The 57,671-nt window shown below is 60.0% G+C and carries 45 protein-coding genes (1 of these 45 running past the window's edge); 24 read left to right on the top strand and 21 right to left on the bottom strand.

What is annotated here, in order from left to right; genetic code table 11:
• From ACQZ5N_RS02975 to parE, 10 genes are all read right to left on the bottom strand, one after another.
• Window positions 1-7,602: the 5' portion of a two-partner secretion domain-containing protein gene (locus tag ACQZ5N_RS02975; RefSeq protein ID WP_448732011.1), read on the bottom strand. Its footprint begins 1,008 nt before the window's first position; only the first 7,602 of its 8,610 coding nucleotides appear in the window; it begins with the start codon at window positions 7,600-7,602; its stop codon lies off the left edge, out of view.
• Window positions 7,603-7,663: 61 nt separating this feature from the next.
• On the bottom strand, window positions 7,664-7,960 hold the full coding sequence (locus ACQZ5N_RS02970) for a hypothetical protein (protein WP_244635018.1): 297 nt from the start codon (window positions 7,958-7,960) through the stop codon (window positions 7,664-7,666).
• Window positions 7,960-8,460, bottom strand: coding sequence for a hypothetical protein (locus ACQZ5N_RS02965; protein WP_448732010.1), 501 nt, complete (start codon window positions 8,458-8,460; stop codon window positions 7,960-7,962). The genes ACQZ5N_RS02970 and ACQZ5N_RS02965 overlap by 1 nt, the downstream gene beginning before the upstream one ends.
• A 3-nt stretch (window positions 8,461-8,463) precedes the next feature.
• Window positions 8,464-9,006 (bottom strand): hypothetical protein, encoded by a 543-nt coding sequence (locus tag ACQZ5N_RS02960; RefSeq protein WP_448732009.1) that lies wholly within the window; start codon window positions 9,004-9,006, stop codon window positions 8,464-8,466.
• A 28-nt stretch (window positions 9,007-9,034) separates the two neighbouring features.
• Window positions 9,035-9,874, bottom strand: coding sequence for a tetratricopeptide repeat protein (locus ACQZ5N_RS02955; RefSeq protein WP_448732008.1), 840 nt, complete (start codon window positions 9,872-9,874; stop codon window positions 9,035-9,037).
• Between the two features lie 125 nt (window positions 9,875-9,999).
• Entirely contained in the window at window positions 10,000-12,027 is a 2,028-nt protein-coding gene (locus ACQZ5N_RS02950; RefSeq protein WP_448732007.1) for a filamentous hemagglutinin N-terminal domain-containing protein, read from the bottom strand.
• Complete coding sequence (locus ACQZ5N_RS02945) at window positions 12,024-12,938, bottom strand: ChaN family lipoprotein (protein WP_448732006.1); 915 nt, start codon at window positions 12,936-12,938, stop codon at window positions 12,024-12,026. The genes ACQZ5N_RS02950 and ACQZ5N_RS02945 overlap by 4 nt, the downstream gene beginning before the upstream one ends.
• A 38-nt stretch (window positions 12,939-12,976) precedes the next feature.
• On the bottom strand, window positions 12,977-13,540 hold the full coding sequence (locus ACQZ5N_RS02940; protein ID WP_448732005.1) for an invasion associated locus B family protein: 564 nt from the start codon (window positions 13,538-13,540) through the stop codon (window positions 12,977-12,979).
• 102 nt (window positions 13,541-13,642) lie between these two features.
• Window positions 13,643-15,463 carry a ShlB/FhaC/HecB family hemolysin secretion/activation protein gene (locus tag ACQZ5N_RS02935; RefSeq protein WP_448732103.1) on the bottom strand — a complete coding sequence of 607 codons (1,821 nt, stop codon included), beginning with the start codon at window positions 15,461-15,463 and terminating at the stop codon, window positions 13,643-13,645.
• Window positions 15,464-16,692: 1,229 nt separating this feature from the next.
• The gene (parE, locus tag ACQZ5N_RS02930; RefSeq protein ID WP_448732004.1) at window positions 16,693-18,807 is read right to left on the bottom strand and encodes a DNA topoisomerase IV subunit B; all 2,115 of its coding nucleotides are present in this window, start codon (window positions 18,805-18,807) and stop codon (window positions 16,693-16,695) included.
• 225 nt (window positions 18,808-19,032) lie between these two features.
• Here parE and ACQZ5N_RS02925 point away from each other — a divergent pair, with 225 nt between their 5' ends.
• The 4 genes from ACQZ5N_RS02925 (at window position 19,033) to ACQZ5N_RS02910 (ending at window position 23,257) form a co-directional block, all read left to right on the top strand.
• The gene (locus ACQZ5N_RS02925) at window positions 19,033-19,914 is read left to right on the top strand and encodes an alpha/beta fold hydrolase (protein WP_448732003.1); all 882 of its coding nucleotides are present in this window, start codon (window positions 19,033-19,035) and stop codon (window positions 19,912-19,914) included.
• A gap of 212 nt (window positions 19,915-20,126) precedes the next feature.
• Window positions 20,127-20,897, top strand: coding sequence for a triose-phosphate isomerase (tpiA, locus tag ACQZ5N_RS02920; protein ID WP_149742631.1), 771 nt, complete (start codon window positions 20,127-20,129; stop codon window positions 20,895-20,897).
• 116 nt (window positions 20,898-21,013) lie between these two features.
• Window positions 21,014-21,469 carry a preprotein translocase subunit SecG gene (gene secG, locus ACQZ5N_RS02915; protein WP_003524802.1) on the top strand — a complete coding sequence of 152 codons (456 nt, stop codon included), beginning with the start codon at window positions 21,014-21,016 and terminating at the stop codon, window positions 21,467-21,469.
• Window positions 21,470-21,628: 159 nt separating this feature from the next.
• Window positions 21,629-23,257, top strand: coding sequence for a CTP synthase (locus ACQZ5N_RS02910; protein WP_003524803.1), 1,629 nt, complete (start codon window positions 21,629-21,631; stop codon window positions 23,255-23,257).
• Window positions 23,258-23,456: 199 nt separating this feature from the next.
• Here ACQZ5N_RS02910 and ACQZ5N_RS02905 read toward each other — a convergent pair whose 3' ends face one another.
• On the bottom strand, window positions 23,457-23,666 hold the full coding sequence (locus ACQZ5N_RS02905; protein WP_448732002.1) for a hypothetical protein: 210 nt from the start codon (window positions 23,664-23,666) through the stop codon (window positions 23,457-23,459).
• A gap of 342 nt (window positions 23,667-24,008) precedes the next feature.
• Window positions 24,009-25,400, bottom strand: coding sequence for a class II fumarate hydratase (gene fumC, locus ACQZ5N_RS02900; protein WP_035223240.1), 1,392 nt, complete (start codon window positions 25,398-25,400; stop codon window positions 24,009-24,011).
• A 412-nt stretch (window positions 25,401-25,812) separates the two neighbouring features.
• Here fumC and ACQZ5N_RS02895 point away from each other — a divergent pair, with 412 nt between their 5' ends.
• Window positions 25,813-27,762 carry a L,D-transpeptidase family protein gene (locus ACQZ5N_RS02895; protein WP_458575401.1) on the top strand — a complete coding sequence of 650 codons (1,950 nt, stop codon included), beginning with the start codon at window positions 25,813-25,815 and terminating at the stop codon, window positions 27,760-27,762.
• A 228-nt stretch (window positions 27,763-27,990) separates the two neighbouring features.
• Here the strand turns inward: ACQZ5N_RS02895 and ACQZ5N_RS02890 are convergent, their stop codons facing one another.
• Complete coding sequence (locus ACQZ5N_RS02890; protein WP_448732001.1) at window positions 27,991-28,692, bottom strand: phosphoglycolate phosphatase; 702 nt, start codon at window positions 28,690-28,692, stop codon at window positions 27,991-27,993.
• A gap of 190 nt (window positions 28,693-28,882) precedes the next feature.
• Here ACQZ5N_RS02890 and rpiA point away from each other — a divergent pair, with 190 nt between their 5' ends.
• The 4 genes from rpiA to ACQZ5N_RS02870 all read left to right on the top strand — a co-directional run bounded on the left by rpiA (window position 28,883) and on the right by ACQZ5N_RS02870 (window position 33,384).
• Window positions 28,883-29,578, top strand: coding sequence for a ribose-5-phosphate isomerase RpiA (rpiA, locus tag ACQZ5N_RS02885; protein WP_035262017.1), 696 nt, complete (start codon window positions 28,883-28,885; stop codon window positions 29,576-29,578).
• A gap of 16 nt (window positions 29,579-29,594) precedes the next feature.
• Window positions 29,595-30,164, top strand: coding sequence for a DUF2059 domain-containing protein (locus ACQZ5N_RS02880; protein WP_137003579.1), 570 nt, complete (start codon window positions 29,595-29,597; stop codon window positions 30,162-30,164).
• 209 nt (window positions 30,165-30,373) lie between these two features.
• Window positions 30,374-31,759 carry a glutathione-disulfide reductase gene (gene gor / locus ACQZ5N_RS02875; RefSeq protein ID WP_269827644.1) on the top strand — a complete coding sequence of 462 codons (1,386 nt, stop codon included), beginning with the start codon at window positions 30,374-30,376 and terminating at the stop codon, window positions 31,757-31,759.
• Window positions 31,760-32,007: 248 nt separating this feature from the next.
• The gene (locus ACQZ5N_RS02870; protein WP_035262011.1) at window positions 32,008-33,384 is read left to right on the top strand and encodes a class II 3-deoxy-7-phosphoheptulonate synthase; all 1,377 of its coding nucleotides are present in this window, start codon (window positions 32,008-32,010) and stop codon (window positions 33,382-33,384) included.
• 66 nt (window positions 33,385-33,450) lie between these two features.
• On the opposite strand, the gene ACQZ5N_RS02865 is transcribed toward ACQZ5N_RS02870, so the two are convergent.
• The 6 genes from ACQZ5N_RS02865 to ACQZ5N_RS02840 form a co-directional block, all read right to left on the bottom strand.
• Window positions 33,451-35,190 (bottom strand): TadG family pilus assembly protein, encoded by a 1,740-nt coding sequence (locus ACQZ5N_RS02865; RefSeq protein ID WP_448732000.1) that lies wholly within the window; start codon window positions 35,188-35,190, stop codon window positions 33,451-33,453.
• Between the two features lies 1 nt (window position 35,191).
• Window positions 35,192-35,614, bottom strand: a complete 423-nt coding sequence (locus ACQZ5N_RS02860; RefSeq protein ID WP_003524819.1) for a TadE/TadG family type IV pilus assembly protein — start codon at window positions 35,612-35,614, stop codon at window positions 35,192-35,194.
• Between the two features lie 137 nt (window positions 35,615-35,751).
• Window positions 35,752-36,585 (bottom strand): RadC family protein, encoded by an 834-nt coding sequence (gene radC, locus ACQZ5N_RS02855; RefSeq protein ID WP_448731999.1) that lies wholly within the window; start codon window positions 36,583-36,585, stop codon window positions 35,752-35,754.
• A 14-nt stretch (window positions 36,586-36,599) separates the two neighbouring features.
• On the bottom strand, window positions 36,600-37,439 hold the full coding sequence (gene map / locus ACQZ5N_RS02850) for a type I methionyl aminopeptidase (RefSeq protein WP_142779246.1): 840 nt from the start codon (window positions 37,437-37,439) through the stop codon (window positions 36,600-36,602).
• A 31-nt stretch (window positions 37,440-37,470) separates the two neighbouring features.
• Window positions 37,471-38,190: a DNA/RNA nuclease SfsA gene (gene sfsA, locus ACQZ5N_RS02845; RefSeq protein ID WP_448731998.1), complete on the bottom strand. Its 720-nt coding sequence runs from the start codon at window positions 38,188-38,190 to the stop codon at window positions 37,471-37,473.
• 32 nt (window positions 38,191-38,222) lie between these two features.
• Window positions 38,223-40,082 carry a PHA/PHB synthase family protein gene (locus ACQZ5N_RS02840; protein ID WP_448731997.1) on the bottom strand — a complete coding sequence of 620 codons (1,860 nt, stop codon included), beginning with the start codon at window positions 40,080-40,082 and terminating at the stop codon, window positions 38,223-38,225.
• A gap of 25 nt (window positions 40,083-40,107) precedes the next feature.
• Here ACQZ5N_RS02840 and ACQZ5N_RS02835 point away from each other — a divergent pair, with 25 nt between their 5' ends.
• Window positions 40,108-40,647, top strand: coding sequence for a hypothetical protein (locus ACQZ5N_RS02835; protein ID WP_003524833.1), 540 nt, complete (start codon window positions 40,108-40,110; stop codon window positions 40,645-40,647).
• A gap of 33 nt (window positions 40,648-40,680) precedes the next feature.
• Window positions 40,681-40,989: a hypothetical protein gene (locus tag ACQZ5N_RS02830; RefSeq protein WP_196377888.1), complete on the top strand. Its 309-nt coding sequence runs from the start codon at window positions 40,681-40,683 to the stop codon at window positions 40,987-40,989.
• A gap of 293 nt (window positions 40,990-41,282) precedes the next feature.
• Here ACQZ5N_RS02830 and fnrN read toward each other — a convergent pair whose 3' ends face one another.
• Window positions 41,283-42,008 (bottom strand): transcriptional regulator FnrN, encoded by a 726-nt coding sequence (gene fnrN, locus ACQZ5N_RS02825; RefSeq protein WP_003524835.1) that lies wholly within the window; start codon window positions 42,006-42,008, stop codon window positions 41,283-41,285.
• A gap of 213 nt (window positions 42,009-42,221) precedes the next feature.
• On the opposite strand from fnrN, the gene hemN reads away from it, so the two are divergent.
• From hemN to ACQZ5N_RS02785, 8 genes are all read left to right on the top strand, one after another.
• Window positions 42,222-43,571 carry an oxygen-independent coproporphyrinogen III oxidase gene (gene hemN, locus ACQZ5N_RS02820; protein WP_448731996.1) on the top strand — a complete coding sequence of 450 codons (1,350 nt, stop codon included), beginning with the start codon at window positions 42,222-42,224 and terminating at the stop codon, window positions 43,569-43,571.
• Window positions 43,572-43,685: 114 nt separating this feature from the next.
• Window positions 43,686-43,970, top strand: a complete 285-nt coding sequence (locus tag ACQZ5N_RS02815; protein ID WP_003495848.1) for an acyl carrier protein — start codon at window positions 43,686-43,688, stop codon at window positions 43,968-43,970.
• Between the two features lie 88 nt (window positions 43,971-44,058).
• Window positions 44,059-44,538, top strand: coding sequence for a 3-hydroxyacyl-ACP dehydratase FabZ family protein (locus ACQZ5N_RS02810; protein WP_020810293.1), 480 nt, complete (start codon window positions 44,059-44,061; stop codon window positions 44,536-44,538).
• A 209-nt stretch (window positions 44,539-44,747) separates the two neighbouring features.
• Window positions 44,748-45,944 carry a beta-ketoacyl-ACP synthase gene (locus ACQZ5N_RS02805; protein WP_448731995.1) on the top strand — a complete coding sequence of 399 codons (1,197 nt, stop codon included), beginning with the start codon at window positions 44,748-44,750 and terminating at the stop codon, window positions 45,942-45,944.
• Window positions 45,945-45,955: 11 nt separating this feature from the next.
• The gene (locus ACQZ5N_RS02800) at window positions 45,956-47,239 is read left to right on the top strand and encodes a beta-ketoacyl-ACP synthase (RefSeq protein WP_003524844.1); all 1,284 of its coding nucleotides are present in this window, start codon (window positions 45,956-45,958) and stop codon (window positions 47,237-47,239) included.
• A gap of 143 nt (window positions 47,240-47,382) precedes the next feature.
• Window positions 47,383-48,411 (top strand): zinc-binding dehydrogenase, encoded by a 1,029-nt coding sequence (locus tag ACQZ5N_RS02795; RefSeq protein WP_448731994.1) that lies wholly within the window; start codon window positions 47,383-47,385, stop codon window positions 48,409-48,411.
• 5 nt (window positions 48,412-48,416) lie between these two features.
• Complete coding sequence (locus ACQZ5N_RS02790) at window positions 48,417-49,346, top strand: lipid A biosynthesis lauroyl acyltransferase (protein WP_003524846.1); 930 nt, start codon at window positions 48,417-48,419, stop codon at window positions 49,344-49,346.
• Window positions 49,347-49,625: 279 nt separating this feature from the next.
• Complete coding sequence (locus ACQZ5N_RS02785; RefSeq protein WP_020810296.1) at window positions 49,626-50,321, top strand: nitrogen regulation protein NR(II); 696 nt, start codon at window positions 49,626-49,628, stop codon at window positions 50,319-50,321.
• A gap of 49 nt (window positions 50,322-50,370) precedes the next feature.
• Here the strand turns inward: ACQZ5N_RS02785 and ACQZ5N_RS02780 are convergent, their stop codons facing one another.
• A complete protein-coding gene (locus tag ACQZ5N_RS02780; protein ID WP_080816955.1) occupies window positions 50,371-51,174 on the bottom strand; it encodes a TSUP family transporter in 804 nt (267 codons plus the stop codon).
• A gap of 184 nt (window positions 51,175-51,358) precedes the next feature.
• Here ACQZ5N_RS02780 and ACQZ5N_RS02775 point away from each other — a divergent pair, with 184 nt between their 5' ends.
• The 5 genes from ACQZ5N_RS02775 (at window position 51,359) to recJ (ending at window position 57,527) form a co-directional block, all read left to right on the top strand.
• Complete coding sequence (locus ACQZ5N_RS02775) at window positions 51,359-52,318, top strand: nucleoside hydrolase (RefSeq protein WP_448731993.1); 960 nt, start codon at window positions 51,359-51,361, stop codon at window positions 52,316-52,318.
• 302 nt (window positions 52,319-52,620) lie between these two features.
• On the top strand, window positions 52,621-53,841 hold the full coding sequence (locus tag ACQZ5N_RS02770) for an LL-diaminopimelate aminotransferase (protein ID WP_448731992.1): 1,221 nt from the start codon (window positions 52,621-52,623) through the stop codon (window positions 53,839-53,841).
• Window positions 53,842-53,901: 60 nt separating this feature from the next.
• Window positions 53,902-55,212 carry a homoserine dehydrogenase gene (locus ACQZ5N_RS02765; protein ID WP_035260791.1) on the top strand — a complete coding sequence of 437 codons (1,311 nt, stop codon included), beginning with the start codon at window positions 53,902-53,904 and terminating at the stop codon, window positions 55,210-55,212.
• Between the two features lie 187 nt (window positions 55,213-55,399).
• Window positions 55,400-55,624 carry a hypothetical protein gene (locus tag ACQZ5N_RS02760; RefSeq protein WP_162936643.1) on the top strand — a complete coding sequence of 75 codons (225 nt, stop codon included), beginning with the start codon at window positions 55,400-55,402 and terminating at the stop codon, window positions 55,622-55,624.
• 94 nt (window positions 55,625-55,718) lie between these two features.
• Window positions 55,719-57,527, top strand: a complete 1,809-nt coding sequence (gene recJ / locus ACQZ5N_RS02755; RefSeq protein ID WP_127756171.1) for a single-stranded-DNA-specific exonuclease RecJ — start codon at window positions 55,719-55,721, stop codon at window positions 57,525-57,527.
• Window positions 57,528-57,671 lie beyond the last annotated feature (144 nt).

The following is a 57,671-nucleotide window of genomic DNA, read 5'->3' as shown; positions in this document are numbered from 1 at the left end:
GGCCTTGATTTCAGCCGGGACCTTGCTCGCCGAACCATAGAAACCAACCGCGTCGTTCCAGACACGCTGGCTTGAGACGAATTGCTGGATCTCTGGTGCCTCCATCGCCCGTGATGCTTCAGCCGGCGTCAGACCATTAGCCAACAGACGCCGATAATAATCGACATTCTCTGGGCCTTCCGCAGCGATGGCTTCCGGAATGGTGGCATTCATCGCCCTGTTGTAGTTCTGAATCGCCTTGATGTTTTCGCCGAACTCGATCAGGTTCTGCACATCGAGCTCACCCGACAGCTTGGTGTAGCTGTCCTCGGTGATTTCCTGATACTTCGAGGCATCCTTGTTGATAGAGGCAAGTAGCTGCTGGGCTGCCGCCTTGTCCGCCTCCGTCCCGGCAACGCCATCCTTATCCGCATCGCGAATGGTGACGTTCAGATCACCGGAGGCATCAAGCGTCGTGCGGGTCTCACCCTGTTTGTCCTTTTTCTCATACGAGAAACCGACAGAGTTCAGCCCACCGCCGCTCATGCCGATCGAACCGCCAACATTCTTGTACTGGTCGGTGTCCTTCAGGTCGGCCACCGTAAGCGTGCCGGTATCGAGGTTGATATCGCCATCGGTGGCTTGAAGCAGCGCACCGACCAGCGTGGCGTCTTCGGCAACCTTAATGTCGATACCCTGAGCCGCGACAATCCCCGAGCCGGAAGACCATGCCTTGAAGCCGTCCTCCTTCGAGCCGCGAACACTCCAGTCGGCCGGGTTCACGCCAACCGTCAGGCCGAAGGAGAAGCCGTCCCGCCAGCCCTGAGCCTGTGGCGAGAGGATGGTGAGATCGCGCCCGACATCGAGATCGACCGTCCTGCCGATGATGTTGCCGCCGAGAAGCGACGTATCGCGGCCCGATGTCAGCGAGACGTTTCCGGCGGCGGTGATGGAGGCATTCGTCAGCGTCTCGTCATAGCCCTTCGACTTGCCGATATCGAAGCCGATCGAGGACAGGGAGAGTTGCAGACCGAAGGAGGATGACTTGTCTTTGGCATAATCGACAAGCGCCGCCATGAGGATATCGCGGCCGGCATCGATGGTGACATCGCCGCCGGAGACCATCTTCGTGCCCTGATCCAGAATGACGTCCAGCCCGGCTTTCATGACGATATCGCCGCCAGCCGTCAGTTCGGAAATCTGGCTCTCACTCCAGCGCTGCTCGCTCTTCCAGACCGACAGGTTGATGCCAAAATTCTTGGCCGAGAAATTGCCGTTTTCGTCCGTGAACTGCGATAGTGGATTGAGGCGGTCGTTTAGTCCTTTGCCAACCGCCGCCCCACCGCCATCGATACCCAATTTGCCGAGTTCGGACGCTGGTTTTCCGAAGACGGAAGCACCGGTGGTCGCCAGATTGACAACAGCCAGCCCAGCCGCAAGTCCATTGTCGGCATTGGCAAGCGTTGCGAGTTTCGCCGTGATCGGATTGATGCCGGCAAGGCCAGACAGGATCTGGCCGCCGGAGCCGCCCTTCAGCGCAGCATCTATGCCGGCCGATCCGGGGAAGCTGAGGCCGACGTAAAAACCCTTCTCCGTGAAATAAAGCGCATCCTGCGCCGCTTCCAGCCGGATCGTGTCATCGGTATTCATCAGAAGGTCGTTGGCGGCGGCGATCTTCACACCCGTACCGGTGATCGGACCCTTGGCGTTGAGTGAGACATCATTGCCCGAAAGGCGGGTGACGGTCGTATCGACATCGTTCCACGCCTGCTTGACCGAACCCCAGCCCAGACCCTTGAAACCCCATTCCTTGTAGCGGTTCTCGACTTCCTCACTGACGGCACCCATGTGGATTTTACCGGTGGCGTCGATCGAGAGCTTGTCGAAGGCGCTGACCAGCGCGCCGTTCAGAAGAACATCGCCGGGAGCGGTTCCCTTCGCGCACAGGCTGCCACCGTCGCATACGCCGTAGCCGGCAAGGATCGAGACATCGCCAACCAACGACTGGGCACTGGCTTCTGCTGTAGTGATCTCGTTGCGCAGCACCGTAATGCCCGACAGGAAGCCGCGCTTCTTGTAATCTTCGGCGACGAAACTGTCCTTCAGCGTCTCGAAGGTTACATCGCGACCGGCCGCCAGCAGCATGTCGGTGACGGAGCCGAGTGTACCGCCGCTATTGACGATATCCCGGTCGGCGATGACGGTCAGATCCCGTCCGGCCGTGATGGATGCAACATTATAATCGGTACGCAGGGTACCGCAGGCCTTGCCGACACAACCGTCCTGTGAATCGACGGTGCGGGTGTAGCGCTCTGTTTCGTTGATCAGCGAGCCGCCGATCCTCAGATCGATGTCGCCGGCCGAGGCAAGCGTGCCGCCCCGGTTCAAAAGATCGCCATCGGTCGCCATGAACAGCGTGCCGGCCGAGATGAGGCCGCTGTCGCCGCGCCCACCGGCAAGTGCGCGGTCACGCTCATCGAGGTCGATCAGACGCTGGTTAAGGATAGAGGAGGCGGAAATCGAGGCGAGCCCGGAGGCCACAATCGCGCCGCTGTTGTTGAGCTTCCCGTCAATATCGATCAGGAGATCGTCGGCAGCGATCAGGCCGGCGCCGCGCCCGCCACGGAGCAGTTCGTCCTGCGAGGGCAGGTAAAGGCGCGGAACAAGCACCGGCTTGCCGTCGATGATGCGGGTTTCATGCCACACGATCGGCTTTTCGAGAGCAGCGCGCTGCGCCTCGGTCAAGGCCACGCCGTATTGCGCGCCGGTGCTCGCCGCGAATTCCGCAGCGTTGCGGTAAAGCTGCTCCCGTTGCTCTTCCACAGAGAGGGACGGATCGACGACCAGATGCGTACCAGCCTGCTGGCGGGCCGCCTCGGCGAGAGCCTTGGCTTCCGCGACCGGATCCGCATAGAAGGTGAGCGCCGCGCCATCTATGCGCGCCGAGCCGAGAAGGCGCGCAGCTTCGGTCGAGCCGGTAACGCGCACGAGGTTGCCGAAATCGGAGGCGTTGACGCTGTGCAGGTTTCGCGCTTCGAAAGCCCCAAGGTCAAGAGGCGGAACCGAGACATCATCGAGCACGAAGTTGACGATGCCCAACTGGCCTGCGGCACCGCCAATAGCCGAACCGACATTGCCACTGATGCCAACAGGCGTCGTGCCGCTATAATTGCCGAAACCGGAACCATCGATACCGCCGGGCGTGCCGAGGCCGTTTTGCAATTCTCCCGCCTCGATGGACACGAGGCTTCCCGAAAGCGTGCCGCGATTGGTGATCGCAGCGCCGCCGCCGATCATCAGAGAGCCGCCAGACTTTATCATGGAGCCGACACCGACCGTGGCCGTGCCGACATATGTTTTCGTGGCGTTGCCGTAGGGTCCACTTCCTACTTCGGCCATACGGCTGCCGATCATGATCACGTCGGGAATGTTGTTTGGATCGATACCGAGTGCAGCCAGATCAAGCAGACTTGCCGCGTCCGCGTATTCGATGACCTGGACGGCGCCTCCGTTTATCACGCCATCCTTGTATTTCTGTTTGCCCGAATAGGTGATCGTCACCGGAGACTTGCCCTTGGAAATGACAATCATCCGGTTGCCGCCTTCAGCGCGTTCGGCAAGCGCCGGGTCCTTAAAAACGGCGGGGTTGAATTGTGCCACGAGCCATCGCGGATCCGCACCGACCGGCGCATGAAACTTGCCCGACCCGCTATCCATGAAACTCCGGACACCGCCCCATTGCACTCGATAGTGATCGACATTGCTGGTGACCATATCGTTGAGGATACGGTTCACGTCGATGGAGAGGTCCTTGACCGCGAGGATACGACCTTCGCGGTTTTCAAGGGCGTCGCCTGAAATCGCCATGTTTGCGCCGGCGCGGATCGTTCCGGGTAGTCGAACACGAACAATCCCGGAGAACTCGTCGCGCGTGGCAGTCATCGTCCCCCAGTACCGCGCAGGGCTACTGGTGCGCTCGGTCGCATAGAGAATGCTGAGATCACCGAGCTGGTAATAGTCCTGCGCGCTGTCCGTTCCGTCCAGCGCGGTGTTGATCAGTGTCGCGGCTTTGATCTGCATGTCGGCTCCGCTTTCGATGCGGGCCGACGCGTTGGTCAGCGTTGCCAGGACCTCAATTGCAAGATTGCCTCCAGCGAATATACGACCAAGGCTGTTATCGAGATTGCCGCGAACCTCAAGGATCATGTTGCCGCTGGATTTGATTGCGGCATTGGTCCCGACATTGGCGAGCGATGCGGCCTGGGCTTTCAATCCCGCTCCGGCATGGATCAGCGCTTCGTTTGTCAGCAGGCCGCCAACCATAACGTTCAGTGTTCCGGGTGTCAGGATCGAACCAAGATTGTGCAGGTTTCCAATGACATTGGTCTCTATCGCGCCGGCATCGATTTTACCTGTGGCGCCGTTGACAAGATTGCCCTTGATATCGAGACCAAGCTTGCCGGCAACGGTAAGCAACCCGGCATTCGTGAAGGACGAGCCAAGGATGAGGTCGAGATTGCGCGCCACCAGGCGGGCAGACGAAGAGCCGGGAATATAGCTGTAAGTCTGAAGACGCAGGTTTCCTCCGGCCTCGATTGATCCGCTGTTACCAAGGCTCGTTGCCGCTGAAAGCAGGGCACCGTTGGCCGAAACGATCTGACCGAGATTGGAGAGAGTTCCGGAGAGGTTTACGGTCAATTCGCCAACGGGTACGGGGCCATTTTCTGTCTGGCGTGTCGAGCCGGCATAGATACGCCCCATCTGCTGGTTATCAAGCTTCTCAGCCGAAACTGAAAACCCCTCTCTACCTTGCAGAAGACCGGAATTCGACAAAGTCGTGTCTGCCGAAAGCGTTAGCGCGCGATTGGAAGCGATTGAACCTGCATTGTTGGTGATGCCGCGCGAGGTTAGAATGGTTATGTCGCCGTTGCTGGCGATACTTGAACCAGCGCCACTGTTGATCAGATCGGCTACAGTCAGTTCCAGATCGCCGGCGGCATGGATAGAACCGCTATTGGCAAGAAGGCCGGAAACGGTGGCACTCAGCGTCGTCTCGGAAACGAGTTTGCCGAGATTGACGAGATCACCAACGACCTTCGTCTCGATCACCTTGGCGACGATTTCGCCGCTTGCCCCATTTCGCGCACCCTGTGCCGCTTGCAGAGTCAGCGCTCCAGGCGTGGCGATCAGACCTGCATTGCGTAAGGATCCAGACAGGATGATATTTGCGTTTGCCGCAACCAACTCTGCCGCAGGAGAATTCGAAACGTAGGAAACCGCTTCCAGGCGCAGCGTGGATGACCTCGCCTGGACGACACCGTCGTTGAGGACACTTCCCGCAGTGACAATGCCGAGCGTTTCTCCACTGACCATCTGACCAAGATTGGTCAGGTCTCCAGCATCCAGCTTGATGTCTATCCGTCCTGCATGGATCTTGCCGGTTTCGAGATTGGTCAGTGCCGAGGCCGTAACCCCAAGGTCAGACCGTCCGAGCAGCAGACCGGCATTAGTGAGAGAGCCGGATGCGGCGATCTCGAAACTTCCATTGGCCTGGAGAGTGCCGAACAGGTTGGCGAGGTGACCGGACGTGATCGAAAGATTTCCATGTGTTCCGATCAATGCTGTTGCGCCGGAGTTGAGGAGATCAGCCGCCACGAGAGTGAGGTCTGCATTGGAGCTGATCGTACCGGTGTTCGTGATCGCGCCATCGGCGCTGATATCGACGGTCTCGAGTGCGCTAATCGCTCCGTTGTTGCGGAGCTCGCTTCCGAGGATCAGCACTGCCATCCGGGCAGCCAATTGGGCCCCCTGCGAGTTGGCGATATAATTTACGGCATCGAGTTCAAGTTCACCTGCTGCGGTGATCTTTCCATCGTTTGTTATGCTTCCGTTAGAAAGAAGCGTAAGCGTCGTTTCGGAGAGGAGGCTTCCCAGATTGGTGAGATTGCCTTCGGTCGTTATCCTGAGCGTCCCGGCCTTGATGACACCCGTTGCATCAACGATAGCCTGCTGAGCGTTGATCGCGAGCTGGCCGCTTGAAAGGAGTACGCCGGCATTCCTGAAGTTGCGGACATCGAACAGGCGATCGCCCGTCGTGAACACACCGGTGTTCGAAATGGCCAGATCCCGGAATGCCATCGCAAGCGCAGGATAGCCCGCGGTATCGATCCGGGTGCCGATGGTTAGCTGTTCAGCCGCATTGATGAAGACGGGAGACGTCTTTTTGAACTGGGTGCCATCACCGATCTCGACATTGGTTGCCGTGATCGAACCCTGTTTTCCCGGTTCGAACCAGGTCGATGTCAGCGTCACATCCTTCGCCCGGATGTCGATGTTCGGCGCAACAAGGGTCGCCGTGTCGGTGGCAAGTTTGTCTGTCGCACGCAGGTTCATATTGCCGACGCTGGCGATAATGCCGGACAGAGAAGCGTTACCGCCCGTTTCCACCGTCATCACACCGCCGGATTTGAGGACAGCGGCGGAAACGATGTCGGCACTCGCAACGATGGAAAGGCCGCGCCCGCCTTCTACGGTCGCCGTATCGAGCAGGGAAACATCGCGGGCAGTGATGGAGATTTCTCCCTGGGCCGCGAGATCGCGCGCAATCTGAAGCGCGCCTGCTGCACGCAGGTCGGCGTTGCCCGCTACACCGCCCGACACCATCTGAATCTGACCGGCGGAGACAAGCGAAAGTGCGCCCGGCAGGAGTGCGCCATTGGCATCGAGCGTACCAAGGGCCTGTATGTTGCCAGTCAGCGAAATACCTGTGTTCAGATCGCTGGAAAGTGCTGCAATCGATGCCGCGCGTACAACGCCTGCCGCGCTCGAAACGATTCCCTGGCCCGCGGCATCGCCGGCGATGGCCGTCGTTTTGCCCGTTGAACCATCCGTGCGATTGGAGCCGGCCTTGAGGTCGATACGACCTCGCGCATCGATCAGGCCATCGATCCGGATTGACTTTGCATCAAGCCGAATCTCGTCCGGCGACTGGCCGTCGGCGGCCGAAACACCGGTACCGGAAATGGTGATGTCGCCGGATCTGGTTTCCAGTCCCACCGTGCCGGCATTGTAGTCGATAAGCGGGATTCCGGTGGTCAGCGTCGCGCGACCGGTGTTGATAAATCCGCACCCCATGCAATCAATGCCATTGGGATTAGCCACGATCACGTCGGCCTTTGAACCAAAGACCTCTGTCACGCCATTGAGGTTGGAACGTCTGCTGCCGGTTACTTCGTTGACGATGATCTTGGCGGAGCCGCCACCGACCAGATTGGGGTTGGATTCAACCTTGCCGCCGATGATGGAGGTTCCGCCAAGCCCGGAATTGTTCAGGATCAGCCCGCGCGTATCGATATTGTACTCGCGTAATTTGTTGTGACTGACGCCGCCGCTCGAAGGCTTGACGATGTTCAGCGTCGGCGTTCCGTTGCCCGAAGACGTTACATTTGGACGAAACTCAATTGGCGCGGTCGGATCTGTGATGACCTGCGCGCTGGCGGGTGCAAATGAACCGGCGATCGTCGTCAGCACAAGGCTGACCGACGTCACCAATGCGGTCGCTTTTTTGACCAGCTTGCCCGGCTTGGACTTGCGGATCAGCACTTTGACCATCATCGTTTTCATTCGGATACTCCCACCAGCACGGGCAATTGAGTTCATGTTCGGGTAGGCGCAAACCGCGCCGTCAGCAGTTCTTTATGAGGACGGTCCAGATATATTGCGTGGTCCATCCCGGATGGCGGTAAACCGGGCGAGATGTTTCGCTCATGTCTGCGATGGTCGCCCCCGGTCGGCATTTTTCGAGGACGGCCTTTTTGCAGGATTGCTCCGTCGGGGTGACGATCGAATTGGTGCACGTCGCCGACATGATCTTTTCGCCGTTCAGTGTCGCGACCGGCTGCGGATCGGTGGGCCGGCAGCCGGCAGCCAGGACCAGCGAGAGGAAAACGGGAAGGAAACGCGTCATCTTCCAACAAGCCATTATTTTATTCCTTGCGACTGCCGTGCGTGCCGGAAGGCGATAGCTGCCTCAAGGAACGCGCGCGAACGCGACACTTCACCGGCAATCTCCTCGTCAAAACCGCGGATCAGCAATTTGCGATAGATATCCGAAGCGTCCGGGTCGTTTTTCACCGAGACCGGCAACGCTGCCTTCTGCGCGCGACCGTAGGCCGCGACATCCCGCAGATTGTCGAAGAAGCCCGTATATTTGTTTCTGACCGCCGGACTGTAGCCGACAAGGGTGCCGTTGCGCCTGAAATAGGCGCAATCGTCGTTTTCAGGCGGCATCTGCCGGCGGGCGATTGTCAATCGATTTGCCTCATCGATCATCGTGCAAAACGCCTGTGCATTGCGCAGATTCGCTTGTTCGATTTTTTCCCGCCTGGCTGCCTGTTCAGCAGACGGAGCAGCCCCCTGACATCCGACAAGTCCAATCAGGCTGAATGCGATCAACGCCTTGCCGACAAATGTAACGCGCATGTCTTACCTCGCGCCCGATGCCAGATATTGCCGACCGCGACCCGTCGCTACGGCCGCGTGAGAGAAAGCTGCGGTGTCCGCGGCTGCGGCAACCTCGGCCTCCTTGAACCCGCGAAGAATCATCTTCCGATAAACGATTGCTCCATCCTCGGATTTCAGATGGGCTGGTATTTGCGCTTTCTTTGCGCGTTCCTCGTTGGTCGCCTTTTCCGCCGCCTGGGCGAGTGCAACGACGCCGCCAATCGGCACGGGGATCCCGTTGAAGGCAAAATTCGGTAAAGGCGTCGGGCGGCCGTCGAAACCCACAAGAGTATTGTTCCTGCGCATATAGGCGCAGTCGGGTGCATGTAATGGCTTCTCGTCCACCTTGGTCCTGCGCTGATTGAGCAAATCCACCAGTCCGCAATCCGCCTTGGCGACTCGATCATTCTCGCGATTGTATTCGTCCTGTTTCGCCTGTTGCTCCGGAGAAAGCGGCTTCGCCGTCTGGCAACCCGCCAACAAAAGTGCAGCCCCCGCCGCGATAAAAATCGTCGTGATCTTCATGGTCCCTCTCGAAATTCAATGTGATCGATCAATTTGCTTCCACGGCCTGAGCCGGTTTCCAGTTGCGGGCACGCGCCTGCGCATCCTCGATCTCTGTCGGTGTCATGCTCGCTGTCAGGCGCTCGAGAGCGGCACGCGCGCCGGGATGTCCGCGTTCATTGGCGAGATTGTAATAGAGGTGGGCACGGATCGGATCGGCAGCCACACCTTCACCTTTTTCCAGCATCTCGGCGAAACCGTAGAGCGAGACCGGGTTTCCGAGCGACGCGCCCTGTTCGAACAGCTTCACCGCCCTGGCGAGATCCTGTTCGGTTCCGGTACCGGTGCGAAGAAGTGCCGCCTCCATGTTGCGCGCGCCCGTATGCCCATTTTGCGAGGCCTTCTCGTAATAACCGAAGGCACTTGCGGCATCCTTGGCGCGACCGAGACCATCGAGAGCAAGACCTGCGCAATTGAACTGCGCTTCCAGATTACCGAGATCGGCAGCCTTGCAGATCAGTTCAGCCGCGGCAGCAAAATCCTGGCGGACATTTTCGCCGCGAAGATGCATGAGCCCCAACCGGTTCATCGCCGCAGCCGAACCCTTTTCCGCCGCAGCAATATAAAGAGCCCGCGCTTTCACCGCGTCGGGCGTAAAACCCACACCAAGCTCGACCATGCGCGCCAGATGAAAGCCGGCTTCTCCATCGCCCTTGTCAAAACCGTCGGCAAAAGCCTTTGCCGCATTGGAAAAATCCTTCTTTTCCAGAAGCGCCTTGCCATCTTCAAGCGGGCCAGCCGATGCGGGTTGCGCCAAACCCAGGGCTCCCATAAGGGCGATAAGCGCCAAAGAGGTGAGGGTGGGGCGGCGGTATAGCGTGTTGCGCATGGATCGAACTCCGTGATCGGGATTTTCCGGGTCATGCCCGGGAGCAATTTCGTCTTTTTCCGGCGCCGTGAGTTTGGGCGTCACGGCGAACAGGAATGGTGATTTCCGGTGAATTCGGCCTGCCATCATCTACCCACCATCCCCGGGAAGAGCCCGATGGAGTCGAGGCCGAACGGGTATTCCTCGCCTGCCGTTTCCTTGAAGGTTTCGATACCTGAGGTCGCAAAGACACCATCTCGCGCCCGCAGCGTGCCCGCAGTCACCTGAACCGGACGGAAGGCATTGATCGTGATACTGCCCTGGGGCGCCTCAAAAACGCCGCCCTGATCACCGGTCCCGATCCACGCGGTCGATCCACCCCAGAAATTGTAGAGGCCGGTTGGACGCTGAACAACGGTCGGGATCGAGCCCCCCTCCAGCACCACAGAGGGAGCACTCGCGTTGATGCTGCCGTAACTGACGATCTGGCCATATCTGTTCAGGATTGAGGATGAGGCGCGCAATTCGATATTGCCGTTGGCATTGATGGCGCCACCCGAAACATTTGTCGTGGACGAGCCATAACCGATGCAGGTCAACCTGCAGCGCTTGACGAACTGCAGGGAGCCGGACAGGCCGCCCTCATTAAGAATGCTTGTCCCGTCAATCAGCACCGATCCTGTATTGGCATTGATCGAGCTGCCGCGGTTGACGACGTTTCCACCGGCCTTCATCGCGACACTGTCACCGATGATATATGCCTGCTGGCCCGGCACCCGTTGTTGACCATAATCCAGGCTGATGGTTTCGATCGTTTCGCGCGATTGCCAGAGTGTGTACCAGAGCCGCTTGCCGTCGTCCTTCTGGTAGTGCCAGACACCTTCGCCGTTAAGGACCTCGGCGATATTGAGGATGTCTCCACCAGCCTCGACAATGGCCTTGTTATTCGAGAGCAGCCTGCCAGTATTATTAATGATCGTGCCTTCGGCGCGGACATCGAGATCACCCTTCGCACCGAATACGATTGCGAGCTGATCGGCATTCTCGGTTAGAAGCGCGATATCACCCGCAGCCTTGAGTGTAGCGGCACCTTTGGAGTCTGCATTCGCTCCGTCGCGGCTGCTGCCGCTCATCAAAACACCGGTATTTGTGATGTCACCCGTTCCGGCAAGAAGCGTCAATGCGCCGTTGATGGCTTCGATTTTGCTTTGAGGCTGACCGGCCATTGAGCGGGCCTCTATCGAGCCTGCGTTAATGTGGACATTGTTCTTCGCTTCAATTGATCCGCTCGTCGTGACCTTGCCGGACGCATCGATCACGAAATCGCCGAATGCCGCGAGCCCGTTGCCCGCGTGGCTGACACCTGCGCCATTGCTGGTGGCGCGGATGCGGACCGTATTGGCCTTCAGCGTTCCGCGCGAGGTTATTTCAATGGCGACATAGTTGTCGTTGCTTCCCTCGTCTGTCATCCGTCCCCAGTTCTCGAGATCGGAGTTCGGCACGATCGCTGAATCGTATTCGACGGAACTGCCGCCGGCGGTCAGTTCTATAGACGAGCGCAATTGGGGGGAGCTGTTTTCGACAGGGCCGTCGACGCGGATGCGGCCTGCCAGCAAATGCAGGGTAGACATTGCGCCGGAAAGGCCTCCCGCGCCGATATCGATCATGCCGCCCTCTGTCTTGAGCACCACATTATCCTGAAAGGAGCCGGATGTGATCTGCCGGCTCACGACAGACGCCTTGCCGGTGGAAAGCACGACACCTCCGGTATTGCGGAAGCTTGCCCCGTCGACCGAAATGCCGTTCGGATTCGCAACGATGACATGGGCTCGGGCACCCAGCACATCAAGCGGACCGTTAAGGTTCGAGATGCGGGAGGAGGTTACCTCGTTCAGGATTGTGCGTGCGTTGACTGTCCGGTTGTCGAGATTGACACCGAGAGAGTTGACGGAAAATTCCGTGTAAGTGTTGTGGCTGATGGCGGATGTCGGGTTGCCGACTGGTGCGATCTGGACGTTTGTAGCGCCGCTGGTGGCGTCGACACTGGTGGTCGTATTGCTGCCACCGTCGGGAACGACCTGCGCGAAGGCGGGGAGCGCCACGCCGCAAAGCAGCAAGGACAGACTAGCTGCCACGGAATGCTTCATGTTTACCAACCGGAACTTACGTCTCATCTGGAGATGGACTCCCCTGTCTTGCTCGTCAGCCCTGTCAGTTTGCACGGGTCGGCCAGCTCAGCCTTGCCGACGATCCACAGGTAATCGTAAAGGCTGCGCTCCTCGTCGGTGATATTTTCACCTTCGGCGAAAGCGCCAACGGTCAGAACCGACGCGTCTGCCCGGGCAAGGGTCTGATAAAGAGAACGGTCCTTGCGGCCGTGACCACGACCGACCTGCAGCAGAACACCATGCTTCAACATCCCGGCCTGCTCCGCGGCATCGGCCATGGAAAGATCGCGGCGGATCTGATGGTCGGCGTTCAGCGCGGCCTGTCGGTCCGGGATAAGTCCGCAATGCGCTGCCATCATTGCTTTCGTCCAGCTTTCGCGGGCAGCGGTTTCGGCCGCACCGAGCCGTTTGCGGATCGCCTTTTTCTCGCTTAGTGTCAGTTCCCCCGTGCGTCCGTCTTTCTCCGCCAGATCGCCGCCATGTAACGGAATGCGAAGGCTGAATGTGCGCTCAACGAGAGGCAACCAGTTGTCGAAGGCTGGCCAGCCTCGCGTCCACCATTTGAGTTCTACGCCCAGTCCTGCCGGTGTTTCCGGATGGTTTTTGCGATAGAGGGCAATTGCCGCATCGTCATCGCGCGAGAGCATCTCCATCACGACAGTCACCGGGCGATCATCCTTTGCCATTGCCGACAGTACGCAGGACGACGCAACCGCATGTTCCCGGACGCCATGCCGTTCGCCAAAGAGCAGGTAATCCACCTTGCCGACGCGACCGGCGAGGTCGGCAAAAGAGATCGGGCGGCGGCTGGACACTTCTTCAATCCTGCCCGTGCAGTCCTTGAACTCGCCGGGTGCCGCCAATCCTTGCCCTGCTATTGATAGCCAGCCTGCCGCCATCAGGCCGGCAAGCAGCACGTGGCGTGCTATCCCTGCGTATATCGCCCCGTCTGGTCTCATGGTGTTACCGCATCCAGCGCGTCGATACCTGCGCTGATCCCATTGAGCGAAACCTTAAGCGGAATGGTGGTTGCCTTGGTGTCCTTGAGAGCGACCGTCAGAACATTTCCCTTGCGCAAAGCGCCGAGCAGCGAGCCGCTGAGAGCAAAGCCGGCGTGGCATCCGGAGATATTGCAGGTCTCGAAGATAACTCGCTGAACCTGTCCACCATCGATCTTCAACTCCAGACCTGCCGGCAGATAGACGTTCAGCGGCGTCGAAATGATCGCGACACGTTGTTTTCCCTGCCTCGCAATGTTGAACAGAAAGACAACATCCTTCCCGCCGTTGACGGCCTGCGCCTGCTGGAGACGGCATGTCGCGTTTTCCGCTTTCGGCGTGGCGGAAGCCGCCTGCGGCTTGCAGACCAGTTCCCAGTCGCCATAACGTTTGGGCTCTACGACTGCTTCTGCCGCAACCCCGGAAATCTCTTCCCGGACAGCGGGAGCCTTGCCGTCATCCGCATTTGCTTTCGCCGCAGGAGCGATCAGCAGCAATCCAACGGCAACAAGCGCCGCCATGCCAATTCCGGATACTGATGAGACCCGCCGGCGGCACAGCGCAAACGTGAGGTGATTATCGCCAGCATTTCTTGAGGGAGGATCGAACAAAAACGGCATGGCTCAAAAAACCTTCAAACGCAGTGTCATGAACAACTCACCCTTTTCCTCGCTCACGCGCCGGCTTCGGCTGTCTTCGGCAACCCGCCAGGCGTAGCCGACATCGAAAGAAAGCCTTGGGCCGCCATACCGCAGGCCCACACCACTGCCGACCCGGTATCCGGTGACTTCATTGGCAACGTCGCGGCCGAGCCCTGCGTCGAGAAAGAGATAAGGGTTGAGACGGGAGAGGGTCGTTCGCGCCCATTCCGACGATGGGGCGGGTATTTGCACTGGGCTCTGGCTGTCCGGCTGCGGGCTTGATCCGGCTTTCCCCAAAAGCAAATCGACCGGCATCGCGAAGGCGACCTCGTTTCGCCATACAGCGCCCCGGTCAGCCTTGAAGCTTCCATTGGAAAATCCGCGCACCGAACTGCGCGAGCCGATCGTCATCTGGTCGTCGGAATAAAGCGCGGTTGCCGCCCATTGTGTCGACAGGCTGGACGAAACGGAGGCGCGCCCGGGGAAGATATAAGACCCCGAAAGAGATGCATCCAGCTTTGTGAACTGGCTGTGGGGCGTGGAGTCGTCGATATCGTCGGCATCTTCGCGCGCATTGAAGATAGACAGCCCCTGGCTGGTGCCGATCCGGGCCGACAGGTTGGCGCGTTCGAAAAAGCGGCTGTAAGTCAGGCCTGCCTGAAGCGGAGAAACGCGCTGATCCATCAGCGCAACGCCGTTAATGTAGCGGTTCTGTTCGCGATGCGTGACTGTGAAATCGGCGACAAGCCTCTCCGTGCGCGATGAATGAACGATCCAGTCGGCACCCGCGCTGACGTTCCAGGTCGTCATGAACAGTTCGGAAAGCGGGCCGAGGTCGATCATGTTCTCGGACCAATCGCCCTTGAGCCTCATTGTGGCGCGTCCGACGGGAACCGCGAAATCACCGCTCAGTTCGTTGGTCTCGACGCCGCTTTTAAGCGTCAGCCCCCACATATCGTTGATGCCGATGAGATTGTCTTTTTCCGCCGTGATCCCGAAGCGAAGCTTGTCGACACCTTCGATCGATTCCGTGTCGTAGCCGCCGTAGAGCCTGAACGCATCATTGATGCGGTTCGTGATCTGTACGTCGGAGGTCGCCGGCCTTTTGCCCGGAACAAGCTCCGCCTTTGCCTTGTCCGAAGGAACCCTGTTGAGGCTATCGAGTGTGTCCTGCAGGCGATCGACATGCAGGACATCGTCTTTGGCAATTGTCCCAGTCATCGCGATCCGGGCGGATGGCGGCAGCAAGGTCAGGCGTTCGAGATCGTCATCAAGGCCCTCCCACCAGGCATCTGCCTGCTGCACGAACTCGGAAATGGACGTGGATCGTGCGACGTTGCCACTTAATTCGGCCATGCGGGGAAAGAACGCCTTATAAGGCTGCTGCTCCTCCTTGTAGACGACCGCATCGATCCGCCCGGGCACAACGCGCAGGACCAGCGTTCTGCTGGCGGCAATGTCCTGCTCCGGCAACCAGGCCTGCGTCGTGGCAAAACCCTTATCGGCAAAAAGGCCGTTTACCGCCTTGAGCAATCCGCCGACGCTTTCATTGCTCTGGCAGGACAATGCGAAGGGTCTTGTCACGTCCTCCACAGCTTCGCTGCCAATGAGTTCGTGGCCGCCTTCGATGCGGATCGTGTCTACCGGAAAACATGGTGAAGCACCGGACGTCGTATTATCAGATGCGGGACCAGCAAATGTCTGGATCGTCAGGGCAGGCTCCTGCGATACGGCAACACCTGGATCTGCCTGGCCTGCGTTTGCCTCTGCCGGCGGCCGCCCTTTGAGATCATCCCGTGACAATGCCGTTTGTGGAGCAAGGCAAAGAGCTGCGCAGAGAAGGACGACCGAGTTTCGCAACGCGGGTGAGGCCGGTGCGATACCACCGATCACCTTCCTGTCGAAACCACTTGCTGTAGATGATTTGGTAGCTGCCGGAACGACAAACCGCGCTCTGGCCAGATATCTGGTCATCAATAAACTTCAACCCCATGTTGCCCAATGCGACGCATTAATCAATAGAGGGTATTTTGCAAGACAACTCTGGCGCGCTTACAAAAAGAATGAGAATTGAGTTACCAATTTGCATCAGTTATGCGTTGGATTTCGCTGAGATCGAAGCTCGCACGGTGCTGGCCAGAGTGGATTCAAGGGGCGATACTTCATGTCAGAGTTATAGTAAGTGTTTGCCATCGCTGGTTTTATTTTTCCGGCTGAAGTTAAGCAGGCAGCCGGTTGCAAGCAGTTGAATTGGTCGCAGGATAAGATGCAAAAAGTCATATGTGATTGTTTGTGATCTGCCCCAAATGCCGGCATGGGGACGAAACGCGGCGAATCCGGGACAGATTTTTTGATTTGCCCGGCCAATAAGGGCGAATATGAACGACCTTTACGTGTGTTTTCTAGGCGGTGATGGGAAGGGGCTGTAGGCTCGCGGGTCTGTCCCTATTTTCGCTGAAGCCGGAAAGCGGCAGGCGCTCGGGGCCCAGAAATCCACCTTTCCAGCCGGAGATCGGGTAGTTTCCCCCTGCCAAACAGGCAACTCCCTTGATTCGAAACAGCCACCGTCTCCCGAAAACCTGCAGGGAGACTCGTATGTCCATTCAAGACAACCCGAACATCATCAGAATCAATGGAGCGGTAAAGGAATATAACCGGTGGTGGGCCGTCTCCACCCTAAACGAACGGCATTCAGTTTGGCCCGGGCTATACCGCACGACGGCATCATCGAAGCCCTTTGGGCCATCGGTCTTGTACGAGACCTCGACGACATGCGGGGTCTGCGGATTGCGAAGGCCTGAAGCATGTATCCAGAAGAACCGAGCCTGATAGTCGTGCCCGTCCCAACTTGCAATCACTGCATCTGCCATAATCCAACACCGGGCCTGTCTAGTTTATTCCTGTTTTGTTCCTTAAGGTATTTTCCGGGCACCTTTCAGCACCCGGAAACAGTAGAATATGGTTTGGCCAGTTTTAGCTTCCAAAATGGCCAGATCTAACGCCTTTTGGCCAATACTTAGATCGGTTTCTCATCAAATATCCAGATTATCAGCGAAGGCCGCCCGTTCCTGAATGAAACGGAAGCGGGCATCTGCCTTGGTGCCCATCAGGTTGTCGACGGCCTCGCGGGTGCCTTCGAAATCCACATCGTCGATCTCGACGCGCAGCAGGGTGCGCTTTTCGGGATCCATGGTGGTTTCCTTCAGCTGCTGGGCCATCATTTCACCGAGGCCTTTGAAGCGGCCGATTTCGACCTTCTTGCCCTTGAAGACGGTTTCCATCAGCTCGGCGCGGTGGGCGTCGTCGCGGGCATAGGCGCTCTTGGCACCCTGACGGATGACGTAGAGCGGCGGCACGGCAAGGTACAGGTGATTGCCACGAATGAGTTCCGGCATTTCCTGATAGAAGAAGGTGATGAGCAGCGAGGCGATATGGGCGCCGTCGACATCGGCATCGGTCATGATGATGATGCGCTCATATCGCAGGTCTTCTTCGCGATATTTGGTGCGCGTGCCGCAGCCGAGCGCCTGGATGAGATCGGCGATCTGCTGGTTGGCGGAGAGCTTTTCGCGGCTGGCACTGCCGACGTTGAGGATCTTGCCGCGCAGCGGCAGGATGGCCTGGTTGGCGCGGTTGCGCGCCTGCTTGGCCGAGCCGCCAGCCGAGTCACCTTCGACGATGAAGAGTTCCGCATTTTCCGCCGTGTTCTGGGCGCAATCCGCGAGCTTACCGGGCAGGCGCAGCTTGCGCACGGCGGTCTTGCGGTTGACTTCCTTTTCCTTGCGGCGGCGCAGGCGCTCTTCGGCGCGCTCGATCACCCAGTCCAGCAGCTTTGCCGCTTCGCCCGGATTGCCGGCGAGATAATGGTCGAAGGGATCGCGCAGCGCGTTTTCGACGATGCGCTGGGCTTCGACGGTGGCGAGCTTGTCCTTGGTCTGGCCGACGAATTCCGGCTCGCGGATGAAAACGGAGAGCATGCCGGCGGCCGAGATCATCACGTCATCGGTGGTGATGTCCTTGGCGCGCTTGTTCTGCGTCAGATCCGCATAATTCTTCAGGCCCTTGGTGAGCGCGATACGCAGGCCCGCCTCATGGGTGCCGCCTTCGGGCGTCGGAATGGTATTGCAATAGGAATGGATCTGCGTATCGCCGCCATACCAGGTGACGGCCCATTCCAGCGCGCCGTGGCCGCCGGTCTTTTCCGTGCGGCCGGAGAAAATCTCGCGGGTGACGGTGAATTCCTTGCCGAGCGTGGCGGCGAGATAGTCCTTCAGGCCGCCGGGGAAATGGAACACGGCCTTTTCGGGGATTTCGCCGCCGGCCGGCACCATGCCGGGATCGCAGCTCCAGCGGATTTCGACGCCGCCGAAGAGATAGGCCTTGGAGCGGGCCATGCGGAAGATACGGGCCGGTTCGAACTTCGCGTGGTCGCCGAAGATCTGCGGATCGGGATGGAAACGCACGCGGGTGCCGCGACGGTTGTGCACGTCGCCGAGCTCTTCCAGCGGACCGATCGGCAGGCCGCGCGAGAAACGCTGGCGGTAAAGCTTGCGGTTACGGGCCACTTCCACTTCGAGAAGATCGGAGAGCGCATTGACCACGGAAACGCCGACGCCGTGCAGGCCGCCCGATGTCTCATAGGCCTTGCCATCGAACTTGCCGCCGGCGTGCAGCTTGGTCATGATGACTTCGAGCGTCGACTTGCCGGGAACCTGCGGGTGGTTTTCCACCGGAATGCCGCGGCCATTGTCGGTGACGGTCAGGAAACCTTCGGCGTCGAGATGGACCTCGATGAAATTGGCGTGGCCGGCGACGGCCTCGTCCATGGAGTTGTCGATGACTTCGGCGAACAGGTGGTGCAGCGCCTTCTCATCGGTGCCGCCAATATACATGCCGGGGCGCATGCGCACCGGCTCCAGCCCTTCGAGCACGCGGATCGAGGACGCGCCGTAGTCGTCACTGGATGGTGATACAGGGGCGGGCGGCGTCACGGCCGCAACGGCTGCGGGTTTCGGCTGCACATTCGCGTTGGCGGGCACGTTGGCGGCCGCGGTCACCGGCGTCTTTGCGGTGTCCTCGTTCGTTTCCGTATCGCTGTTTCGTGCTGCCGGAAGACCGGAGAAGAGATCGTTGCTGTCGTCCATCATGTCCAAAGTTCAAAAGCGTGTGTCAGAATTTCGCCATGCGAATCATTATGCCAGTAGCGTCAATCATAACGCCAAACGCGGTTCCCGTCCGATTTGAAGTGGGTCCGTCTGGCAAACGCGGCGCATCCTATGCCACGATTGTGTCAGGGTTTCGCAACAGGAGGATTGCGCTGGCGAGGTTGCAATGGCAAGTCTCGCAGCCACGAATGAACGGTTAGCCAAGGCATGTCCACAGCTCATTTCACGTTTTGTACTCTTTTCAGCCTGACTGTTGCGGCCATGCCGGTCGCAGCCTTCGCCTCCGACGGGCCGTTGCGTCCCTTCAAGGATGAGCTGTTTTCCGCCCAGACGGTGCTCTCCACGGCCGATGGCGGCGCGTCCGAGGTGATCGATTATCAGGAGATGCGCGATATCAACGGCCGCGACGAGGTGCCCGAGCGGCGGGTGAAACGGCAATATGTCGATATGACGCCGAAGAAGGCGCAGGCGCTCGAAACCGTTTCCGTTGAGGGCAGGGCGCTTGAGGTCGGCCGCGTCGGGCCGGCGAGCGGGCAGGCCTTCACGGTCATCTTCATCCATGGACGCGGCGGCGACCGGCGGCTCGGCATGAACGACTACACCTTCGGCGGCAATTTCAACCGGCTGAAAAATCTGGCCGTCGCCAATGGCGGCACCTATTATGCGCCGAGCGTGCGCTCCTTCGATGAGAACGGCGTTGCCGATATCGCGGCGCTGATTGCCGATGCGGCCAAAAAATCGGGCGGCAAGCCTGTCATTTTGACCTGCGCCTCGATGGGCAGTTTTATCTGCTACGGCATCAGCCGCGACAAGGCTGCGGTCGCCAATCTCAAGGGCATGGCGATCCTCGGCGGTGCGGTCGATCCGGATTTTCCGAAAAGCGCCTTTGCCAGGGCGAAGAAGCCGGTCTGGTTCACCCATGGCAGCGCCGACAAGGTCTATTCGGCCGATCATCAGGCAAGCATCTTCCGCTCTTTGCTGAAGGCCGGCGAGCCGGCGCGGTTCACGCGGTATGAGACCGGCAGCCACGGCACACCGGTGCGCATGACCGACTGGCGGGCGGTTTTGAACTGGATCTTGAGCCGCTGAGGCCGCGATTTGGGTCAGCAACGGCAAATTTTTAGAAATTGCCCGTCGTTTTGAACCTTTCGGCCGCTTTTTTGTACCATTTGTTGCCGGCTGAGGTTAAAGGAATATCCCGGGATTTCCGGCAGTGTTTCTGTCGCGATTATGGGCCGTGATACGGCTGAGGGAAGGGGCGCCGCCACAGGCGGCCTCGAGACAAAGGGAATGGGATACGCATGACGCCGAATGTTCGACCGCTTGTTGCCGGAAACTGGAAGATGAACGGCACCCGTGCCTCGCTCGATCAGATCAAGGCCATGGCAGAGGGCGTCAAGGGCGCGCTGTCCGAAAAGGTGGATGCGCTGATCTGCCCGCCCTCGACATTGCTCTACGTCTCAACGGCGCTGTGCGATGACAGCCCGCTGATGATCGGCGCGCAGGATTGCCACCAGAACGCCTCCGGCGCCCATACCGGCGATATTTCCGCCGAGATGATCGCCGACTGCTTCGGCACCCATGTCATCGTCGGCCATTCCGAGCGCCGCACCGACCATGCCGAGACCGATCATCTGGTGCGCGCCAAGGCCGTTGCCGCCCATCAGGCCGATCTTATCGCCATCGTCTGTATCGGCGAGACGGCGGATGAGCGCAAGGCGGGCCAGACGCTCGATATCCTCAAGCGCCAGCTCGCCGGCTCGCTGCCGGACGAGGCGACCGCCGAAAATACCGTCATCGCCTATGAGCCCGTCTGGGCGATCGGCACGGGCCTGACACCCACCGTGGACGATGTGCGCGAGGCCCATGCTTTCATGCGCGACGAACTCGTCAAGCGCTTCGGCGACGCCGGCAAGACCATGCGCATCCTCTATGGCGGCTCGGTAAAGCCTGCCAATGCGCTGGAACTGATGGGAGTCGAGAACGTGGATGGCGCGCTGATCGGCGGCGCGAGCTTGAAAGCCTCAGACTTCCTGTCCATCTATGCGGCATACGAGCAACTGACGGCCTGAGACAGGTTTTCCTGTTACAGATGGCGGGAAAGGGGCTTGGAATAAGCCTTCGCCTCATGTAAAGAGCCGCGAAACCTTCTTTGTAGTGCTCCGCGCGGGGCATGGAATGGATTGTCATGCAGACCGTTTTGATTGTTATTCACCTCATGATCGTGCTGGCGCTTGTCGGCGTGGTCCTGATCCAGCGTTCCGAAGGCGGCGGTCTCGGTATTGGCGGCGGTTCGGGCTTCATGTCCGCGCGCGGAACGGCCAATGCGCTGACGCGCACCACGGCGATCCTTGCCGCGCTGTTCTTCGCGACCTCGCTCGGCCTCGGTCTCCTGACGCGCTACGAATCGCGCCCGACCGACATTCTGAACCGTATTCCGGCCACGCAGGGCCAGGGTAACGGCATTCTCGATACGCTCGGCCCGGCGACGACGCCGTCGACGCCGGCTCCGGCTGAGAATGGCGTTCCGACCAATGGTGCAGCCGCACCGGCTCAGACGACCCCGGCTCCGGCCGCTTCCGGCACGGCCGCTCCGGCCCCGGCGCAGCCCGCCGATCCGAACGCAGTTCCGACCGGTCAATAAGCCCGGTTTTGATTTAACGCTCCGGCAGGCCAAAAGCCTGCCGGTTTTCTTTTGTTCGCATTCCGGCCTGACCCATCGCAAATTCGTCAACAGCGAATTTTCGAAAGCATGAAATTTGGGCTGGCGGAATCAGAGGTAAAAAGGTATCCGGTGAATCCCATGGCGCGATATGTATTCATCACAGGCGGCGTGGTCTCCTCTCTAGGCAAGGGCATCGCCGCGGCAGCACTCGGAGCTTTGTTGCAATCCCGTGGTTATCGGGTGCGGCTTCGTAAACTCGACCCCTATCTGAACGTCGATCCCGGCACCATGAGCCCGACACAGCACGGCGAAGTGTTCGTGACGGATGACGGTGCCGAGACGGACCTCGACCTTGGCCATTACGAGCGCTTCACGGGGCGTTCGGCCACCAAGACCGACAACATCACCACCGGTCGCATCTACAAGAACATCATCGACAAGGAACGGCGCGGCGACTATCTCGGCGCAACCGTTCAGGTCATTCCGCATGTCACCAACGAGATCAAGGATTTCGTGATCGAAGGCAATGACGATTACGACTTCGTCATCTGCGAGATCGGCGGCACGGTGGGTGACATCGAGGCGATGCCGTTCATGGAAGCGATCCGTCAGCTCGGCAACGACCTGCCGCGCGGCACGGCGATCTATCTTCACCTGACGCTGATGCCTTACATTCCGGCAGCCGGTGAGCTGAAGACCAAGCCGACCCAGCATTCCGTCAAGGAACTGCAGGCGCTCGGCATTCACCCCGACATTCTGCTGGTGCGCGCCGACCGGGAAATTCCGGAAGCGGAACGCCGCAAGCTTTCGCTGTTCTGCAACGTGCGTCCGTCCGCCGTCATCCAGGCGCTGGATGTGGCGAATATCTATGACGTTCCGATTGCCTACCACAAGGAAGGCCTCGATTCGGAAGTGCTGGCCGCCTTCGGCATCGAGCCGGCGCCGAAGCCGCGTCTGGAGCCCTGGGAAGAGGTCTGCAACCGCATCCGCACGCCGGAAGGCGAAGTGACGATTGCGATTGTCGGAAAATATACCGGCCTCAAGGATGCCTATAAGTCGCTGATCGAGGCGCTGCATCACGGTGGCTTCGCTAACCGCGTCAAGGTCAAGCTGGAATGGATCGAGTCGGAAGTCTTCGAAAAGGAAGACCCGACGCCTTATCTCGAAAAGGTCAACGGCATTCTGGTGCCCGGCGGCTTCGGCGAGCGCGGTTCGGAAGGCAAGATCATGGCGGCGCAGTTCGCGCGTGAGCGCAACGTGCCCTATTTCGGCATCTGCTTCGGCATGCAGATGGCGGTCGTGGAAGCGGCCCGTCACCTTGCCGGCATCGAAAATGCCTCCTCCACCGAATTCGGTCCGACTTCCGAGCCGGTCGTTGGCCTCATGACCGAATGGGTCAAGGGCAACGAGCTGGAGAAGCGCTCCTCCAAGGGCGATCTCGGCGGCACGATGCGTCTCGGCGCCTACAAGGCGGCGCTGAAGAAAGACACCAAGATTGCCGAAATCTACGGCACCACGGATATTTCCGAGCGCCACCGTCACCGCTATGAGGTGAATGTGGACTACAAGGACCGGCTGGAAGAATGCGGCCTGGTCTTCTCGGGCATGTCCCCGGATGGCGTCCTGCCGGAAACGGTGGAATATCCCGATCACCCGTGGTTCATCGGCGTGCAATACCACCCGGAACTGAAGAGCCGTCCGCTCGACCCGCATCCGCTGTTTGCGAGCTTCGTGGAAGCAGCGGTGGAGCAGAGCCGGCTGGTTTGACGGTTTGAATGAGATGAAGAGGGCCGCTTTTGCGGCCCTTTTTTATTTCGGAAATCGAATAGCTCTCTTCCGTCATGAAGAACTTGGTCCGGTATCCCGCCACGGCGCGGTATAACGATCTTTGCGTAGTAAAGTTTGTCGCCATCAGCTTCAGGCGTTGACTGCTATGCAGAGGTTGACAGCTGTTGATCGCGTATTTTTATTCTGCTGCAAGCGACGTGTGGGTTGCCCAATATAATGAGACTTCGTGTCGCCCTTTTCCATAATCAAAATAATTCACCGGAATACCAGCCGCGCGCTTGGCATCCATCTCGGCCTTTCGTTCCGCCATGCATGCGTTATCGAGCATTGAGGCGACTTTTTGCGGATTTTTGTTTGAAACGAGATATGCTTTTGTGGTCCGCTCCAAGCACTTGCCCAATGCGCTCCCGGCCGAGATTACGCGGCGTATTTCTGGGGTATTGTAGGGTGAAAGTGTATTACACGACGCTAGAGCCAGTACGAGGCTCAGGATAATTCCCGTATATCTCAATGTAATCCCCGCTCAAATTGAAGCTTAGTTGAGTATCAGCCCTACCACTGAGGCGCATGTTTCAACACCGCAATCGAAAACCATCACCTAAGAATCGCCCCACAATCCACCTCGCCAAAGTGGACATTGAATCAGCTTCGGCTTGCACCGTCACTTCTCATGCCCAAAGCAAAAACGGGCCTGAAGGCCCGTTCTGCATTCCACCAAAATCTAAGCCGATTACTTCGGCCCGATCATGTTCTCCGGGCGCACATACTGGTCGAACTCCTCGTTGGTGAGGTATCCGCCGCCGACGGCCTCGTCGCGCAGCGTCGTGCCGTTCTTGTGCGCGGTCTTGGCGATCTTGGCGCAGATGTCGTAGCCGAGCTTGCTGTTGAGCGCCGTCACCAGCATCAGCGAGTTTTCGACGCCCTTCTTGATATTGTCTTCGCGGGCCTCGATGCCGACGACGCAATTGTCGGTGAAGGAGACGGCCGCGTCGCCCAGAAGCTGAACCGACTGCAGGAAGTTGTAGGCCATCATCGGGTTATAGACGTTGAGCTCGAAGTGGCCCTGCGAACCGGCGAAGGACAGTGCTGCATTGTTGCCGAAGATGTGGGCGCACACCTGCGTCAGCGCTTCCGACTGGGTGGGGTTGACCTTGCCGGGCATGATCGACGAGCCGGGTTCGTTTTCCGGCAGCGACAATTCGCCGAGACCGGCGCGCGGGCCGGAGCCGAGGAAGCGGATATCGTTGGCGATCTTGAACAGCGCAGCAGCGGCCGCGTTGATCGCGCCATGGGAGAAGACCATGGAATCGTGCGAGGCGAGCGCCTCGAACTTGTTCGGCGCGGTCACGAAGGGCAGGCCGGTGATCTTGGAGATTTCCTCGGCGACCTTTTCGGCAAAGCCGATGGGAGCGTTGAGGCCCGTGCCGACGGCGGTGCCGCCCTGGGCGAGCTTGGAGAGCGCGGGCAGGGTGGTTTCAATGTTGGCGATGGCGGAGGCGACCTGCGCGGCGTAGCCGGAGAATTCCTGGCCGAGTGTCAGCGGCGTTGCATCCTGCGTGTGGGTGCGGCCGATCTTGATGATCTTTTCGAACTGCTTGACCTTGGCTTCCAGCGCCTTGTGCAGGTGCTTGAGGCTCGGCAGCAGGTGATGAACGATCTCTTCCACGCAGGCGATGTGCATCGCGGTGGGGTAGGTGTCGTTCGAGGACTGGCTCATATTAACGTGGTCGTTGGGATGAACCGGCTTCTTGGTGCCCATTTCGCCGCCGAGCATCTCGATTGCGCGGTTGGAAATCACCTCATTGGCGTTCATGTTGGACTGGGTGCCGGAGCCGGTCTGCCAGACGACGAGCGGGAAATGCTCGGTCAGCTTGCCGTCGATGACTTCCTGCGCGGCGGCGATGATGGCGTCGCCGACCTTGGGGTCGAGGCCGGCAAGCGCCATGTTGGCGCGGGCTGCGGCCTGCTTGACGATGCCGAGCGCGCGAACGACAGAGGCGGGCTGCTTTTCCCAGCCGATCTTGAAGTTGCCGAGCGAGCGCTGCGCCTGCGCGCCCCAATAGCGATCGGCCTGAACTTCAATGGGTCCAAATGTATCGGTTTCCGTCCGTGTGGCTGTCATCAATCTTGCCTTTTTACTCGTTTTCCTCCGCCAAAACGGCGCCTTCGCCCGCCTTGCGCGGCCGATATATAGAATCATCGCGCCGGCAATGAAAGCGCTGCAATGCAGCGGAGGCAGATATTTCCCGCCGCGTAAAAGCGATTTCGCCGTAAGGCGCGGCGCGGGGTGAAAAAGGCGCCGGCGTGTCATTTTTACTACGACGCGAAATGGCCGGAAAACCGGGCTTTCCGGGGCGCCCGGAAGGTCTGGCGGGGCAGGGCAAAGTAAATGAAATAAATGGAAATTTAACCATTCTCGCCAATTCTGGAAATTACGTTTTTACGGCTTTGGCTGTATCATAAGGTTCATTTCGGCACGGTTGTGGGCTTTTTCGCGTTTTCTTTTCAACGGGCCGTTGATCGGCTAGACAGGCATGAAACTGATGCCCGCCCTTTCGCTGGCGGTGCTGGGTGCTACGAGGATCAAATTGCAAGTCACATCTGGAAAAACATCGGCAGCACTGGTGCTGGCTCTCGGTCTTTCCGTTTCCACCGCTCTTCCCGGCAGCGCCGGTGCGGTAACGCTGATGGACCTCCTGCGCGGCGGCCCTGGCAAGATCGCGCGTGATCGCGGTGAGTTGCCGCCGGCCGGCATCGTCACCTCGCCCCCTGGATCGAGTGCCGGCCAAAGTGCCGATGCTTCCGATCCCGAGCCGCTGCCGCGTGTTTCCGGCCCGCGCTATTACGACTACAAGGCGGATACGGCCCGTGCGGTGAACGCGGCGAATTTCGGTGAAGGCCTTGCCAATCTGAAGTTCAGCGCCACCCCCGAGATCGCCAAGGCGCTGGAAGCCTATTACGGCGCCGGCGGCAAGACGCTCTGGGTTTCGGAAGGCGAGCTGACCGCGCGCGCCAATGCTGTCATCGCCTTTCTCGAGACGGTCGGTGAAAGCGGCCTCGATCCGGCCGATTACAGCATTTCGCCACCGGCAAAGGATGTGACGGCCAGCATCGGCAACGCTTCCGGTGCGGCTGCGACCGGTACGCCGGTGGAGACGGCCTCGGCGCCCGTGTCCGACGCCTATCAGCGGGCGCAGATGCAGTTCGAGCTGGCGCTTTCCGCCAAGGTTCTCGCCTATGTGCAGGATACGGCCCGTGGCCGTGTCGATCCGAACCGGCTCTCCGGCTATCACGATTTCAAGCGCAAGACGGTGAACCTCGCACCGGTGCTGAAGCTTGCGGGCCTGAGCCCCGATGTTGCCGCCTATCTGCGCAGCCGCGAACCGTCGAGCGCCGAATATCTGGCGCTGAAGGCGGAGCTTGCCCGCCTGCGCGGCGAAGGCGATGCGGCGCATGTCGTCCGCGTTCCCGCCGATCTGGTGCTGAAGCCCGGCAACAGCAGCGCGGATATGGCCAATGTCGTCAAGGCCATCGAACATCGCGCTTCGCCCGCCTTCAAGGCCGAGCATGCCGCGATCATTTCCGCTTACCAGCAGACACCTGACTATACGCCCGATCTCGTCGATCTGGTGAAGGCGTTCCAGAGCGAAAACGGCCTGAAGCCCGATGGCGTGATCGGCCGCGCCACCGTGCGCGCCATGGTCGGCGAAAGCAATGACGCGAAGATCGCCAAGGTGCAGGTGGCCATGGAGCAGGTCCGCTGGCTGCCGGCCGATCTCGGCCAGCGTTATGTCTTCATCAACCAGCCCGCCTTCATGGCCTATTACCACAATGACGGCCAGGAACAGTTCGGCATGAAGGTGGTCGTCGGCTCCAAGGCCAACCAGACCTATTTCTTCCAGGACGAAATCCAGACCGTCGAGTTCAACCCCTATTGGGGCGTGCCGCAGTCGATCATCGTCAACGAGATGCTGCCGAAGCTGCGCCGCGATCCGTCCTATCTCGACCGGCTGGGTTACGAAGTGCAGGTGGGCGGCCGTGCCGTCTCCTCCACCAGCGTCAACTGGTATGGCTCCACCAACGCCGTTTCCGTGCGCCAGCCGCCGAGCAGCGACAATGCGCTGGGCGACCTGAAAATCCTGTTCCCCAATGCGCATGCCATCTACATGCATGACACGCCTGCCAAGAGCTTCTTCAATCGCGACATGCGGGCGCTGAGCCATGGCTGTATCCGTCTCGTCGATCCGCGCCGCATGGCCGCCGCCGTTCTCGGCACCAGCGTCGACAAGGTCGGAGAGCAGATCGCGTCCGGCAAGAACCGCGCCGTGCAGGTGCCGGAGAAGGTTCCGGTCTACGTGGCCTATTTCACCGCCTGGCCGGACAAGGACGGCAAGGTGCAGTTCTTCGACGATGTTTATGACCGCGACAGCTATGTGCAGAAGGCGTTCGCCGTGACGACGAAGGCGCGGGCCGCGTCGATTTGATTAGGATAGCGTCAAGAAAAAAAGCGCCGGAGACGGCGCTTTTTTGTTTGAAGGAAAGGCCTGCCCAATTTGTTTGGTGCTGGAGTCCACCTGCTACATCTGGCGTCAACGGCAACACCGTATTCCGTCACCCCGGATCTAGTCCGGCATGACGGAAGAGAGGTTGTTCAGCTCTCATTGACGTCGGAATCGCCGTTCCCTGGCGCTTTACTTGTCTGGTCCAGCCTCTCAGGCCGCGGCTGCACCCTTCGCAACCAGTTCTTCGAACAGCTCCGGCGTCAATTCAGTGAAATCGTCGATCACGACATCCGGTTCGAGTTCCGCCATCGGCACATCCGAATAACCGAAGGTCACGCCGATCGACGGCACGGCGGCGTTCTTTGCCGCGAGAATGTCGTTGATGCTGTCACCCACCATGATGGAGCGCTGGACGTCGCCACCGGCCTTTTCGATGGTGCCGAGAATATGGCGGGCATCCGGCTTGCGGAAGGAGAAGGTGTCGCCGCAGGTGATGGCGGCGAAATAGCGTGTCAGACCGAGTTCTTCGAGCAGCGGCAGAGCGAGGATTTCAGTCTTGTTGGTGCAGACGGCAAGCGTGATGCCGGCTTCCGAGAGCGCATCCAACGTATTGATGATGCCGGGATAGGGGCGGCTCTCGCCGGGCATTTCGGCGCGGTAATGGGTGATGAAGCGCTCATAGAGCGGCTCGATTTCGGCTTCCGGCAGTTCCGTCTCGCGAAGCGCGAAGGCGCGCTTGATCATGACCCGCGCACCCTGGCCGACGAGGTGGGTCAGGTCGTCATAGGTGACGGGAGCAAGCCCGGCTGCGGCAATGGTGTGGTTGAGGCTCGAGACCAGATCGGCGGCGGTATCGACCAGCGTGCCGTCGAGATCGAAAATGGCGAGCGGGGAGAGCGGGCGGGATGTCACGGGAACTGGCCTCTCGGGAATGCGTGTAACTGATGTATCGGTGCTTTCATTCCCGCCAAGCCTAGGCAAACGGGCCTGTCTTTGCAACCGCGTCACAACGTTCTGTTCGTTGGCTTGAAAAAGGCTTTCGTTTGGCTTTCGACCCGTGTAAACAGCACGGCGACGACAAAGTTACCGGAGTTTCAGGCACATGGATGCCCGCCAGATGAAGATCAAGGCCGCCGAGGCCGCATTGTCCCACGTACAGGATGGGATGCGGCTCGGTATCGGCACGGGTTCGACGGCCGAGGAATTCGTCAGGCTTCTGGCCGAGAAGGTCGCCGCCGGTCTGAAGGTCGAGGGCGTACCGACATCCGAGCGCACCGCGCGCCTGTGCGTCGAGCTTGGCGTGCCGCTGAAATCGCTGGATGAATTGCCGGAACTGGATCTGACCATCGACGGTGCGGATGAGGTCGATCATGCGCTGCGTCTCGTCAAGGGCGGCGGCGGCGCGTTGCTGCGCGAAAAGATCGTTGCGGCGGCATCCGCCCGCATGATCGTGATCGCCGACCAGAGCAAGGTGGTGGAGACGCTGGGCGCCTTTCCGCTGCCCATCGAAATCAACCCGTTCGGCCAGGTGGCGACGCGTATCGCCATCGAAAAACTGGCGGCGCGTTCCGGGCTTTCCGGCACGCTGACGATGCGTTCTTCCGGCGACGGCGCCTTCATGACCGATGGCGGACACCTTATCCTCGACGCATCTTTTGGCCGTATTCCTGATGCAGAAGCGCTAGCACGCGAGCTGAACACGATTCCCGGTGTCGTCGAGCACGGACTTTTCATAAATTTGGCATCGCTTGCCATTATCGCGGGTCCTGAAGGCGCCCGCGTGATGCAGGCAGTATAACAGGAGCGAGATTTTCATGGTCAAACTAGCGGGACTGGGCAAAGCTGCCGCTGCTTCGATCCTCATTTCCGGCATCGTGTTCGGTACTGCCGCACGCGCTCAGGAAATTTCGGAAGCGCATATCGCTGCCGCACGGCAGGCGATCACCTCTCTTGGCGTTACCGACCGTTTCGACGACATTCTGCCGGGTCTGGCGGAGCGTCTGAAGGCCGAACTCATTCAGGCTTCGCCGAACGTTCAGGACGCAATCACCGAGACCGTCGATGCGAAGGCTCTCGAGCTTGCGCCGCGCCGCGCCGATCTGGAGCGCGAAGCAGCGCTCACCTATGCGCGCGCCTTCACCGTCGAAGAGCTGAACGCCATTTCCACCTTCTACAGCAGCGAAGCCGGCAAGAAGCTTCTGAAGGACGGCCCGATCGCCACGCGCGAACTGATGAAGGCTGCCGACATCTGGGCCGCCGGCATCAACCGCGACCTCAACGCTTCCAGCATGACCGAACTGCAGAAGGTTGCCGGCGCCGATCTGAAGCCGCTTCCGGCCGATCAGAACGCCACGGGCGGTGCTCCGGCTGCTCCCAAGCCCTGATTGAACAGGGAGAGCATCGGGCCGGAACGTGTGAAGCGGTTTCCGGAAAATCCGACGCTCGGGCAAAAAGGCCTACCTTCAGAAATATTCAAAGCCCGGCCGCAAGACCGGGCTTTTCATTTGTGCGTCGCAGCACCTATATGTGCCGTGAATGCACCACCGCCCGGCTTGAGGCTGATGGCAGGTGGTTTTGATCAGGGGTTTTGACTATGACAGCTTATGACTACGATCTTTTCGTCATCGGTGGCGGTTCCGGCGGCGTGCGCAGCGGCCGCGTGGCGGCCTCGCTCGGCAAGCGCGTCGCAATCGCCGAGGAATACCGCTATGGCGGAACCTGCGTCATCCGCGGCTGCGTGCCGAAGAAGCTGTTCGTCTATGCCTCGCAATTCCCTGAGCATTTCGAGGATTCGGAAGGATTTGGCTGGAGCGTCGGCGAGCGCAGCTTCGACTGGAAGAAGCTGATCGCGGCCAAGGACAAGGAAATCACCCGTCTCGAAGGGCTCTACCGCAAGGGTCTGGAAAACGCCAAGGCCGATATTTTCGACAGCCGGGCGGAACTGGTCGACGCCCATACCGTGAAGTTGACGAAAACCGGCGAGACCTTCACCGCCGAGCGTATCGTGATTGCCGTCGGCGGCACGCCGAACGAGCACAAGGCGTTGCCCGGCCATGAGCTGACGATCTCGTCCAACGAGGCTTTCGATCTGGAAGAACTGCCGAAATCGATCCTGATCGCCGGCGGCGGTTACATCGCGGTCGAATTCGCCAATATCTTCCATGGACTCGGCGTTGAAACGACCCTGATCTACCGTGGCAAGGAAATCCTGTCGCGTTTCGATCAGGACATGCGCAAGGGTCTGCACGAGGCTATGGAGGCCAAGGGCATCAGGATCCTGCTCGGCGATGTCATCGAAGAAGTGACGAAGGGTGAGGGTGCATTGCAGGCCCGCACCAAGAACCATGGCACGCTTGCCGTCGAGACGGTGATGCTGGCGCTCGGGCGCGATCCGAACACGAAAGGTCTCGGTCTCGAAAATGCCGGTGTGAAGCTGGATGCGCGGGGCGCGATCGTCGTCGACGATTATTCGCGCACCAACGTCCCGAATATCTTCGCGTTGGGCGACGTCACCGACCGGGTACAGCTGACGCCGGTGGCGATCCATGAGGCCATGTGCTTCATCGAAACCGAATACAAGAACAACCCGACCAAGCCGGATCACGAGTTGATCGCGACGGCGGTGTTCTCGCAGCCGGAAATTGGAACCGTCGGTCTTTCGGAAGAGGAAGCCGGTAAGAAATATCCGGAACTGGAAGTTTATCGCGCCCAGTTCCGGCCGATGAAGGCGACGCTTTCCGGCCGTCAGGAAAAGACGATCATGAAGCTGATCGTCAATGCCGCCGACCGCAAGGTCGTGGGCGCGCATATTCTCGGCCATGAGGCGGGCGAGATGGCGCAGCTTCTCGGCATCACGCTGAAAGCCGGCTGCACCAAGGATGATTTCGACCGTACCATGGCGGTTCATCCGACGGCCGCCGAAGAGCTGGTGACGATGTATTCGCCGAGCTATCGCGTCGTGAATGGCGAGCGTGTGTAACGCCGGTACAGGCGTGATATAATCGCCGCCCACATCAGCCTACCGCCATTCGAAAGCGAAGTTTTCGAATGGCGGCGGGGTTGTTAAATCGTTTGAATTGACTTTTGTGCGTCTGGAGCGCTCAAAACGGGCAGAATGAGCCGGATGGCTCAGGGATCGGCTATGCAAAGCCGATGCTTGGAGCTATAAGCCGCTCAATTTTTCGAGGCGGCCGCGCGACGTCGCGCGGGCGAGAAAAGGGTGAGAACATGGCACAGAATTGGACCCCCGGCAGCTGGCGGCAGAAACCGATCCAGCAGGTTCCCGAATATCCGGATGCGGCAGCGCTTGCGGCAACGGAAGCCACGCTTGCGACCTATCCGCCCCTGGTCTTTGCCGGTGAAGCCCGCCGCCTGAAGAAGCAGCTTGCCAATGTGGCGGAAGGCAACGCCTTCCTGCTGCAGGGCGGGGATTGCGCCGAAAGCTTCGCCGAACATGGCGCGGACAATATCCGCGACTTCTTCCGCGCCTTCCTGCAGATGGCCGTCGTGCTGACCTATGGCGCGCAGCTGCCCGTCGTGAAGGTCGGCCGCATTGCCGGTCAGTTCGCCAAGCCGCGTTCTTCCAACGTGGAAGCGCAGGATGGCGTGACGCTGCCGTCTTACCGCGGCGACATCATCAACGGCATCGAATTCAACGAGGCCTCGCGCATTCCGAACCCGGAGCGGCAGCTCGACGCCTACCGCCAGTCGGCGGCGACGCTGAACCTGCTTCGCGCTTTCGCAATGGGCGGTTACGCCAACCTTGAAAACGTTCACCAGTGGATGCTCGGCTTCATCAAGGACAGCCCGCAGGCGGACCGTTACCGCAAGCTGGCCGACCGGATTTCCGAAACCATGGATTTCATGAAGGCGATCGGGATCACGGCGGAGAGCAATCCGAGTCTGCGCGAGACCGACTTCTTCACCAGCCATGAGGCGCTGCTTCTCGGCTACGAAGAGGCGCTCACCCGCGTCGATTCCACCTCCGGCGACTGGTACGCCACCTCGGGCCACATGATCTGGATCGGCGACCGCACGCGTCAGCTCGACCATGCGCATGTGGAATATTTCCGTGGCATCAAGAACCCGATCGGCCTGAAGTGCGGCCCGTCGCTGACGCCCGACAATCTGATCGAGCTGATCGATGCGCTGAACCCGGCGAACGAGGCCGGCCGCCTGACGCTGATTTGCCGTTTCGGCCATGACAAGGTGGCGGACAGCCTGCCGAAGCTCATCCGCGCTGTCGAGAAGGAAGGCCGCAAGGTCGTCTGGTCCTGCGATCCGATGCATGGCAACACGATCACGCTCAACCACTACAAGACGCGTCCGTTCGAGCGCATCCTGTCGGAAGTCGAAAGCTTCTTCCAGATCCACCGCGCCGAAGGCACGCATCCGGGTGGCATCCATATCGAGATGACCGGCAAGGACGTGACGGAATGCACGGGCGGCGCGCGCGCCGTGACGGCGGATTCGCTGTCCGACCGTTACCACACCCATTGCGATCCGCGCCTCAATGCCGATCAAGCTCTGGAACTGGCGTTCCTGCTGTCCGAGCGCATGAAGAGCGGCCGCGATGAGAAGCGTCTGGCAATCGCCAACGCCTGATCTGACACCATAAACAAAAAAGCCGCCGGGAGACCCTCCGGCGGCTTTTTCATGCGCGGTACTGAATTATTGCACCAGCGCCGGCTGCTGGCAGCGGACATCCGTGACGCGTACATCGGCTTCGCCGATCTTGACGCCGAGAACCAGAAGCACGTTGTAGAGCAGCTGATCGACCGGAGCGGTGACTGCCGCAAGCGTGTTGGCAAGCGCCGACTGAATGCCCGCCAGACCTCCCAAATCCAGGTTGAGGAAGAGAAGCCTGATATCCAGGTTGAGGTTCTTCAGCAGTGAACTGACAAGAGTGGTAACGGTGTCCTTGGTGGAGACACTCTTGATCTTGGCCTGGGTGATGTCGGACTGCGTGAAGGTCAGCTTGGTCTTGGTCATGTTGGTGGCATTGATGAGGGCGCTGCCATTGATGGCGAGCAGCGCCGAATCCACGATCGCGGCCTTGGTGACGCGCGGGTCCCTGCCGAAATTGGCAAAGGCCGTGGTATCGACATTGCCAAGGGCGATTTCGACGATGCCGGGAACGACCTCTACATCGACGGTGCCCTGTCCGCCGCCCGTGCAGCGAATATCGGCAAGCCGCGCTTCGGCATGGGCGACTTCCACATAAAGCGGGAGATTGACCTTGAGGCCGGCAATGGCTTGAAGCCCGTCCACCACGACACTGACCGCAAGACGGGTCTGTGCGGTACGCACCACGGTGCCCTGACCGCCAACGGCGAGCGACGGCGTTTCGACCGGCGGTTCACCGATGGCGAGCGTTGCCTTGACCGAGGCGAGGCCGAGAAGATTGGCGTTGATATTAAGCCCAAGCTGGTTGCCGCCATTGCCCGCCACGGCGGCGGCATTGATGAGATCGAAGACGCCGGCGGTGACCTTGAGGTTTTCGCCCGTACCGATCAGCTTGTCCGAGAACGGGCCGAGATTGAGGATCTCCTCGAGCTTGATCTTGACGTTGCTCTTGTTGACGGTTTTTTGCAGCGTATTCAAAATGTTGACGACTGCCGGCTGCAACCCCGTGGTTTTCGTCAGCACGTCGAGGAATTTGCCGTAGCTGATTTCCGTCTTCAGAACATCCTTATAGGTGCCGGCGGTGAGGTTGAGATCGATGGCCAGCGCCTCGACGATCTTCAGCGCATTGACATCGGCGGCGAGAAGCGCCTGATAATCCATGAGTTTCAATGAAACCGTGGTGCCGAGCAGACCGCCGAGCAGGCTGTTGAGAATTCCCTCATCGAGGCTGGCGAGGCGCGATCCCACCGAAAATGCCGCGATCCTTTGGGACGAGGCCGTTCCGACCGCCGAGACCTTTGGCGGCTTGGTGAAGGCGGAAGCGAAGAATATCTGGCCCTGTTCGACGATGTTCACCTTTATCGCATTGGTGGGCAGGGCGTTATCGACGAAACGCTGGCCGACCGGGACTGTCGCATCCGGCTCGTAATGACCCTTGATGACCTCGGCATAACCCTTGCTGTTGGCGAATTCATTCAGCGGGTCGAAGGGTTGCAGGCCCTTTTCGGTCAAAAGTCCCTGGGCCGTCCTGACACCGAGATCCATGCCATTGAGGGCGAAATATTGCTGAACCGCCTTTTCGGCGTCCGTGGCGTTTGCTGCCGCCGATATGGCCGCGAGATCGGCGGTCTGCTGCAATTGCCGTTTCTGCAATGTCAGGTAACCGTAATCGACGCCGAGCGCCAATATGCCGATGAAGAGCGGTGCGGTGAGCCCCGCCGAAATGGCGATGTTGCCCGTTCTATCCTTGAGGAAGCGGGGAAGCAGGGAATGAAAATCTCGCATGTCATGCTCCTCCGATCCGGATGGTGGAAAAACGCCGGATGACCGGCTCGGGCAGGGTGTAGCTGTAGAGGCTCCAGATTGGCAGATCGCGGGCGTCATATTCGACCTTCACCGTGAACTGGTTGGCATTGGCGGGATCCGTGGCGACATCGACGGTGAAGCGGCTCTTGTCCATGAAGGCGTAGCTGAGGTCGCTTTTGGTGACGAAATCCCGGGCAAGCTGCTGGCGCTCGGTCGTGTTGAGGCCGGCAACCGCCGTCCGCGCCGCGTCGGCGGCGATCTGCTGCACCGAATAGGCCGCCATCAGATAAATGCCATAGGCGATCATGGTGAGCAGGACGAGAAAGAATATCGGTGCGACGATGGCGAACTCGACAGCAGACGAGCCAGATCTATCGCGAAAGAAACGCACTCCATTAAACATAAAGCACCCCCGTTCCTTCAGGCATCAAGGTTCGATGCCTTGATTTATTATTTTCGGAAATGCTAATTTATAGGTGTTAATTTTGTGTTGATGCCGCTCCTATGGGTTGCAGCTCTTCTTAAGCTTTCGCGTCTACTTCAGATCAACCGAAGGCCTTTGAAACTGGCGTGGCCGTCCTTGCCGATGATGATGTGGTCGTGGACGGCGATGCCGAGCGGCTTTGCCGTATCGATGATGGTCTTGGTCATCTCGATATCGGCACGCGAAGGGGTTGGGTCTCCACTTGGATGATTGTGGATTAAAATCAAGGCGGTAGATGAAAGTTCAAGGGCGCGGCGCACCACTTCGCGCGGGTAGACCGGCGTGTGATCCACGGTTCCCTGACCCTGCACCTCATCGGCGATCAGGACGTTGCGCTTGTCGAGGAACAGGACGCGGAACTGTTCGCGCGTTTCATGGGCCATGGCGGCGTGGCAATAATCGATGACCGAGGACCAGGAGCCGAGCACCTGCTTGTTGCGGATTTCGCTTTTCAGCATGCGCTGGGAAACGGAGGCGACGAGCTTCAGATCGAGCGCCACGGTTTCGCCCACGCCCTTCACTTCCTGCAACAGCGGCAAGGGCGCGCCGAGCACGCTGCCAAGCGTTCCGAAACGGGCGATCAGGGCCTTGGCGATGGGTTTGGTATCGCGCCTTGGGATCAGCCGGAAGAGAAGAAGCTCCAGCAATTCGTAATCGGCGAGCGCCGCATCGCCGCCATCGCGATAGCGCGCCCGCAGCCGGTCGCGATGTCCGTGATAATGGGCGGCATCCGCTTCCTGTTCGACGATGGCTGCCGGCCTTTTCGCGCCGCTTCGCGATTCGGCAAAAAAGCCGCGCTCGTCCGCTCCGTTGAACAGATCGCCTTCGCCCGCCTGAAAGCCGGGAGTTTTGGAAAGATCGGCGGAAGGCGGGGCGGGGCGTTTTGCCATAGGCGGGTCTGGCCTTATGCGGGGGGAAGCGGCGGCAGGCCCGGACGGTCGAAGCCGCCGGGCGACAGTGTGAAGATTTCGCAGCCGGTGGCCGTGACGCCGACGGCATGTTCATATTGCGCGGAAAGCGACCGGTCGCGCGTTACCGCCGTCCAGCCGTCGGAAAGCACCTTCACATGCGGTTTGCCGAGATTGATCATCGGCTCGATGGTGAAGATCATGCCTTCGCGGATTTCCGGTCCTTCGTCCGGGCGGCCGTAATGCAGGATGTTCGGCGTGTCGTGGAACAGGCGTCCGACGCCATGGCCGCAGAAATCGCGCACGACGGAGCAGCGCTCCGCTTCCGCATAGGCCTGGATCGCCGCGCCGATTGCGCCGGTGCGCACGCCGGGCTTCACCGCCGCGATGCCGCGCAGCAGGCATTCATAGGTCACTTCCATCAGCCGCTCGGCGGCGCGCTTGATCTGGCCGACTGGATACATGCGGCTCGAATCGCCATGCCATCCGTCCAGCACATAGGTCACGTCGATATTGACGATATCGCCTTCGCGCAGCGGCTTCGCATCCGGAATGCCGTGGCAGACGACGTGGTTGATCGAGGTGCAGACGGATTTGGTATAGCCGCGATAATTCAGTGTTGCCGGCAGCGCGCCGTGGTCGGCGCCGAATTCGAAGACGAAACGATCGATGGCGTCGGTCGTCACGCCCGGCTTGACGATTGCGGCGAGTTCATCGAGGCAACGCGCCGTCAGCTGGCACGCCTTGCGCATCCCGTCGAAGTCCTCAGGGGTATAGAGGCGGATGACGCCGGTATTCTTGAGGGGGGCGGAGGCTGCGTCGATATAGGTGACCATCTTGGTGCTTTCTGTCTCTTTACGTCCCTGTTCATAAAACAGCCGGACGCCATTCGTCCATCTTAACCGTTCCGCTGACCGAAATTTGTGCCGGGGAGACCGTGCATTTCACCGCATAGGCCTCTACGCCACGCACCATCGCCCGCTGAAACGCCAGCGCATAGACGGGATCGAGATCGTCGCAGATGCGCATCCGGTCGCAATCGTCGCGCTGGATGAGATACAGCATCACCGAACGGTAACCTGCTTGCGCAGCGTCACCCAGTTCCTCCAGATGTTTCGCGCCGCGTTTGGTGGCGGTATCGGGAAATTCGGCGAGGCCTTGCTCGCGCATGAAATGCACGTTCTTGACTTCCACATAGGCGTCCGGCCGGCCGGGCTCGGACAGAAGGAAATCGATGCGGGAATTGCGGCCGTATTTCTGTTCGCGCCGGATCGTCGAATAGCCGCCGAGTTCCGGAATACGGCCGTTCAGGATCGCTTCTTCCGCCAGCCGGTTCGGCATGCCGGTATTGATGCCGACCGTGGTGCCATCGGCCTCGACCATTTCCAGCATGTGCCGGTACTTGCGGGTGGGGCTGTCATGTTCCGACAGCCATATGCGGGAGCCCGGAGCCGTAAGCCCGCGCATGGAGCCGGTATTGGGGCAGGAGCCGGTGATCGCGGTGCCGTCTTCCAGAACGGCATCGAACAGGAAGCGTTTGTAGCGGGAAATCAGCGTGGCGGGAGTAAGCGGGGGCGTGAAGAACATGTGGCCTGAAAGATGTTAGGTGATGGAACTGGTCAGGAGAGGACGTAGGTTCCCGGCGCATCGCCGAGCACGGGACGCTTGCCGTCCTCCGGTTTTCGCGCCTTTACCTTCTCGCCATCCTGGCTTTCGATCCAGTTCTGCCAGTGCACCCACCAGGAGCCCTTGTGCGGGGTGGCGGCCGCTTGCCAGCCGTCGAAGTCTCCGGCCGGTGACGGGCCTGTCCAATATTGGTATTTTTCAAGCTGCGGCGGGTTGATGACGCCGGCTATGTGGCCGGATGCGCCGAGCACGAATTCCACCGGCCCGCCGAACAGTGCAGCACCCGTGAAGACCGATTTCGCCGGGGCGATATGGTCGTCGCGGGTGGCGAGGTCATAGACGGGGATTTTGATGTCGCCGAGATTGATCCGCTTGCCGGCGACCCGCATCAGCCCGCGGGCGAGATTGTTCTCGAGGTAACAATTGCGCAGATAAAAAGAGTGGCTGGCGGCCGTCACCCGCGTCGAATCGGAGTTCCAGTAGAGCAGGTCGAAGGGCAGGGGCTCGGCGCCGCGCAGGTAATTGTCGACCACATAGGGCCAGATGAGATCGGAGGCGCGCAGCATGTTGAAGACGGTCGCCATGATCGAGCCGTCGAGATAACCGACCGCCTGCATATGCTTGTCCAGCGCGGCAAGCTGGCCTTCGTCTATGAAGACCTTGAGATCGCCGGCATGGATGAAATCGGTCTGGGCGGCCAGCAGCGTGGCGCTGCGGATGCGCTCATTCCCTTGCTGCGCATGCAGCGCCAGCGCGGAGGATAAAAGCGTGCCGCCGACGCAATAACCGATGGCGTTGATCTCCTTTTCGCCGGTCCGCTCCTCGATGGTATCCAGCGCAAAATCGATGCCTTCGCGGACGTAATCATCCCAGCCCTTGTCGGCGAGGCGGGCATCGGGGTTGATCCAGGAGACCATGAAGACGCTGTGGCCCTGCTCGAGGCACCAGCCGACGAAGGATTTCTGCGGGTTGAGATCGAGAATGTAGAATTTGTTGATCCATGGCGGCACGATCAGCAGCGGCCGTTTGAAGGCTTTCTGCGTCGTCGGCGCATAATGGATGATTTCGCAGAGCGGGCTTTTCGCCACCACCTTGCCCGGCGTGACGGCGATATTCTGGCCGATGACGAATTTGCTGTAATCGGTCTGGCGCAGTTTCAGGTGGCCGTTGCCGGCCGCGACATCTTCCGCCAGCTGCGCCATGCCCTTGACGAGATTGGCGCCGCTGGAGGCGACCGTTTCGCGGAAGACCTGTGGATTGGTGAAGACGAAATTGGCCGGCGAAAGGGCCTCCGTCACCTGGCGCATGTAAAACAGCGCCTTGGTGCGGGTATGTTCGTCCAGCCCGTCTGCCTCCGTCACCATCCGGTCGGCGAAATCAACGGTGGTCTGGTAGGCCTTCAGGAGAAAATCGAAAAATGGATTGGCCTGCCAGTCGGCATCGGCAAAACGCCTGCTCCTGCGTTCCGCAGGGCCGCTTTCGGCGGGTTTTTCCGGGGCCGAATCGGCATTGCCGGAAAACTGCGCCACCGATTTCGCCCAGAGATCGTAATAGCTGGAAAGCAGATAGGTCTGCGCCTCGAGCGAGCGCTTCGGTTCGGCCATCCAGTATTCGGCGACGTCGGAGAGCGTCTTGACGAGATCGGTTACCGGATCGGCGCTGGTCTGAGGGATTTCACCGCGTTCGCGCGGCGCCAGCCACTCGGATGCGGCCTTGCCGAGATTTTCGAGCGCACGGGCGATGTTGATCGCGAAGGTTTCCGGGTCGCGGATCAGGTAGGCCTCGGCGGAGCTGGCGTCGAAGCCGGGCGTTTTGCCGCCCTTTTTCGTGCCCCCGCCGTCAACACCTGCCATGCAACATCCTCCACCAAATTTGTGTTTGCACATTCTGCATGAAAACGAATACAAGTTCCACCAGCAAGGGGAGGCCGCAAAGGGCCGAACCGTGGTCGAATTCGATATCGGCAGATATCCTTACAGGCGGAACATGACGATGGGCAAGCACATGGGCACATGGGGAACATATGCGGAAAATGCGGCAAGAATCGCTGTGCTTTCGCTCTCCGGCGCAATGCTCGCCGCCACACTTGCCGCCTGCAAGGCTCCGGAACCGATCGTCGCGCCCGCCCATATGCGCCGCCCGACGGCCGAAATCGTCGGCCCGCGCCCGGTCAGCGACACTGCGGTAAGCCAGAAGCGCGACACCGGCACCTATCCGACCTTCTCGCAGCCGCTGACGGCCGCTGGCACCCAGATGGGCGAGGATGAGGCCTCCACCATGGAATCGAGCCTGTCGCGGCTCGGTGCGGCACGGCGCAACGGCCAGATTTCAGAAGCCGAATACAAGCGCCGCGTGGCGGAGCTGCGGGCGCTTGCCGAAAACCAGAAGCCGGTTGCGACGCCTGCCGCCTCGCAGTAAATCCCAAATCAATACATGCTATGGCCATCGCGTATGGCAGCTTTGGCGCTATATTTTGCGAAACCGGTTTTGATCGAAATGCGCAATCCAAAAGTGCTTTTAGTTTTTGTAGTTTTGTTGGGCGTTCTGCCTCTTGTCCTGCGCTTACTCGACGTAGGGCCGTCGATCTTCCTCGGTATATCGATCTTTGTTCTGAATATTTTAGTTTGCTTGTGGGGTGCGGCCACGCGATATCGTTTGGGGTGGCTAAGTTATGGGGTCGCCTGCGTATTCGCTTTTGTACTGGCCGGCATGTCCAGCCCTCTCTCCCTCGTCCTGTTGCTGCTTGCAGCGAAAGCCTGATTTGCTTCGACGGCTCTCTCTTGCGGGAGGAGTGGCAATCATAACCCCTTCTTTACCCTGCCTCTGAACCTTCCGCTTACCCAAGATGTTAAGCGGATGGATGCGGTTTGCCGCTTATGATGCGGCCATAACAAACAGGCCGCTGAAAAAGCGGGGTACGGGGTGAAATATCATGAAATGCATCGCCGCTTTGCTGGTTCTTGCCGGTTTTGCGCTCGCACCCGCTCAGGCGCGGGCGCCGCACATCAATTTCGGGACACCTGCACTTCAGGGGCAGTGAGAGGCAAATTCCGTCAGTCGTTGCCGGCCGCGTCGCTCAGCACGTCGAGATCGGGCACGGTGATGTGGCGATTGTTCTCGATGCGGATAATGCCTTCCTTGCGCAGCTTTGTCATTTGCCGGCTAACCGTCTCGATGGTGAGACCGAGGAAATCGGCGATATCGGCGCGTGAAAGCGGCAGGTCGAAGCAGGATTTGTCGTCGTTTTCCGGGTCGATATGGGTGGCGATCATGTAAAGGAAGCTGGCAACCTTTTCCTGCGCCGATTTGCGCCCCAGCGTCAGCATCCAGTCGCGCGCCTCGTCCAGTTCCTTCAGGGACTGGTTGTGGAGCTTGCGTTCCATATCGGGCACTTCGGAAACCATTCGGTCGACGACGCGGCGCGGGAAGAGACAAATCTCCACATCGGTTGCGGCTTCCGCCGTCATCTTGCTTTCCGCCATGAAGGGGCGGCCGAGAAAGTCCGGTGCGAATTGCAGGCCGACGATCTGCTGGCGGCCGTCCGACATCATTTTCGACAGCTTCACCACGCCGTTCAGGATATTGCCGTAGGAGGTGACGAGTTCGCCCTGGCCAAGAAGCTCATTGCCCGCTTCCAGTTTCTTGCGGCTGGAATGGCGGTTCAGCTCGCAAAGCTGCTGCGGCGTCAGGCTGCTGCAAAGCCCGCCATGGCGCGCCTCGCAGGAGCGACAAACGACGGGCTCTTCCGAATTGTGGATGGTCTTCTGCAGCGTGTCCATAAGCCTTTTCCAATGCTGGCTTTTTCAGGACGATTGCGACCGTGGGTGTCAAATCCGGTCTCATGCAAGGCTTTCGCCACGTAGCCGTCGCCCCTGCGTCTACTTTAGCAAGAACTTACGGTGCAATTTGATTGAAGTCAAAGTTGCAAACTGTCGCAGCCGTTACTGAAAGAGAGGAAATCGACATTTTCTTGATAAAAGGCAAATCGGGCGATGAATACCGAACTTCTTCACAAATATTCGGGTGCAGTGCCGCGTTACACGAGCTATCCGACCGCGCCGCATTTCCACGAGGGAATCGATAATGGCGCCTATCGCCGCTGGCTCGGCGCGCTCGGTCACAGGAATCGCCTGTCGCTTTATCTGCATATTCCCTATTGCGACCGGCTTTGCTGGTTCTGCGCCTGCCACACCAAGCACACGCTGAAATACGAGCCGATTGCCGTTTATCTTGAAGCACTTAAACAGGAGATCGAAGCTGTCGGCGCGCTTGTTTCGCCGGATGCGGTGGTGAGCGCCGTTCATTTCGGCGGCGGCTCGCCCACCATGTTGAAGCCGGAGGACATGCAGAGCCTGATGGACTGTCTGCGGCGTCATTTCACCTTCGGCCTCGCACCCGAGATCAGCGTCGAGATGGACCCCAACGATCTGGATGACAGCCGCTACGATGCGCTTGCCGCCATCGGCATGTCGCGGGCGAGCCTCGGGGTTCAGGACTTCGATGACAAAGTGCAAAAAACCATCAACCGCATCCAGTCCTTCGAACAGACGAAATCCGTGGTGGATGCGGTGCGGGCGAGGGGCGTTCACTCGGTCAATTGCGACATTCTTTATGGGTTGCCGTTCCAGACCTGCGGAACATTGGAAAAGACGGTGAACCAGATCGTGTCGCTCGACCCCGATCGCATCGCGCTTTTCGGTTATGCGCATGTTCCGTGGATGAAAAAACACCAGTCGCTGATCCCGGAGCATGCCCTGCCGGATATTGCCCAGCGCTACCGCCAGATGACGATGGCGGCGGAGATGCTGAAACAGGCGGGTTACGAGGCCATCGGCATCGATCACTTCGCCAAGCCGACCGATACATTATGTCAGGCCGCCGAAGCGGGCGCCCTGCGGCGGAATTTTCAGGGCTATACGACCGACACGGCCGATGCGCTGATCGGGCTTGGCGCATCGTCCATCGGCAGGCTGCCGCAGGGCTATGTGCAGAACATGGTGGCGACGGGGGAATATCAGCGGATGGTGGGCGAGGGCGGCCTTGCCGCCGTCAAGGGCATAGAGTTGTCGCAGGACGATCATCTGCGCTCGCATGTCATCGAAAGGCTGATGTGCGATTTCGCTATCGATCTTTCGCAGTTGCAGCACCGTTTCGGCAAGGCGAGCCATTCCGTGAGAGCCCAGGCGCAGCATTTTGCCGCAAGCGACAGGGACGGCGTGGTGCGGATGGACGCCGATATTTTTGCGGTGACGGAGGCTGGAAAGCCCTTCGTGCGTAATATCGCGGCAATCTTCGACGCCTATCTCGGCAATGGACGCGGCCGTCATTCGGTTGCTGTTTAGGCAACAGTTTTGGGGCAAATTTCAAAGTTACGTCACGAAACCATTGGCTTTTTTGTGCGACTTGCCTATGTGGTGCGTCAGACAGGATAATTCATACGAACGACAATAAGGATTATGGGCGTGACAGCTACATTCGACAAGGTTGCCGACATTATCGCCGAAACCAGCGAAATCGACCGCGAAACCATTACGCCGGAGAGCCACACGATCGACGATCTGGGCATCGACAGCCTCGACTTTCTTGATATCGTTTTCGCGATCGACAAGGAATTCGGCATCAAGATTCCGCTCGAGCAGTGGACGCAGGAAGTCAACGAAGGCAAGGTTTCCACCGAAGAATATTTCGTGCTGAAGAACCTTTGCGCCAAGATCGACGAATTGCGCGCAGCCAAGGGCTGATATGACAATGCCCGCTTGCAGCGGGCATTTTCTTTTGATGCCGCCTGCGGGCAAACCATGACTAACCGACCAGAGACGGGCCGGACGGATGCTGCTTGAATATTTTCAGATGATCGACAAGGTCGAGGCCGTGGACATGACGACGCGCACGTTGAAGGCGCAGTCTGTCGTTCCCGACAAAAGCCCGGTTTTCGAAGGCCACTTTCCCGGCATGCCGCTGGTTCCGGGCGTGCTTCTGATCGAGACCATGGCGCAGGCTTCCGGCATGCTGGTTCTGGCGTTTTCCGATTTTGCGTCCATGCCGTTCCTGATGTCGGTCGACGGCGCCAAGATGCGGACCTTCGTGGAGCCGGGCGCTGTTCTCGACATCGAGGCGGTGCTGGAGCATGACGGTTCCGGCTTTGCCGTTACCAAGGCGAAGATCACCTCGGATGGCAAGAAGGTCTGCGACGCGCAGCTTAAGCTCAGGACCATGCCCTTCAGCGAAATCCCGCTTGGGCCTATCGTCAAGAAGCGGGCCGAGGAAGTCGGCCTGATGGCGGCGATTGCCGCGGATGCGCAGAAATAAGCGTTTCCGTCCGTTTCGAAGGAGAGCGTTTTTCCCGCCGGCCCGGTTTTTGAGCACGAAAATCGTGGGCTCGCGACGGCGGATCAGGCCTTCACCATTGCCAATCCGCATCGCGCGCTTTATTCCGCAACGCATGAAGTGGTTGTTCGCGACCGCTGTTGGATAGCCGTGACCGTTTCGACGGGGCCGGCTGCAAAGGATGACAGACGATGAAATCTGACAATGATGTGGTGATAACAGGGGTCGGCATCGTGACCTGTCACGGCGTCGGCAGCCAGGCGCATGTGGCGCTTCTTTCCGGAACCGCCGTGCCGGAGCCGGTGGTCGAGACCGAAAAGTTCAAACCCTATCCGGTCCATCCCATGCCGGAGATCGACTGGTCCGCGCAGATCGCCAAGCGTGGCGACCAGCGCCAGATGGAAAACTGGCAGCGCCTCGGCGTTTTCGCCGCCGGTCTCGCACTCGACGATGCCGGGCTGAAGGAAGATGCCGAAGCCTGCGCCACCATGGACATGATCGTTGCCGCCGGCGGCGGTGAGCGCGACATCAATGTCGATACGCTGATCGTCGACGAGGCGCTGAAGCGCAATGACCGCGAAAAGCTGCTCAATGAGAAGCTGACGACGGAACTGCGCCCGACGCTGTTTCTCGCCCAGCTTTCCAACCTGATGGCCGGCAATATTTCCATCGTGCATAAGGTCACCGGGTCTTCCCGCACCTTCATGGGCGAGGAAGCGGCCGGCATTTCCGCCGTTGAAACCGCGTTCCACCGCATCCGCTCCGGCGAATCGAGCCATGCGCTGGTGGGCGGCGCCTTCTCGGCGGAACGTCCCGACATGATCCTGCTGTTCGAAGCCATCGGCGCGCATGCGCAGGGCGGCTGGCAGCCGCTGTGGTCGCGCGAAGGCCAGGACGGCGGCGGCATGGTTTCCGGTTCGCTCGGTGCCTTCCTGGTGCTGGAATCGCGCAAGCACGCCAGCGAGCGCGGCGCGCGCATTTATGCCCGCATCGACGCCATCGAGGGCGACCGCGGCAGCCGTGACGAAGGCAAGATGGAAAAGCGCATGGAGCGGCTGCTTGCTCCCGCCAAGGACAGCGCGGCGACCGTCGTATTTTCCGGCGCGAGTGGTTATGACGGCGTGACGGCCCGCGAGAAGGACATTCTCGAAAAGGCCCTGCCGAATGCCGTCATTCGCGGTTTTGGCGGCGTCACCGGTCATGGGCTGGAAGCGCAGTTCCCGCTCGGGCTGGCGCTTGCCGCGCTGACGCTTGAAAGCGGCGCGAAGGTGCCTACCTTCGATGCGGCTGAGGAAAAGCCCATGGGCGAGGCGGCCAGCGAAGCCGTCGTCACCACCGTCGGCCATGTGCGCGGCGAAGGTGTCGCCGTTCTGTCCCGCGACGTTTGAGGAGAAAGACCATGACTTCCAATTTCAGGGATCATCTCGGTCGTCCCATCGTCGCCGTCACCGGCATGGGCATCATCACCTCGCTCGGGCAGGGGCTTGCCGATAACTGGGCGGCGCTGACATCGGGCAAATCGGGCATTCACAAGATCACCCGTTTCCCGACCGAGGGGCTTTCGACCCGCATCAGCGGCACGGTGGATTTCATCGATATCCCGGTTCCGAATTCCGTCGAGCGTTCCTATGCCTTCGCGCGCGAGACCACCATCGAGGCACTGGCGCAGGCCGGTATCTCCGGCGATTTCGACGGCCCGCTGTTTCTCGCAGCGCCGCCTATCGAGCCGGAATGGAGCGCCCGTTTCGAGCTTGCCGACCGGTCTCCGCCGGCCGCCCAGCCGGGCGATGCCTATGAACGGTTCCTGACGGCCTTCCGCCAGCGTCCCGACCCGGCATTCCAGGAAGCCGCCCTGTTCGGCGCGATTTCCGAGCGTCTTTCCGACCGTTTCGGTACCCGTGGCCTGCCCGTCACGCTGTCTACGGCCTGTGCATCCGGCGCGACCGCGATCCAGCTCGGCGTCGAGGCGATCCGCCAGGGACGCACCGAGCGGGCGCTGACGGTTGCGACCGACGGTTCGGTCAGCGCCGAGGCGCTCATTCGCTTCTCGCTTCTCTCCGCGCTTTCGACCCAGAACGACCCGCCGGAAAAGGCCTCCAAGCCGTTCAGCAAGGACCGCGACGGTTTCGTGATCGCCGAAGGTGCTGCGACGCTGGTTCTGGAATCGCTGGAAGCTGCGGTTGCACGCGGTGCGAAGGTGCTCGGCATCATCAAGGGTGCGGGCGAGAAGGCCGACAGCTTCCACCGCACGCGGTCTTCGCCCGATGGCGGCCCGGCGATTGCGACGATCCGCGCGGCACTGGCCGATGCGGGCGTGGCCGAAAGCGATATCGGTTACATCAACGCCCACGGCACTTCGACGCCTGAGAACGACAAGATGGAATATGGCTCCATGCTCGCCGTCTTCGGCGAGGGCCTGAAAGATATTCCGCTATCGTCCAACAAGTCGATGATCGGCCATACCCTGACCGCTGCAGGCGCCGTGGAAGCGGTGTTCTCGCTGCAGACCATGCTGACCGGCACGCTGCCGCCGACGATCAACTACAACAATCCCGATCCGACCATCACACTCGACGTGGTGCCGAATGTGAAGCGGGATGCTCAGGTGAGCGCGGTTCTGTCCAACTCCTTCGGGTTCGGCGGGCAGAATGCAAGCCTTGTCATGACGCGGGAACCGGCTTAACCGGTTTCGCCATCAACAGGAGCGTTTCCGGGGCAATTGCGGAAACGCTCTCGCTTCTTTGATTACGCATTCCAGCCGCAAAACGGTTACAGAGTTTTGCGGGAATAGCTTTTAGATAACGCCCTCGGGCGAAGGACTGATATATGCGCGCTCTTCAACTCGTGGACGACCGGAAGCTCGAAAAAGTGGACCTGCCCGAACCGGATGCACCGGCGCCGGGCGAGGTGACGCTGCGCGTCAAGGCGGTTGCGCTCAACCACATCGACGTATGGGGCTGGCGCGGCATGGCTTTCGCCAAGCGCAAGATGCCGCTGACCATCGGTGCCGAGGCTTCGGGCGTGGTGGAAGCCATCGGTCCGGGCGTTTCGAACGTGCTGCCCGGCCAGCTCGTTTCGATCTACGGCGCGCGCACCTGCGGGCTGTGCAAGCCCTGTCGCGAAGGCCGTGACAATCTATGCGAACATGTTCAGGGCGTGCACGGTTTCCACCTTGACGGTTTCGCGCAGGAAAAGATCAATATCCCCGCCCGCCAGCTGGTGCCCGCGCCGCACGGCGTCGATGCCGTTGCTGCGGCTCTCGCACCGGTGACCTTCGGCACCGTCGAGCACATGCTGTTCGACAATGCCAAGCTGGAGTCCGGCGAAACCATCCTCATTCATGCCGGCGGTTCCGGCATCGGCACGGCGGCGATCCAGCTTGCCAAGAAGATGGGCTGCACCGTCATCACCACCGTCGGTTCCGACGACAAGATCGAACGGGCGAAGGCGCTGGGCGCCGACCACGTCATCAATTACCGGACCGACCGTTTCGAAGGCGTCGTGCGCAAGCTGACGAAAAAGAAGGGCGTCGACGTCGTGTTCGAACATGTCGGCAAGGACACCTGGGCGGGTTCGATGTTCTCGCTGAAGCGCGGCGGCCGTCTCGTCACCTGCGGCTCCACCTCTGGCGTCTCCACCGATATCAACCTGATGATGCTGTTCCAGCAGCAGCTGAAGCTGTTCGGCTCCTTCGGCTGCCGCATGGAAAACATGGCCAACGCCATGCAGAAGATGGCGCGCGGCATCGTTCATCCCGTCATCGACACCGAAGTGACCTTCGACGATATCGACCGGGCGCTGGAGCGCATGGAGACGCGCCAGGTGTTCGGCAAGATCGTTCTGCGAATGGACTGAACATCTTGAAGCTGTTCCTGACACGGATTGTCCTGAAACTGGACCACTTCCGGCAGTGGTTGATTGCGACATTCGCCTTCGGCCTTCTCAATCTGCTGAAGCTTTTTCCCGCCGATGCGGGTATTCGCGCCGCCGACCGGCTGGCGCGCTGGGTGGGGCCGAAAACCGGCCGCCACAAGCTGATGCTCCATAATCTGGCGCGCGCCTTTCCGGAGAAATCCGAGGAGGAGCGGCTTGAGATCGCCATGGACAGCTGGGCCAATATGGGCCGGCTTGCGGCGGAATATGTATTTCTCGACCGGCTGTTCGATTTCGATCCGGAAAAGAACGAACCGGGCCGCATCGAGGTCGAGGGCATTCCGACCTTCCTCGAGCTGCGCGACAATCCGCGGCCCTTCATCGTCTTTACCGCCCATAGCGGCAATTTCGAATTGCTGCCGGTGGCCGGCTCGGCTTTCGGTCTCGATGTAACGGTGCTGTTCCGTCCGCCGAACAATCCTTTCGTGGCCGACAAGGTGTTCAACTTTCGCAAGGAGCGCATGGGCAATCTCGTGCCGTCGCACGCCGGTTCCTCTTTCGCGCTTGCGCGGCAGCTTGAAAAGGGCGGCGGTGTCGGCGTGCTCGTCGACCAGAAGTTCGGCAAGGGTCTGACGACGAAGTTCTTCGGCCTTGAAGTCCGCACCAATCCGCTGCTTGCCAAGCTGGTGCGGCAGTTCAACTGCGATGTCTATCCGGCCCGTTGCGTGCGTCTTCCCGACAATCGCTACAGGCTGGAAATAGAGCCCAAGGTTGAAATTCCGCGCGATGAGAAGGGCAATGTCGACATTCAGGCGACGGCGCAGCTTCTGAACGACAAGGTGGAAAGCTGGGTGCGCGAATACCCCGGACAATGGCTGTGGTATCACGACCGCTGGGACGTGAAGCACCAGATTTGAGGTGACTGCCGTGCGGCCGGATTTTCCGCGACTTTCACGAAATTCGGCCGGGAAACCGTGCGTTTCGGTATTTTTCCATATTAGCGGAACCTCATTTTTCGTTCATGGATTATCGAAATTGAAAAATTGGCGGCTGCTGTGATATTTTGGACAACAATCCTCGCGGCGTTCCTGCGTTTCGTTACGTCATTTTTAAGCGCAAAGACGCTATAATCAGGGGGCAAAGGGTTAATCCGTTCGCATTGGGAACCGGGTTATGCCCGTTCAGGGAGAGTTGGGTTGAAAGATTTGATTGAGTTGTTCTGGCTGCGTTATACGGAACTGCAATCTGCCGTTGGTAAAAACGAAGCCGACAAGATCGCAGTGCTGGAGCGTGAACTGGAGCAGCTTCTCGAGCGGGTCGTCGGGCGTCAGACTGAAAACTCCGAGGATATTCGCGAACAGTTCCGTTTCGCCATCGACCTCCTGAACCACGAGGCGGAGGATCTCGGCTGCGTGCAGCGCAATTCCGAGCTTCTGAGAACCCTGGTCGACCGTTATGTCGGCATGCCGCCCAAGGCCAAGGTCATCGGTGACGAGGACGAGGACACCCTGGAATGGCATCACCGCCATCTGATCCTCGATGAGGACATGCTCAACGATCTGGACGAGCCGGTGGTCATCGTTTCTCCGGGCTACCGCGTGTCCTTTGCCAATGCGCTCGATGCTTTCCAGCGCAATGCGCCGGAAGGGCTCGTCGGTTGCCACATTGCCGAACTCGTCGGCGTCCACCGCTTCCAGAACGACCTTCGGGAAAAACTCGACAATTGCTTCAAGGGCGATACGTCGAAATATACCTATGCGGAAGATCAGAACGGCCGGACGATCGTGAAATCGCTGGAAATGTCCCCCTGCTATTCCTCCGCCTACAAGCTCGTGGGCGCCATGGTGGTGATCCGGGAAATTGCCGATCGCAGACGTCGCGCCACGGCGTGACGGCAGGCGCCGGTCTCTGACGACACTCTCCCGGCTTTGCCGTTTCCGGCTATTTCGGGAAAATGGTTTCCCATATCGCGGCGATGGACCATGCGGATGATGCATCCGCAAGGAGCTTCGTCGCCATGGCCAGGCAGGAAAGCACCAGCAGCGGGCGGATGATCTTCGCGCCGTTCTTCATGGCGAAGCGGGAGCCGATCTGTGCGCCTATGAACTGGCCGACGCCCATGGCGAGGCCGAGCTTCCACAAAACCGCACCACCTATCGCAAACACAACGAAACCGCCGAAGTTCGAGCCGAGGTTCAGAAGCTTGGTATGGGCGGTTGCCTTCAACATGCCGAAACCGGCAAGCGCCACGAAGGCAAGCATGTAGAAGGAACCCGCGCCGGGGCCGAAAACGCCGTCGTAGAAGCCCACCAGCGGCGCGACGGTGAAGCCGAACACGAAAGGTGTGATGCGGCGGTGGCTGTCGATGTCGCTGAGCTGCGGCTTGAAGGCGAAATAGATTGCAATCGCGATCAGCAGGAACGGCATGATGGTGCGCAGCAGGTCGGACGGCACGAAGGCGGCGGTGACCGCGCCAAGCCCGCCGCCAAGCATGGCCATGACGGCCATGGGCAATTGTTCCCTCAGATTGACATGGCCGCGCCGGGCATAGGCGATGGTGGCGGAGGCAGAGCCGAACTGCGATTGCAGCTTGTTGGTGCCGAGCGTATCGAGCGGTGCAATGCCCATGATCAGCATCGCCGGAATGGTGATGAGACCGCCGCCACCGGCGATGGAATCGATAAAGCCGGCAAAGATGGCGACGCAGAAAAGGACGAGAAAAACGTTGAGGGCGATGTCTTGCACTGGGGATGTCCGGGCAGGCGGCGGGAGAGGGCTTCTTCTTTCACTGAAAAGACCGCCACGCAATATTTTTCTGCATGATATGCCGCCTGCGGGGGGATTGCGGTGTTGCCGCTTATCGTTATGTTTCCGTGGCGCGTCGCCGGCAGAAGCGGATGGCGCTTGAAGACATATGGATGAGGGCATTATGCATAAAGTGATATTCGATACGGATCCCGGTGTAGACGACGCCATGGCGCTTCTGTTCCTGCACCGTCACCCCGATATCGATCTGATCGGCGTCACCACGGTTTTCGGCAACGCCCCCATCGATATCACCACCCGCAATGCGCTCTTCCTCAAGCGGGAATGGCAGATGACCGCACCGGTTGTGAGAGGCGCCGGCGTGACTTTCGATCCCGCCCGCAAGGAAGGCCATTGGCCGACCTTTATCCACGGCGAAAACGGTCTCGGCGATATCGATATCCCTGAAACCATCGACCTGCCGCTCGATCCGCGCCCGGCGCATCGCTTCATCATCGAGACGGTAAAGGCCCATCCCGGCGAGGTGACGCTGATCGCAGTCGGCCGCATGACCAATCTGGCGCTCGCACTGCGTGAGGAACCGGATTTCGCCGCGCTGGTGAAGGAGGTGATCGTCATGGGCGGCGCCTTCGACATGAACGGCAATGTCTCGCCGGCGGCGGAGGCCAATATTCACGGGGATCCGGAAGCGGCCGATCTCGTCTTCACCGCGCCCTGGCGCGTTGTTGTCGTCGGTCTGGACGTGACGACAAAAACCGTGATGACCAGCGCCTTCATGGCGGAGATGGCAGAGGCCGGCGGCAAGCCCGTGCAGCTGCTTTCTGACCTGTCGCAATTCTATATCGATTTCTACAAGACCCGCACCGGCGACGGCATGGTGGTGCATGACAGCTGCGCCTGCGTTTATCTCGTCGCGCCGGAACTGTTTACCACCCGCAGCGGCCCGGTGCGTGTCGTGTGCGGCGGTCTTGCCGACGGCCAGACGATCCAGAAGCCGGATGGCCGCGCCTTTCCGCCGGGCGACTGGGACGGGCATCCGAGCCAGCTCATCTGCACGGATATCGAGCCGGAGCGCGTGCTTTCGGTCATCCGCGCGGCAATTGTGAAGGGTGAGCGCGGCTGAAGGGCAGGAATGGCCGTTCTTGAGCATGGCTTGCCTTGCATTTTCCAAGAATCTGGCGTTATGCAAGTTCCCTGATCATAGTGCGCGATCCGCCTTGCCGGCGTGGCTGAGAAGGCCGTGCCGGAAGGACGGGCGGATCACCGCTATGCGGCGTGGGCCGAGAAAAGCCTTGTAGGTTTTCCCGTGCTTTGCGCTACAATGAATAACGCCTGCCGGGTCGGTTCGTGTCGGCGGCGTTTAACAACAAAAAACGAACCTTCGTTATGGGCCGGCAGAACCGGTCCATTCCCATGAGGAAAGAGATGGAAGAGTTTCACAAGGTCCGGCGTCTGCCGCAATACGTCTTCGAACAGGTCAACCGTTTGAAAGCGAGCGCGCGAGCGGCCGGGGCCGATATCATCGATCTCGGCATGGGCAATCCCGACCTTCCGACCCCGAAGGCCATCGTCGACAAGCTTTGCGAGGTCGTTCAGGACCCGCGCACCCATCGTTATTCCTCGTCCAAGGGCATTCCCGGCCTTCGCCGCGCGCAGGCAGCCTATTATGCCCGCCGTTTCGGCGTGAAGCTGAACCCCGATACGCAGGTCGTCGCTACGCTCGGCTCCAAGGAAGGCTTCGCCAATATGGCGCAGGCCATCACCGCGCCGGGTGACGTTATCCTGTGTCCGAACCCCACCTATCCGATCCATGCCTTCGGCTTCCTGATGGCGGGCGGCGTTATCCGTTCGATGAATGTCGAGCCGGATGAGAGCTTCTTTGGGCCTTTGGAGCGCGCGGTGCGCCACTCCATTCCGAAGCCGCTGGCGCTGATCGTCAACTACCCGTCGAACCCGACGGCGCATGTCGCCTCGCTCGATTTCTACAGGGACGTCATCGCCTTTGCGAAGAAGCACGAGATCATCGTGCTTTCCGACCTTGCCTATTCGGAAATCTATTTCGACGAAAACAACCCGCCGCCTTCGGTTCTCGAAGTTCCCGGCGCAATCGACGTTGCGGTGGAGTTCACCTCCATGTCGAAGACCTTCTCCATGCCCGGCTGGCGCATGGGCTTTGCCGTCGGCAACGAGCGTCTGATCGCGGCGCTGACGCGCGTGAAGTCCTATCTCGATTACGGCGCCTTCACGCCGATCCAGGTTGCGGCGACCCATGCGCTGAACGGTGACGGTTCCGACATTGCCGAAGTGCGCAATGTCTATCGCCGCCGCCGCGATGTGATGGTCGACACCTTCGGCAAGGCCGGTTTCGAAGTTCCGCCGCCGGCGGCGACGATGTTCGCCTGGGCGAAGATCCCGGAAAAATTCCGCCATCTCGGCAGCCTGGAATTCTCCAAGCTTCTGGTCGAGAAGGCAGATATCGCCGTTGCTCCCGGCATCGGCTTTGGCGAGATGGGCGACGATTACGTCCGTCTCGCGCTCGTGGAAAACGAGCATCGAATTCGTCAGGCAGCGCGCAATCTGAAGCGTTTCCTGTCGAGCGCAGACGAAACGATGCATAACGTCGTTTCGCTCAACGCCCACAGATAAGGGCAACCCAAGGCGGCCGGGTCCCGGCCGCCACCATCAACAGCAATCAGGAACATACCCATGGCAGATTCATTGAGAATCGGCATAGCGGGGCTCGGCACTGTCGGCGCTTCGCTCGTGCGCATCCTCCAGCAGAGAAGCAACGAACTTGCGATTACCTGCGGACGCGCGATTGAGATTATTGCGGTGAGCGCGCGCGACCGTTCGCGCGACCGCGGCATCGATCTCACGGGTATTACCTGGTTCGACACGCCGGAGCAGTTGGCGAGCGAAGCCGAGATCGACGTTTTCGTCGAACTGGTCGGCGGTGCTTCCGGCCAGGCGGAAAATGCAGTGCGTGCCGCACTTGCACGCGGTCTCCATGTGGTGACAGCCAACAAGGCGCTGCTGGCCAAGCACGGCGTCGAACTGGCGACCATTGCCGAAGACAAGGGCGCGCTTCTCAATTTCGAAGCGGCGGTGGCCGGCGGTATCCCCGTCATCAAGGCGCTGCGTGAATCCTTGACCGGTAACCATGTGTCGCGCATCTACGGCATCATGAACGGCACCTGCAACTACATCCTGACCAAGATGGAGAAGGAAGGGCTGTCCTTCGAGGCCTGTCTGAAGGAAGCGCAGCGGCTGGGTTACGCCGAAGCCGATCCGGCCTTCGATATCGAGGGCAACGATACGGCCCACAAGCTCGCCATCCTGACGACGCTTGCCTTCGGCAACAAGATTTCGGCCGATGACATCTATCTGGAAGGCATCACCAATATCTCCAGCGAGGACATTCAGGCGGCCGCCGAACTCGGTTATCGCATCAAGCTTCTCGGCGTGGCGCAGGTGACCGAATCCGGCATCGAGCAGCGCGTGCATCCGACCATGGTGCCGCTCGATTCCGTTATCGCCCAGGTGGATGGCGTCACCAATGCGGTGGCTATCGAATCCGATATTCTCGGCGAATTGCTGATGGTTGGCCCGGGTGCGGGCGGCAACGCCACGGCGTCCGCCGTACTGGGCGATATTGCCGATATCGCCAAGAGCCGTCCGGGCGCCCAGCAGGTGCCGGTTCTCGGCCGTCCGGCGAAATCGCTGACGGAATATCGCCGCGCCAAGATGAAGAGCCATGAGGGCGGTTATTTCATTCGCCTCACGGTGAAGGATCAGGCCGGCGTCTTCGCCTCCATCGCCACCCGCATGGCGGATAACAACATCTCGCTGGAATCCATCGTGCAGCGCCAGCGTGTGCATGTGGAAGGCGCGCCGCAGACCATCATTCTCGTTACCCATGCAACGATGGAAGATGCGATCCGCAAGGCCGTGAAAGCGATCAAGAACGAGAAATATCTCGTCAGCGAGCCGCAGGTCATCCGCATCGAGCGCACCTGAGGCGCTTCGTCATCTTGATGTTATCGAGGGCCGCGCTTCCGGATGGAGGCGCGGTTTTTCGTTCTATGGCTGCCCGCATCATGTCGTGAATCTCGCGCCCATAAAATTTGGGGGGACGGCGTCGGAAGCGCTGGAAAACAAGGCGATTCGGCACTATGGTTAATCCTGTTCACCAAGCGAGGGAGGCGTGGCCGTGACATCGATCATCCTGTTCAAGGACAATAAGCGTGCAGGCGTTGCGGCCGCCCATCACCGGGCGCGGCCTCACAATGCCAATGACAATATCCGCAGCATGGAATTCGATATCGGGGAGCATGAGCGCAACTGGTGTTCGCTTGCCGTGTTCTCGCTGCTGCTGCTTGTTGGCGCCGTCTCGATCGTCAGCCCGTTTTTCTCGATTTTTTCGGTGTGAATCCTCATCTGCGCGTTTTTGCTTGAAAAACGCGCCATCGCCATTTAGCCCGTTTTAAAGCGCGATTGGGCGCATGACAGGATGAATGGACAGGATGGCAATGATGGAGCCGGCCGATACCGTGGCCCGCGCGTTTCTAAGCGTGGAGCGGTCGGCGACAGAACAGCGCTGGGTGTCGCGGCTGGATCAGGCCGGGCAGAACCGCGCGCTGGCCATGTCCCAGATCCACGCCATTCCAGAACTGATCGCACGGGTGCTTGCCGGGCGCGGTGTGGGTGTCGATGACGCCCTGGCGTTCCTCGATCCGACCATTCGTTCCCTGATGCCCGATCCGCATGTGCTGACCGATTGCGAAAAGGCCGCCGAGCGGTTGGTGCGGGCCATCGAGACAGGCGAGAAGGTGGCGATCTTTGGCGACTACGACGTCGACGGCGCTGCTTCCTCCGCTTTGATGTACCGGTTTCTCGCGCATTTCGGTCTGACACCGGAAATCTATATTCCCGACCGTATTTTCGAGGGCTATGGGCCGAACCCGGCGGCGATGCAGCAGCTTGCCGCCAATGGCGCGACGCTGATCGTGACGGTCGATTGCGGCTCCACCAGCCATGAATCGCTGAAGGCCGCCAGGGATGCGGGAACGGATGTGGTGGTGATCGATCACCATCAGGTCGGCACGGAGCTGCCGCCGGCCGTGGCGTTGGTCAATCCCAACCGCGAGGACGATCTTTCGGGGCAGGGGCATCTCTGCGCCGCCGGCGTCGTGTTTCTCGTGCTGGTGGCCACCCTGCGGTTGTTGAAAGAGAAGCGGCACAGGCAGGCCTTCACGCTCGATCTGCTATCGCTTCTCGATATCGTCGCGCTTGCCACCGTGTGCGATGTGGTGCCGCTGAAGGGGCTCAACCGCGCCTATGTGGTAAAGGGGCTGATTGCCGCGCGCCATATGAACAATGCCGGGCTTGCTGCTCTCTTCAAGAAGGCGGGGCTGGGCGGGCCGGTGACGCCCTATCATTTCGGTTTCCTGATCGGGCCCCGCATCAATGCCGGCGGCCGCATCGGCGACGCTGCGCTCGGCAGCCGTCTCCTGACCATCGACGATGCGTCGCAGGCCGAGGTCATTGCCGAGAGGCTGGATGAGCTGAACCGCGAGCGGCAGGCCATGGAAGCCGCCATGCTGGCGGAAGCAGAAGCGGAGGCGCTGTTCGAATATGGCGACGGCTCGGGTGCGGGCGTCATCGTGACTGCGCGTGAAAACTGGCATCCCGGCATTGTCGGTCTGCTTGCCTCGCGTCTGAAGGATCGCTTCCGCCGTCCCGCCTTCGCCATTGCCTTCGATCCCTCCGGCAAGGGCACCGGTTCCGGCCGTTCGATCAACGGCTTCGATATGGGGCGCATGGTGCGCGCCGCCGTGGAGGCCGGCTTGCTGGTCAAGGGCGGTGGGCATGCCATGGCGGCCGGCCTGACGGTGGAGCGCGCCAATCTCGGTAAGCTCAGGACTTTCTTCGAGGAAGCGGCGGCAAAGACCGTGAACGAGCTGGTGGAAAGCAGCGTGCTGAAGATCGACGGCGCTATCGGCGCGTCGGGCGCGACATTGCAGCTTGTCGACCAGCTGGAGCAGGCCGGTCCATATGGCTCCGGTCATTCGCAGCCCATCTTTGCCGTGCCGGCGCATCGTCTGCGCGATGTGCGGCTTGTGGGTACAGCTCACGTCAAGATCACGCTGGAGGCCATGGACGGCTCGCGGCTGGACGGCATTGCGTTCCGCGCCGCAGAAGCGCCTCTGGGGCAGATGCTGCTGAATGCGCGTGGCAGGAACATTCACGTCGCCGGCACCGTGGGCGCCGATCTCTGGCAGGGCCAGAGACGCGTTCAACTGCGCGTTCTGGACGCGGCTTTCGCGCCCTGACGGGCCTTCCAGCTATCTTGGAATTTCACCGAACACCGGCCCATGCGAGTGGATGAGATGCAACGAGACTTCTTTACGCAATGCGTGAAGATTTTCGTGCAGGCAGCTGATTTTAAAGGAGAAGCAAGTGGCACGCCCTAGGGG

Source organism: Agrobacterium sp. 22-221-1 (assembly GCF_053522445.1).
The sequence above is the reverse complement of the archived record's forward strand: the minus strand, read 5'-3'. Positions and strand labels throughout refer to the sequence as shown.

What these genes read in the sequence shown, in the direction of transcription:
- ACQZ5N_RS02970 (WP_244635018.1), bottom strand. Translation starts at nt 7,960, where the DNA reads ATGGCTTGTTGGAAGATGACGCGTTTCCTTCCCGTTTTCCTCTCGCTG.
- ACQZ5N_RS02965 (WP_448732010.1), bottom strand. Translation starts at nt 8,460, where the DNA reads ATGCGCGTTACATTTGTCGGCAAGGCGTTGATCGCATTCAGCCTGATT.
- ACQZ5N_RS02960 (WP_448732009.1), bottom strand. Translation starts at nt 9,006, where the DNA reads ATGAAGATCACGACGATTTTTATCGCGGCGGGGGCTGCACTTTTGTTG.
- ACQZ5N_RS02955 (WP_448732008.1), bottom strand. Translation starts at nt 9,874, where the DNA reads ATGCGCAACACGCTATACCGCCGCCCCACCCTCACCTCTTTGGCGCTT.
- ACQZ5N_RS02950 (WP_448732007.1), bottom strand. Translation starts at nt 12,027, where the DNA reads ATGAGACGTAAGTTCCGGTTGGTAAACATGAAGCATTCCGTGGCAGCT.
- ACQZ5N_RS02940 (WP_448732005.1), bottom strand. Translation starts at nt 13,540, where the DNA reads ATGGCGGCGCTTGTTGCCGTTGGATTGCTGCTGATCGCTCCTGCGGCG.
- parE (WP_448732004.1), bottom strand. Translation starts at nt 18,807, where the DNA reads ATGATGGACGACAGCAACGATCTCTTCTCCGGTCTTCCGGCAGCACGA.
- ACQZ5N_RS02925 (WP_448732003.1), top strand. Translation starts at nt 19,033, where the DNA reads ATGTCCACAGCTCATTTCACGTTTTGTACTCTTTTCAGCCTGACTGTT.
- tpiA (WP_149742631.1), top strand. Translation starts at nt 20,127, where the DNA reads ATGACGCCGAATGTTCGACCGCTTGTTGCCGGAAACTGGAAGATGAAC.
- secG (WP_003524802.1), top strand. Translation starts at nt 21,014, where the DNA reads ATGCAGACCGTTTTGATTGTTATTCACCTCATGATCGTGCTGGCGCTT.
- ACQZ5N_RS02910 (WP_003524803.1), top strand. Translation starts at nt 21,629, where the DNA reads ATGGCGCGATATGTATTCATCACAGGCGGCGTGGTCTCCTCTCTAGGC.
- fumC (WP_035223240.1), bottom strand. Translation starts at nt 25,400, where the DNA reads ATGACAGCCACACGGACGGAAACCGATACATTTGGACCCATTGAAGTT.
- ACQZ5N_RS02895 (WP_458575401.1), top strand. Translation starts at nt 25,813, where the DNA reads ATGAAACTGATGCCCGCCCTTTCGCTGGCGGTGCTGGGTGCTACGAGG.
- rpiA (WP_035262017.1), top strand. Translation starts at nt 28,883, where the DNA reads ATGGATGCCCGCCAGATGAAGATCAAGGCCGCCGAGGCCGCATTGTCC.
- ACQZ5N_RS02880 (WP_137003579.1), top strand. Translation starts at nt 29,595, where the DNA reads ATGGTCAAACTAGCGGGACTGGGCAAAGCTGCCGCTGCTTCGATCCTC.
- gor (WP_269827644.1), top strand. Translation starts at nt 30,374, where the DNA reads ATGACAGCTTATGACTACGATCTTTTCGTCATCGGTGGCGGTTCCGGC.
- ACQZ5N_RS02870 (WP_035262011.1), top strand. Translation starts at nt 32,008, where the DNA reads ATGGCACAGAATTGGACCCCCGGCAGCTGGCGGCAGAAACCGATCCAG.
- ACQZ5N_RS02865 (WP_448732000.1), bottom strand. Translation starts at nt 35,190, where the DNA reads ATGCGAGATTTTCATTCCCTGCTTCCCCGCTTCCTCAAGGATAGAACG.
- ACQZ5N_RS02860 (WP_003524819.1), bottom strand. Translation starts at nt 35,614, where the DNA reads ATGTTTAATGGAGTGCGTTTCTTTCGCGATAGATCTGGCTCGTCTGCT.
- radC (WP_448731999.1), bottom strand. Translation starts at nt 36,585, where the DNA reads ATGGCAAAACGCCCCGCCCCGCCTTCCGCCGATCTTTCCAAAACTCCC.
- map (WP_142779246.1), bottom strand. Translation starts at nt 37,439, where the DNA reads ATGGTCACCTATATCGACGCAGCCTCCGCCCCCCTCAAGAATACCGGC.
- sfsA (WP_448731998.1), bottom strand. Translation starts at nt 38,190, where the DNA reads ATGTTCTTCACGCCCCCGCTTACTCCCGCCACGCTGATTTCCCGCTAC.
- ACQZ5N_RS02840 (WP_448731997.1), bottom strand. Translation starts at nt 40,082, where the DNA reads ATGGCAGGTGTTGACGGCGGGGGCACGAAAAAGGGCGGCAAAACGCCC.
- ACQZ5N_RS02830 (WP_196377888.1), top strand. Translation starts at nt 40,681, where the DNA reads ATGGCAGCTTTGGCGCTATATTTTGCGAAACCGGTTTTGATCGAAATG.
- fnrN (WP_003524835.1), bottom strand. Translation starts at nt 42,008, where the DNA reads ATGGACACGCTGCAGAAGACCATCCACAATTCGGAAGAGCCCGTCGTT.
- hemN (WP_448731996.1), top strand. Translation starts at nt 42,222, where the DNA reads ATGAATACCGAACTTCTTCACAAATATTCGGGTGCAGTGCCGCGTTAC.
- ACQZ5N_RS02815 (WP_003495848.1), top strand. Translation starts at nt 43,686, where the DNA reads ATGGGCGTGACAGCTACATTCGACAAGGTTGCCGACATTATCGCCGAA.
- ACQZ5N_RS02810 (WP_020810293.1), top strand. Translation starts at nt 44,059, where the DNA reads ATGCTGCTTGAATATTTTCAGATGATCGACAAGGTCGAGGCCGTGGAC.
- ACQZ5N_RS02805 (WP_448731995.1), top strand. Translation starts at nt 44,748, where the DNA reads ATGAAATCTGACAATGATGTGGTGATAACAGGGGTCGGCATCGTGACC.
- ACQZ5N_RS02800 (WP_003524844.1), top strand. Translation starts at nt 45,956, where the DNA reads ATGACTTCCAATTTCAGGGATCATCTCGGTCGTCCCATCGTCGCCGTC.
- ACQZ5N_RS02795 (WP_448731994.1), top strand. Translation starts at nt 47,383, where the DNA reads ATGCGCGCTCTTCAACTCGTGGACGACCGGAAGCTCGAAAAAGTGGAC.
- ACQZ5N_RS02775 (WP_448731993.1), top strand. Translation starts at nt 51,359, where the DNA reads ATGCATAAAGTGATATTCGATACGGATCCCGGTGTAGACGACGCCATG.
- ACQZ5N_RS02770 (WP_448731992.1), top strand. Translation starts at nt 52,621, where the DNA reads ATGGAAGAGTTTCACAAGGTCCGGCGTCTGCCGCAATACGTCTTCGAA.
- ACQZ5N_RS02765 (WP_035260791.1), top strand. Translation starts at nt 53,902, where the DNA reads ATGGCAGATTCATTGAGAATCGGCATAGCGGGGCTCGGCACTGTCGGC.
- recJ (WP_127756171.1), top strand. Translation starts at nt 55,719, where the DNA reads ATGGCAATGATGGAGCCGGCCGATACCGTGGCCCGCGCGTTTCTAAGC.